At 71.8% G+C, this 57,671-nt stretch carries 50 protein-coding genes, 2 pseudogenes and 1 riboswitch (1 of these 53 running past the window's edge); of the genes and pseudogenes, 27 read left to right on the forward strand and 25 right to left on the reverse strand.

Translation table 11 applies throughout. From position 1 onward, the window contains the following. On the forward strand, positions 1-323 hold a 323-nt coding region (locus ALLO2_RS24365), incomplete at its 5' end, for a zinc ribbon domain-containing protein (RefSeq protein WP_157493350.1). Positions 324-634: 311 nt separating this feature from the next. Here ALLO2_RS24365 and ALLO2_RS23305 read toward each other — a convergent pair. After that, positions 635-1,147, reverse strand: coding sequence for a hypothetical protein (locus ALLO2_RS23305; RefSeq protein ID WP_023840835.1), 513 nt, complete (start codon positions 1,145-1,147; stop codon positions 635-637). A 172-nt stretch (positions 1,148-1,319) separates the two neighbouring features. Here ALLO2_RS23305 and ALLO2_RS11635 point away from each other — a divergent pair, with 172 nt between their 5' ends. Further along, positions 1,320-1,514, forward strand: coding sequence for an AlpA family phage regulatory protein (locus ALLO2_RS11635; RefSeq protein ID WP_023840834.1), 195 nt, complete (start codon positions 1,320-1,322; stop codon positions 1,512-1,514). Positions 1,515-1,711: 197 nt separating this feature from the next. Then, positions 1,712-2,758 carry a hypothetical protein gene (locus ALLO2_RS23310; protein WP_139139986.1) on the forward strand — a complete coding sequence of 349 codons (1,047 nt, stop codon included), beginning with the start codon at positions 1,712-1,714 and terminating at the stop codon, positions 2,756-2,758. A 17-nt stretch (positions 2,759-2,775) separates the two neighbouring features. Here the strand turns inward: ALLO2_RS23310 and ALLO2_RS11645 are convergent, their stop codons facing one another. Both ALLO2_RS11645 and ALLO2_RS11650 read right to left on the reverse strand, forming a co-directional pair. Continuing rightward, positions 2,776-3,312, reverse strand: a complete 537-nt coding sequence (locus ALLO2_RS11645; protein WP_023840832.1) for a GNAT family N-acetyltransferase — start codon at positions 3,310-3,312, stop codon at positions 2,776-2,778. Next, on the reverse strand, positions 3,309-4,637 hold the full coding sequence (locus ALLO2_RS11650) for a hypothetical protein (protein ID WP_023840831.1): 1,329 nt from the start codon (positions 4,635-4,637) through the stop codon (positions 3,309-3,311). Before ALLO2_RS11650 ends, ALLO2_RS11645 begins: the two co-directional genes overlap by 4 nt. 242 nt (positions 4,638-4,879) lie before the next feature. Here ALLO2_RS11650 and ALLO2_RS11655 point away from each other — a divergent pair, with 242 nt between their 5' ends. Continuing rightward, positions 4,880-5,449 (forward strand): hypothetical protein, encoded by a 570-nt coding sequence (locus ALLO2_RS11655; protein ID WP_035732119.1) that lies wholly within the window; start codon positions 4,880-4,882, stop codon positions 5,447-5,449. Here the strand turns inward: ALLO2_RS11655 and ALLO2_RS11660 are convergent. Beyond that, positions 5,446-5,892, reverse strand: a complete 447-nt coding sequence (locus ALLO2_RS11660; protein WP_232235046.1) for a hypothetical protein — start codon at positions 5,890-5,892, stop codon at positions 5,446-5,448. The genes ALLO2_RS11655 and ALLO2_RS11660 overlap by 4 nt on opposite strands. Between ALLO2_RS11660 and ALLO2_RS11665 the strand changes: the two genes are divergently transcribed. The 4 genes from ALLO2_RS11665 (at position 5,870) to ALLO2_RS11685 (ending at position 9,720) form a co-directional block, all read left to right on the forward strand. Next, the gene (locus tag ALLO2_RS11665; RefSeq protein ID WP_051868806.1) at positions 5,870-6,505 is read left to right on the forward strand and encodes a hypothetical protein; all 636 of its coding nucleotides are present in this window, start codon (positions 5,870-5,872) and stop codon (positions 6,503-6,505) included. The two genes, ALLO2_RS11660 and ALLO2_RS11665, sit on opposite strands and share 23 nt — an antisense overlap. 69 nt (positions 6,506-6,574) lie before the next feature. Continuing rightward, the gene (locus tag ALLO2_RS11670; protein WP_023840827.1) at positions 6,575-7,000 is read left to right on the forward strand and encodes a hypothetical protein; all 426 of its coding nucleotides are present in this window, start codon (positions 6,575-6,577) and stop codon (positions 6,998-7,000) included. A gap of 780 nt (positions 7,001-7,780) precedes the next feature. Continuing rightward, the gene (locus tag ALLO2_RS11680; RefSeq protein ID WP_023840825.1) at positions 7,781-8,596 is read left to right on the forward strand and encodes a radical SAM protein; all 816 of its coding nucleotides are present in this window, start codon (positions 7,781-7,783) and stop codon (positions 8,594-8,596) included. Continuing rightward, complete coding sequence (locus ALLO2_RS11685; protein WP_035732128.1) at positions 8,596-9,720, forward strand: methyltransferase domain-containing protein; 1,125 nt, start codon at positions 8,596-8,598, stop codon at positions 9,718-9,720. Before ALLO2_RS11680 ends, ALLO2_RS11685 begins: the two co-directional genes overlap by 1 nt. Positions 9,721-9,817: 97 nt before the next feature. Here ALLO2_RS11685 and tnpA read toward each other — a convergent pair whose 3' ends face one another. Then, positions 9,818-10,234, reverse strand: coding sequence for an IS200/IS605 family transposase (gene tnpA, locus ALLO2_RS11690; protein ID WP_023840823.1), 417 nt, complete (start codon positions 10,232-10,234; stop codon positions 9,818-9,820). A 22-nt stretch (positions 10,235-10,256) separates the two neighbouring features. On the opposite strand from tnpA, the gene ALLO2_RS11695 reads away from it, so the two are divergent. Continuing rightward, entirely contained in the window at positions 10,257-11,462 is a 1,206-nt protein-coding gene (locus tag ALLO2_RS11695) for an RNA-guided endonuclease TnpB family protein (RefSeq protein ID WP_035731995.1), read from the forward strand. Between the two features lie 392 nt (positions 11,463-11,854). Here ALLO2_RS11695 and ALLO2_RS28225 read toward each other — a convergent pair. The 3 genes and pseudogenes from ALLO2_RS28225 to ALLO2_RS11710 form a co-directional block, all read right to left on the reverse strand. After that, a pseudogene (locus tag ALLO2_RS28225) lies at positions 11,855-12,043 on the reverse strand (hypothetical protein); the annotation flags it as partial. A 49-nt stretch (positions 12,044-12,092) separates the two neighbouring features. After that, positions 12,093-12,515 carry a hypothetical protein gene (locus ALLO2_RS11705; protein ID WP_023840820.1) on the reverse strand — a complete coding sequence of 141 codons (423 nt, stop codon included), beginning with the start codon at positions 12,513-12,515 and terminating at the stop codon, positions 12,093-12,095. Positions 12,516-12,691: 176 nt separating this feature from the next. After that, positions 12,692-12,922, reverse strand: a pseudogene (locus ALLO2_RS11710) (zinc ribbon domain-containing protein); the annotation flags it as partial. 338 nt (positions 12,923-13,260) lie between these two features. Between ALLO2_RS11710 and ALLO2_RS11715 the strand changes: the two are divergent. Together ALLO2_RS11715 and ALLO2_RS11720 are read left to right on the forward strand one after the other, a co-directional pair. After that, entirely contained in the window at positions 13,261-13,920 is a 660-nt protein-coding gene (locus tag ALLO2_RS11715; protein WP_051569472.1) for a pyridoxamine 5'-phosphate oxidase family protein, read from the forward strand. Positions 13,921-14,483: 563 nt separating this feature from the next. Then, positions 14,484-14,795, forward strand: a complete 312-nt coding sequence (locus ALLO2_RS11720; protein WP_051868805.1) for a hypothetical protein — start codon at positions 14,484-14,486, stop codon at positions 14,793-14,795. Between the two features lie 43 nt (positions 14,796-14,838). Here ALLO2_RS11720 and ALLO2_RS23315 read toward each other — a convergent pair whose 3' ends face one another. Both ALLO2_RS23315 and ALLO2_RS11730 read right to left on the reverse strand, forming a co-directional pair. Beyond that, positions 14,839-15,354, reverse strand: a complete 516-nt coding sequence (locus ALLO2_RS23315) for a cupin domain-containing protein (RefSeq protein ID WP_051875109.1) — start codon at positions 15,352-15,354, stop codon at positions 14,839-14,841. Between the two features lie 17 nt (positions 15,355-15,371). After that, positions 15,372-16,319 carry an alpha/beta fold hydrolase gene (locus tag ALLO2_RS11730; protein WP_023840815.1) on the reverse strand — a complete coding sequence of 316 codons (948 nt, stop codon included), beginning with the start codon at positions 16,317-16,319 and terminating at the stop codon, positions 15,372-15,374. A gap of 123 nt (positions 16,320-16,442) precedes the next feature. On the opposite strand from ALLO2_RS11730, the gene ALLO2_RS23320 reads away from it, so the two are divergent. The 5 genes from ALLO2_RS23320 (at position 16,443) to ALLO2_RS11760 (ending at position 20,990) form a co-directional block, all read left to right on the forward strand. Next, positions 16,443-17,003, forward strand: coding sequence for a MarR family winged helix-turn-helix transcriptional regulator (locus ALLO2_RS23320; protein WP_084588404.1), 561 nt, complete (start codon positions 16,443-16,445; stop codon positions 17,001-17,003). A gap of 370 nt (positions 17,004-17,373) precedes the next feature. Further along, entirely contained in the window at positions 17,374-18,279 is a 906-nt protein-coding gene (locus ALLO2_RS11745; RefSeq protein WP_011437358.1) for a LamB/YcsF family protein, read from the forward strand. Between the two features lie 10 nt (positions 18,280-18,289). After that, positions 18,290-19,036, forward strand: coding sequence for an allophanate hydrolase subunit 1 (locus tag ALLO2_RS11750; RefSeq protein WP_011437359.1), 747 nt, complete (start codon positions 18,290-18,292; stop codon positions 19,034-19,036). 24 nt (positions 19,037-19,060) lie between these two features. Further along, entirely contained in the window at positions 19,061-19,927 is an 867-nt protein-coding gene (locus tag ALLO2_RS11755; protein WP_035732005.1) for a biotin-dependent carboxyltransferase family protein, read from the forward strand. Between the two features lie 76 nt (positions 19,928-20,003). After that, entirely contained in the window at positions 20,004-20,990 is a 987-nt protein-coding gene (locus ALLO2_RS11760; protein WP_051875113.1) for a CAP domain-containing protein, read from the forward strand. Positions 20,991-21,106: 116 nt separating this feature from the next. Here the strand turns inward: ALLO2_RS11760 and ALLO2_RS11765 are convergent, their stop codons facing one another. Further along, complete coding sequence (locus ALLO2_RS11765; RefSeq protein ID WP_011437362.1) at positions 21,107-21,793, reverse strand: hypothetical protein; 687 nt, start codon at positions 21,791-21,793, stop codon at positions 21,107-21,109. After that, positions 21,790-22,476 carry a polysaccharide deacetylase family protein gene (locus ALLO2_RS24375; protein ID WP_084588405.1) on the reverse strand — a complete coding sequence of 229 codons (687 nt, stop codon included), beginning with the start codon at positions 22,474-22,476 and terminating at the stop codon, positions 21,790-21,792. The genes ALLO2_RS11765 and ALLO2_RS24375 overlap by 4 nt, the downstream gene beginning before the upstream one ends. Before the next feature lie 128 nt (positions 22,477-22,604). Here ALLO2_RS24375 and ALLO2_RS11775 point away from each other — a divergent pair, with 128 nt between their 5' ends. Continuing rightward, entirely contained in the window at positions 22,605-23,513 is a 909-nt protein-coding gene (locus ALLO2_RS11775; protein ID WP_011437364.1) for a FadR/GntR family transcriptional regulator, read from the forward strand. Between the two features lie 45 nt (positions 23,514-23,558). Here the strand turns inward: ALLO2_RS11775 and ALLO2_RS11780 are convergent, their stop codons facing one another. Continuing rightward, positions 23,559-24,995 carry a bifunctional cobalt-precorrin-7 (C(5))-methyltransferase/cobalt-precorrin-6B (C(15))-methyltransferase gene (locus ALLO2_RS11780; RefSeq protein WP_051875126.1) on the reverse strand — a complete coding sequence of 479 codons (1,437 nt, stop codon included), beginning with the start codon at positions 24,993-24,995 and terminating at the stop codon, positions 23,559-23,561. 900 nt (positions 24,996-25,895) lie between these two features. Here ALLO2_RS11780 and ALLO2_RS11790 point away from each other — a divergent pair. Both ALLO2_RS11790 and ALLO2_RS11795 read left to right on the forward strand, forming a co-directional pair. Then, on the forward strand, positions 25,896-32,141 hold the full coding sequence (locus ALLO2_RS11790; protein ID WP_035732011.1) for a type I polyketide synthase: 6,246 nt from the start codon (positions 25,896-25,898) through the stop codon (positions 32,139-32,141). 80 nt (positions 32,142-32,221) lie between these two features. Beyond that, positions 32,222-33,718, forward strand: coding sequence for an acyl-CoA synthetase (locus ALLO2_RS11795; protein ID WP_051875115.1), 1,497 nt, complete (start codon positions 32,222-32,224; stop codon positions 33,716-33,718). A 39-nt stretch (positions 33,719-33,757) separates the two neighbouring features. Here ALLO2_RS11795 and ALLO2_RS11800 read toward each other — a convergent pair whose 3' ends face one another. The 10 genes from ALLO2_RS11800 to ALLO2_RS11845 form a co-directional block, all read right to left on the reverse strand. Continuing rightward, entirely contained in the window at positions 33,758-35,719 is a 1,962-nt protein-coding gene (locus ALLO2_RS11800; RefSeq protein WP_011437368.1) for an ABC transporter ATP-binding protein, read from the reverse strand. Next, positions 35,697-36,245 (reverse strand): lasso peptide biosynthesis B2 protein, encoded by a 549-nt coding sequence (locus tag ALLO2_RS11805; RefSeq protein ID WP_313950025.1) that lies wholly within the window; start codon positions 36,243-36,245, stop codon positions 35,697-35,699. Before ALLO2_RS11805 ends, ALLO2_RS11800 begins: the two co-directional genes overlap by 23 nt. After that, positions 36,242-36,559 (reverse strand): lasso peptide biosynthesis PqqD family chaperone, encoded by a 318-nt coding sequence (locus ALLO2_RS11810; protein ID WP_011437370.1) that lies wholly within the window; start codon positions 36,557-36,559, stop codon positions 36,242-36,244. Before ALLO2_RS11810 ends, ALLO2_RS11805 begins: the two co-directional genes overlap by 4 nt. 22 nt (positions 36,560-36,581) lie before the next feature. Beyond that, positions 36,582-38,423 carry an asparagine synthase-related protein gene (locus ALLO2_RS11815; RefSeq protein ID WP_232235048.1) on the reverse strand — a complete coding sequence of 614 codons (1,842 nt, stop codon included), beginning with the start codon at positions 38,421-38,423 and terminating at the stop codon, positions 36,582-36,584. A gap of 11 nt (positions 38,424-38,434) precedes the next feature. Continuing rightward, the gene (locus ALLO2_RS27205; RefSeq protein ID WP_023840805.1) at positions 38,435-38,545 is read right to left on the reverse strand and encodes a lasso RiPP family leader peptide-containing protein; all 111 of its coding nucleotides are present in this window, start codon (positions 38,543-38,545) and stop codon (positions 38,435-38,437) included. A gap of 193 nt (positions 38,546-38,738) precedes the next feature. Continuing rightward, on the reverse strand, positions 38,739-39,575 hold the full coding sequence (locus ALLO2_RS11820) for an AfsR/SARP family transcriptional regulator (RefSeq protein WP_232235049.1): 837 nt from the start codon (positions 39,573-39,575) through the stop codon (positions 38,739-38,741). 257 nt (positions 39,576-39,832) lie between these two features. Continuing rightward, entirely contained in the window at positions 39,833-40,582 is a 750-nt protein-coding gene (locus tag ALLO2_RS11825; protein ID WP_011437373.1) for a peptidoglycan-binding protein, read from the reverse strand. Positions 40,583-41,073: 491 nt separating this feature from the next. Further along, positions 41,074-41,272: riboswitch (cyclic di-AMP (ydaO/yuaA leader) on the reverse strand. 550 nt (positions 41,273-41,822) lie between these two features. After that, complete coding sequence (locus ALLO2_RS11835; protein WP_023840802.1) at positions 41,823-42,368, reverse strand: alpha/beta hydrolase; 546 nt, start codon at positions 42,366-42,368, stop codon at positions 41,823-41,825. 666 nt (positions 42,369-43,034) lie between these two features. Further along, positions 43,035-43,391: a four-helix bundle copper-binding protein gene (locus ALLO2_RS11840; RefSeq protein WP_011437376.1), complete on the reverse strand. Its 357-nt coding sequence runs from the start codon at positions 43,389-43,391 to the stop codon at positions 43,035-43,037. 217 nt (positions 43,392-43,608) lie between these two features. After that, on the reverse strand, positions 43,609-44,958 hold the full coding sequence (locus ALLO2_RS11845) for an amidohydrolase family protein (protein ID WP_232235050.1): 1,350 nt from the start codon (positions 44,956-44,958) through the stop codon (positions 43,609-43,611). A gap of 1,302 nt (positions 44,959-46,260) precedes the next feature. Between ALLO2_RS11845 and metK the strand changes: the two genes are divergently transcribed. From metK to ALLO2_RS11875, 5 genes are all read left to right on the forward strand, one after another. Then, positions 46,261-47,466, forward strand: a complete 1,206-nt coding sequence (metK, locus tag ALLO2_RS11855; RefSeq protein WP_011437378.1) for a methionine adenosyltransferase — start codon at positions 46,261-46,263, stop codon at positions 47,464-47,466. A gap of 244 nt (positions 47,467-47,710) precedes the next feature. Further along, the gene (locus ALLO2_RS11860; protein WP_035732031.1) at positions 47,711-48,187 is read left to right on the forward strand and encodes a DUF309 domain-containing protein; all 477 of its coding nucleotides are present in this window, start codon (positions 47,711-47,713) and stop codon (positions 48,185-48,187) included. Positions 48,188-48,330: 143 nt separating this feature from the next. Further along, on the forward strand, positions 48,331-49,668 hold the full coding sequence (locus tag ALLO2_RS25585; RefSeq protein WP_051875121.1) for a toll/interleukin-1 receptor domain-containing protein: 1,338 nt from the start codon (positions 48,331-48,333) through the stop codon (positions 49,666-49,668). Next, complete coding sequence (locus tag ALLO2_RS26390; protein ID WP_035732034.1) at positions 49,611-50,858, forward strand: TAXI family TRAP transporter solute-binding subunit; 1,248 nt, start codon at positions 49,611-49,613, stop codon at positions 50,856-50,858. The genes ALLO2_RS25585 and ALLO2_RS26390 overlap by 58 nt, the downstream gene beginning before the upstream one ends. A gap of 140 nt (positions 50,859-50,998) precedes the next feature. Then, entirely contained in the window at positions 50,999-52,192 is a 1,194-nt protein-coding gene (locus ALLO2_RS11875) for an acetyl-CoA C-acyltransferase (protein ID WP_035732037.1), read from the forward strand. Positions 52,193-52,288: 96 nt separating this feature from the next. Here ALLO2_RS11875 and ALLO2_RS11880 read toward each other — a convergent pair whose 3' ends face one another. Further along, positions 52,289-52,846 carry a DUF4232 domain-containing protein gene (locus ALLO2_RS11880; RefSeq protein WP_011437383.1) on the reverse strand — a complete coding sequence of 186 codons (558 nt, stop codon included), beginning with the start codon at positions 52,844-52,846 and terminating at the stop codon, positions 52,289-52,291. A gap of 476 nt (positions 52,847-53,322) precedes the next feature. Between ALLO2_RS11880 and ALLO2_RS11885 the strand changes: the two genes are divergently transcribed. Together ALLO2_RS11885 and ALLO2_RS11890 are read left to right on the forward strand one after the other, a co-directional pair. Next, positions 53,323-54,825, forward strand: a complete 1,503-nt coding sequence (locus ALLO2_RS11885; protein WP_035732040.1) for a hemolysin family protein — start codon at positions 53,323-53,325, stop codon at positions 54,823-54,825. Continuing rightward, positions 54,822-55,889 (forward strand): hemolysin family protein, encoded by a 1,068-nt coding sequence (locus tag ALLO2_RS11890; protein WP_011437385.1) that lies wholly within the window; start codon positions 54,822-54,824, stop codon positions 55,887-55,889. Before ALLO2_RS11885 ends, ALLO2_RS11890 begins: the two co-directional genes overlap by 4 nt. 106 nt (positions 55,890-55,995) lie before the next feature. Here the strand turns inward: ALLO2_RS11890 and ALLO2_RS11895 are convergent, their stop codons facing one another. Beyond that, positions 55,996-56,814 carry a class I SAM-dependent methyltransferase gene (locus ALLO2_RS11895; protein ID WP_023840798.1) on the reverse strand — a complete coding sequence of 273 codons (819 nt, stop codon included), beginning with the start codon at positions 56,812-56,814 and terminating at the stop codon, positions 55,996-55,998. 181 nt (positions 56,815-56,995) lie between these two features. On the opposite strand from ALLO2_RS11895, the gene ALLO2_RS11900 reads away from it, so the two are divergent. Beyond that, positions 56,996-57,671: the start of a WD40 repeat domain-containing serine/threonine protein kinase gene (locus ALLO2_RS11900; RefSeq protein ID WP_035732042.1), read on the forward strand. It continues 1,859 nt past the right edge of the window; only the first 676 of its 2,535 coding nucleotides appear in the window; the start codon lies at positions 56,996-56,998; the stop codon falls past the right edge of the window.

The following is a 57,671-nucleotide window of genomic DNA, read 5'->3' on the forward strand; positions in this document are numbered from 1 at the left end:
ACCCGGACCAGCCGGGGGCGTTCCTGCCGAACGGGCAGGCCGCCAAGTCCGGGCTGAACAGGTCGATTCTCGACGCCGGGTGGGGGGTGTTCCTCAACGCACTGCGTGCCAAGGCTGAAAGCGCCGGGCGGGTCGTCGTCGAGGTCAACCCCCGCCACACCTCCCAGCGATGCGCCGAATGTGGCCATGTCGCCCCGGAGAACCGGCCCAGTCAGGCCACGTTCCGCTGTGTGGAGTGCGGCCACGCCGCGCACGCAGACGTGAACGCGGCGATCAACATACTCGGGGCGGGGCTCGCCCTTCAGGTGGCGCAAGCTTCCTGAGAAGCTGACGCCTTTAGGCGTCAGAGGAGTCACGAAGTACGCGACGTGGGCGAGGGCGGTGCGGACACCGAGGTCGGCGCCCGGCATCCCGGATGCGACCGCGACCAGCGCCGCGTACGCGATACCGGCGGCGGTACCGGCCTGCACGGCGCTGCTCTTGCCGGTCAGGGCCTGCCGGGCGTCGGCCCGGTCGGTGTCGGTGGGCCGCAGATTCTCGGGCACCCCGGCGAGGGTGAACAGCTCGGCGGGCGGCACGGGCGTGGCACCCAGCTTGANCAGGTCGGGGTGGCTGGTGAACAGCGACTCGGGGTTCATGCCGCCACCGCCGGGGCCAGCGCGACGGCCGGGGCGAGGGTGACGCGCAGGGTCGGAGCGCACGGCCGCATCGGCACCTCACCGAGCCCGGCACGGGCGTAGTCCGCGCGAATCTGCTCCAGGTCGGGGGTGGTCTTCGCCGAGGCGACCCGCTCGACCTGCCAGCGGCCGTAGACGCCGTCGGGGAGCCGGTCGAGCAGCCGGCGGGCCTTCCGCTTGCCACGGTCCCCGGAGCGGGCCGCCTCACCCGCGAGGTCGAACGCGACCGCCGCCGCGTCGATCACCTCCAGCGGGGGCAGCTCGTCGACGGCGAACAGCACCGGCGACGCGGCCGGCGTCGGCTGGGCCGCGACCGGGGCGGTGGGGACGACCGGAGCCAGCTCGACAGCCGCCGGGAGCTCGGCCGGGCCGAGGCGGTCCAGCAGGCGGACAGCGGCGGCGCAGAGGGCACGCCGGGCGGCGCCAGCGAAACGCTGCCCGAAGGGGCGGCGAGTGGGAACGTAGAACACGCGGGTCCTTCCTGGTGCTGACAGGTGTGATCCGTAGGCCCCGGCCGGAGGGTGAGAGCTCCGGGCGGGGCCGCTCAAGTGGCACGCTACTAGAGAAGTCGTCTAGCATGCAACCCACTTACTGACGACTCGGCTACTAGACTTGCCACCTATGACAAAGGATCTTCGGCTCATGGCCGCAGCGGAGATCGCGCAGGCTCTCGGCCTGGGCTCCGCGCGGATCTACCAGATCATGAAGTCCGATCCGACGTTCCCGGAACCAATCGCGACTTTGCGCGTCGGCAAGATCTGGCTCGCCACGGACATCGAGGAGTGGATGCGGCGAACAGGGCGCGCACCAGCGAGACCCGCAGCCGAATCCGGCTGATCCACGGCACTGCACGTGCCGGCTGACGACCACGGTCTCAGCGCACATGAAGCGGGCCGACCAGGAGTTCGCAGCTCCCGACCGGCCCTTGATCGACAACCCTTGCCTGAGAAGGGCCATCAACCCGTGTCCTATCATGCCCGCGGCAGCCTGCCCGAAGGCGGCCAGACCCCCGACGACTCGACTGCACTCGCCTGTTGGGGCGCCTTGTGAGCTGGGGATGGGTCGCTGCCGCCTTCGACCTGCTTCCCGGGGAACTGCCCCCCGCTGAGCGGACGGTCGTGCTCATCCTCGCTGAGGATGCCCGCCGCGGTTCGCGGCGCTCTTCACCCGGCCTGCCCAAGCTCCTCGCCCGCTCGGGACTCAAGAGCCGCTCTCAGCTTGCCGCGGTCCTCGGCAAGCTCGCCGATCGTGGGCTGATCCGCCAGATCGAGCGCGCCAGACGGGGCCACGTCGCTGTCTATGAGCTGCTGTTCGACGAGGCGCGGTTCGAGGAGACGGCCGAAATGGGTCCGGCTGGCCGGACGCAGGCAAGCCCAGACAGTCCCACAGGCGAGGTAATTGCGTCCGGTGGGGCGGACGCAGACCGCGAGGATCACGACGGACTTGGGTCCGGTGGACCGGACGCAGACACGGAAGTTACCGGCGAGTTGCGTCCGGTCGGCCGCCGAATTGCGTCCGGTGGACCGGACCCCTCCCTTGCAAGCTCCCTGGAACTACAAGCAGCAGCAGAGCCCACCGACGACGAACCCGATCCGCCCACGCTCGACGCTGAGGAGCCGACCGACGCCGTCGAGGCGGACCCGTACGCCGACCTCGCCGGCCGCTTGGTCGTTGGCGAGCGGCTCCCCGCCTCCTGGCGCCCGGACATCGCCGCCGCCCTCGCCCGCGGCTGCGCCCCCGCGCAGATCGTCGATGCCTACCGGGCGCCCCTGTCCGGACCGGTCCGCAGCCCGGCCGCAGTGCGCCGACGCCGCATCCGTGACCTCGAACCCGCCCCGGCCGCCGCCAGCTCGGCCGTGACGCCGACGCCACCGAACCTGCGGAACATGTGCCGGCTTCACACACAGCCCGCGCCCTGCCCGGTGTGCGCCGACCACGCGGCCGACGCCAGCGGGCGGTCCGGGCCCGTTCTGGGCGCGCCACGGGCCGCAACGGGCGCTGCGCTGGCCTGCACCCGGTCACCGGCCACCGCGGACGCCATTGCCGCGCTCCGTGTGCGGCTTCCTCGGGGCCGCCGATGACGATCCCGGTCTGTGAATCAGACTGCGGCGGCCCGGCGCGTCCAATCCTCGCGGCTGATCGCGTACACGCCCTTCTCCGCGCCGTGGAGATGCTCGGTTCGCGCGAGGTGCATGCCGAGCCGTTCGGCGAGGCGGACCGACGCGGCGTTCTCGGCGCGGACGACGGACACGACCTCGGGCAGGTCGGGATGGGTGTCGAACGCCCAGGTGATCGCAGCGCTCGCCGCCTCGGTTCCATAGCCTCGCCCCCACCAGGGCCGGCCGATGAACCAGACCGTTTCGATGCCGGGCCAGCCCGGTTCGGACCACAGGCCCGCGCGGCCGACGAGCGTCCCGGTCGCGCGTTCGACGACGGACCACGGGCCGACACCCTCCAGCTCCCAGCAGCCGATGTTGGCGGCGAGGTTGTGCCACATGCCGTGCCGGTCGGTCGGGCCGCCGATGTACCGGGCGAACTCCGGATCGGCCCAGATCCCGGCGTAGGCGTCGAGATCGGCGCGGGCGATGGGCCGCAGGGTCAGCCGCTCGGTGGTGAGGGTGGGGATGGTGGTCACGACGCGCCGGTTCCCGCCGGCAGGGCCCGGTATGCCTCGACGTACGCGGCGACTTCGGGGAGCTGCCGGTGGTCAGCGCTGAACGCGCGTCCGAGGCTGCGGAGTTTCCCGCTGACGGTGTGGGTGGGAGACGGACTGTCGGCCAGCACGGTGCTCGCGATGCGCGCGGCCTCCTCGGGCTCAGGCCGGGTGCCGCGCAGGTGCGCGAGCGCGAGGGTCAGCGTTGCGTGGTGGGACTCCTCGGCCGAGTAGTCGCCACCGCGGCGCTGGTAGCCGTCCACGGCCATGGTCGCCCACCGTCGGGCCTCGTCCATGTCGCCAAGCGCGAGCGCGGCGCCGGCGCGGAACATCGCCACGCCGGCCGGGCCTACCGGGGTCGACCCGGGCCGGGGTGCGAACGTGTCCGCGGTCATCTCCATACGGTCGAGCGCCTCCCGGGCCGCAGGGATATCCCCTAGGGCGGTGTGGGTGCGCGCCTCGTATGCGGCGATCCGCGCGGTCATGTACGGATCGGAGATGTGCGCGACGGCCTGGAGGTCCGCGAGCGCCGGGGCGTACCGCCGCCGCCAGTAGGCAATGCTCGACCGCAGCGCGGCCACGGACAGGATGAGGACCGGGTCGCCGACCTCCGCGGCGTAGCGGCCGGCGAGGCCGGCGAAACGGCGAGCGGAGCGCATGTCGTTGGTGTTGAACGCCAGGCGGCCCAGGAAATACGTGAACTGGCCGCCGAGCAGGGTGATCCGTGGCCGCGCCTCGGGGGCGACGGGGCCGCCGAGGATCGTGGTGATCTGCCGCCAGCGGGCGCCGACCTCAGGCAGGAGAGAAGCGTGGGGGGCAGAGCCATAGACACAGGCGATCTCGTCCGCGTCCTCCTCCAGCTCGTCGAGCGTCGCCGCGGTCACCGCCTCGTCCATGCGTGTCTGCGCGGCAGCGGCCAGGGCCGACAGGGCGGTCAGTTCCACGAACTCGCGCCGGTCCGTACTCGTCTCCTCTCCTGGCCCCCGGCTATCCACTGTGGGGCCGAGAGAGAGACGGTGTCCACGATCCAATCTGATCTCGTCGGCGGTGCGTTCCATCACCGCGTCCTGCCAGAGGGCGATCAGCCGGCCGGCGGCATGGAGCTCCCGGTCCAAGCCCTCGATCACGTGCGGTGATGGGAGGAGCTTCGGGCTCCCATGCTGTTCACCTCGGACGGCGGCAGAGATGACCATCCGGCTGACGCCGATCTGGCGGGCCAGCTCGGACCGGTTCGTCCCAGTCTGTTTGATCAGCCGCTCGACTTCAGCAACGAACGTCGCCCGTGCCGGCGCCGCGACAGCCGTCATCGTCTCCCCGTCCTGCGCTGACGCGAGAGAGATGCCTCTCGCGCATGCGAGTTTCTCGCAGTCTGTACCAGATCTGCGCCGGAGGGTGTCATATCCNCACCGGCGGATGTGCCAACTGCTGAGTGCGGGCTGGCGCGCCGAGCAGTCCCGTTCGCGGCGGTAACGCTGCGCCCCCGTGGGCAGAAGCCCACCTCACATCCCCATGGAGGAGCCTCGTGACCAACCCCGAGACCGGAACGATCATGATTGTTGACCTGCCGAGCCCGTACACCGCCGGCGAGCGCGCGGCGGTGATCATGGACATGATCCAGGNGCACCCGGAGTTCGACCGGCTGCGGTCGAGCACGCTGAAGTACCCGACGTGCTGGGCGACGTTCACCGGCTACCCGCTGATCGCCGAGTGGGACCTGGACGAAGACGGGCCGCACCTGTTCGTCGAGGGTCTGCGCACCATGGCGATGAAGGCGGCGGTCTACGAGCTCACCGGCGACGAGCGGGCGGCGGAACTGCTGGTCGCCGCGCCGGTGGACGAGATGGTGCACGCGCTGACCGCCCAGTTCACGATCCTCTCCCGGATCCAGGCCGATCTGCGGGTGACGTTCGTCCACTCGACCGACGCGGAGCGGTTCGACTACGACGTCGACGGCTACACCGACCAGATCTACCNGGCTGCCCGCTGGGGGGAGCTGCCCCGGCGCTACTGGCTCGGCAAGGCCGAGACCGCGCGCCGTCTCAACATCCTGTCCGAGCACTACGAGTCGATCGGGGTGCAGGCCGGCGGCCGGTCGCACTACTTCACCTTCGGCCGCTAGACCATCGCGGCGAGGGCGGCCCGCAGCGCGCCGACGACGACGTCCGCGGGGAAGCTGCGGGCCGCCTGCCGCTCCGCATCAGCGAGCACCGCATCCACCCGGCCCGGGCCGGCGTGGCGGACCAGCTCCGTCATCCACCCGGCCAACGCGCCGGCCTCGGCCGGCATCGGCCCCGCTGGGGCGGCCGGGGGCGTCCGCGCGGGCCACCCCTCNCCCCCGGAGGCGTACCGGCCCGGCCGCACCCCGATCTTGTCCGGGTGGATGCACACCGGCACNCCGCTGGCCGTGTCCCGCCGGTAGCCGGCCGTCGAGTCGTACCGGCAGCCGGGCTGCGGCCCGTCCACCACATCGAACCGCCCCGGGTCGTGGAGCTGTCCGGGGCAGACCGCGCACAGCGCGTCCTCATCCCAGGGATGATCCATGACCTCGCTACCGGACCCCACCCGCCTATCATCGCCACCGCTGCGCAGGTCCGTGCTCACCCGGCCCCGGCCGCCGGTCATCGAGCACGCTCTCGGGATCGCCCGCGAATGGTGCGCCGGGCACATCATCGACAGCGCCCCGGCGCTCGGCCATGCCGTCCGCGTCGCGGTCACCCTCGGCCGGCACCTGCCCGACGCGCCGGCCGACCTGGTGGCCGCGGTGCTGCTGCACGACGTGCCCGACTACCGCGGATCGGCCTTGGTCGACAACGCCATCGAGGACCGGTGCGGCACCCGCACCCTGACGATGGTGTGGCTGATGTACGGCGAGCACATGGCGATGGACCTGTACGCCACCGCGCCGACACGGGCGCTGCGGCGCCTCGACCGGCTGCCTGATCTGGTCATGGCCGCCCTCACCGCCGACAAGATCGTCAGTATGGGTTATGTCCTGCGCGGCGCCGAACGCAGCACCGACCCGACCCGCTACTGGGCGGCCCGACACCCGTTCCTACGCCTCGTGCCGTACCTACGTGCCTTCCACAGCGCGACCGCGCAGCGCATACCCGAAACCCTCGGCGCCGAGCTGGACCAGCTCGTCACAGGCGCAGAGAAGGTCGCCGCGGCCCACTGACCGCCTGCCCGCCCGGGAGGCCGTCCACCCCGACGGCGGCGGGCAGGCCCCACAACACAGGGAGAGATCATGTCCCGGCAGGCCACCGCGCCGGCCACCCCGGACGCCCCGACGATCCTGGTCGGCCGCTCGGGTGCCGAGGTCGTCATCCGCTACGACTACGCCGGCACCGGTGGCGACCTGCGGCTGCCGCTGGTGATCTGGGTTGGTCTGGCCAAGGTCACCACCGCCGGCCGTCTCGCCACGCTCGGCGAGGAATGGACGGCGTGGTCGTCATCCGGCGGCCGCTCGCGGCGGGACGGCGGCGAGGTGGTGCACGGCTACGGCTACCTCCACCAGCGGGAGGCCCGGCTCCCCGCGCCGGTGTGGCGGGCACTCTCCGCCGCGATCCACGCCGGCACGCTCGACCAGCTACCCGCGCTCGACGCTCAGGAACTCGCCGTCCGAGCCGTCGAGCAGATCCCGCTCATCACCGCCAGTGCCACCGGCGCCTGAGCCGGCCCATCGTCACCGGGGGGTTCCATGCGCACCATCGACATGATCCCAACCGTCCGGCTCGCGGCCGGGCTGGCCTGGGCGGACAACCGGGCCCGGCCCGGCGGCGGCTGGATCCGCCCGCAGACCCTCGCCGACCGGCTCCAGGCCCCTCGCGAGCAGGTAGCCGCCTGGATGGCCACCCTCACCACTGTGGGCATCATGGCCGAGCAGCGCACCGGCGCAGGGAGGGCCTACCGGTTCGCCCCCCGGCGGGACGTGCCACCGCTGGTGCGCCGTCCGGTGGACGCGGTCCGCCGCCGGGAGCTGTGGGCCGCGCTCACCGCCGCGCAGACCTCCGGGCCGGCGAGCACCGAACGGATCGCCCGCGTCCTGGACGCGGAGACAGGTCGGGTGGACCGGGAGGAGCTGGCACTGCGCCTCGCCACGCTCGCCGCCCGGCGCATTCTCGCCGTGGACGCGGGCTGCTGGCGGTACACCACCGCCGGTGCGGCGGCCTCGACCGCCGCACTCGCCCGGCCCCTCGACTCGGCCGACGGCTGGTCGGCGATCGCCGCCACCCGCCCGCCCGTTTTCGGGGCGGTGGACATGGACGACGTTGCCCACCGGCTCGGCCTGAGCATGCCGCGGCTCCGGATCTGGTGCCAGGAGCAGGAGGACGCCGGACTCCTGCGGCAGTTAGTCGGCGGCGGATGGGCGGTCACCGANATGGGCCGTACGCGCATCCCAGCCACACCCGTGGCAGCGGCGGCCTAACAAATACTTACCTTGGAGGTGCACATGCCCCACACCGAGATGCTGTGGCTGGAGATCACCGGACGCTGCCAGCTTGCCTGCTCCCACTGCTACGCCGAGTCCGGGCCGACTGCCGGCCACGGGACGATGACCGTCGACGACTGGCACAAGGTCATCGACGACGCGGCCGGGCTCGGCGTCCGCCAGGTAGCGATGATCGGCGGCGAACCGACGCTGCACCCGGCGCTGCCCGACCTGGTCGGCTACGCCCTCGCCGCCGGCCTGACCGTGGAGATCTTCAGCAACCTGGTGCGGGTGCCCGCCGAGCTGTGGCCGACGCTGATGCGCCTCGGGGTGCGGCTGGCCACCAGCTACTATGCGGCCAGCGCGGCTGACCACGACCGGGTCACCGGCCGCGCCGGTTCCCACGCCCTGACCCGGGCGAACCTCATCGAGGTGCTGCGCCGCTCCATCCCCCTGCGGGTCGGCATCGTCGGTGGCGGCGACGCCGCCGACCGGGCGCACTCGGATCTGCTCGGCCTCGGCGTGACGAACATCCGCCGGGACGTGGTCCGCGCGTTCGGCCGGGCGGCCGGCCACGACGGGGCCACGGCGGGCGGCTGCGGACACTGCGGGCTCGGCCGGGCCGCGGTCCTGCCGGACGGCAGGATCACGCCGTGCGTGATGAGCCGCGGCCTCGACGGCGGTAACGTCCGGGACACCCCGCTGGCCGGTCTGCTGGCCGGGAAGCAGTGGCAGGCCGCGGTGGAATCGGTCCCGCGGTCCCGGATGGGCCCGTGCGATCCGGACAGCGACCATGAGAGATGTGGGCCGGTGCATCCCGAGCCGGACCCGAACTGATGGCCGAGCCGTGGCGGGCGCACGCCCGCACCCTGGCCGACGAGATCAGCCATCCCGGATCCCGCTGGTATCCGGTCGTCGCCGACATCCCACGGCACGAGTTCGTGCCCGCGTGGTGGGTGCGAACCGAGAACGGGTGGGACCTGCGCCGCGGCCCGATCGCCGATGTCTACGCCGCCCACCGGTCGCTCGTCACGAGAGTCGGCAAGAACCACGCCGATCACGCCGCCGAGGGCGACAGGCCGATGGGCATGCCGACGTCGTCGGCCACGATGCCTGCGCTGGCCCTGCGCATGTACCAGCACGCCCAACTGGCCGAGGGCCTGAACATCCTGGACGTCGGCACCGGCTCCGGGTANGGGGCGGCGCTNCTCGCCCGCCGTTACGACGACCAGCGCATCACCACGATCGACGTCGACCCGTACCTGGTCGCCGCCGCCGCGGACCGCCTCGCCGCCCTCGACCTGCACCCCACCGCCCTGACCGTGGATGCCACCGGTCCGCTGCCCGGCCAGTACGACCGGATCGTCTCCATGGTCTCGGTCCCGTCCATCCCGACGAGCTGGCTGGACGCACTACGCCCGGGGGGGCGGCTGGTCGCCACGATCACCGGCACCTACATGGTCATCACCGTGACGAGCACCCCACGCGGCCGCGTGGGCATGGTCGAGTTCACGCCGGCCGCGTTCATGCGCACCCGCACCGGTGATGACTACCCGCCGAACGCGGTCGACAGCGACCGGCTTGACGAGGCCGACGGCGAGGAGGTGACCACCGGCCGATACCCGGTCGTGGACGTCGCCGAGGCGTGGGAGCTGTCGGCCATGATCGCCCTGGCCGTGCCGGGGGTACGGCACGGCTACCGCAGGGAGGCCGACGGCCGGCACACGGCGATCATGGCCCATTCGGACGGGTCGTGGGCGCGGGCTACCGCGGTCGGCGCCGATCTGCCGACGGTTCACCAGGGCGGGCCGCGCCGACTCTGGGACATTCTCGACGACGTCCGCGACGACTGGCTCCGCCTCGGATACGCCCCGCACCTCGGCGCCAACGCCCGGATCGCCGACGACGGCAGCATCCGGCTCTCCCACGGAGCCTGGACGGCAACCGTGCGCGCCGAATAGGGCGAGAACCTGCTACCAAGTTGCGGCCCAGTGCTCCGGCCTTCAGGCCGGGGGTGAAGGGCCGCGCGGGAAGGCCGCCTCGCGGCCTGAGCGTGCCCTAAACCGGGCGGGTCTGCTCTTCGATGTACCGGCGGAGCACCTCCAGCGGCGCGCCACCGACCGACCCGGCGAAGTACGACCCGGACCAGAGCCGGTTCGCCCGCCAGTAGTGCCGGGCCAGCTCGGGGAACTCCTGGCGCATCCGGCGCGACGACACGCCCTTGAGGCTGTTCACCAGCTTCGACAGGGCGACCTTGGGTGGGAAGTTGACCAGCAGGTGGACATGGTCATGTTCGCCGTTGAACTCGACGAGTTCGGTCTCGAAGTCGACGCACACCGCCCGCATGATCTCTTCCAGTCGGGTGAGGTGCTGATCGTCAAACACCCGATGCCGATACTTCGTGACGAAAACCAAGTGGGCGTGCAGGGCGAAAACGCAGTGCCTGCCAGTGCGAACGTTGAGATCGGTGGCCATAAACCAAGGGTAAACTGGGGGTGTGCAGCTTCGGTACAGCTTCCGGCTCCACCCGACGGCGGGTCAGCGTGCGTCGCTGGCACAGGCGTTCGGGTGCGCCCGGGTCGTGTACAACGACGGCCTGCGCGCCCGGGAGGATGCGCGGGCGGCGGGGCTGCCGTTCCCGAAGACGGGGGACCTGTCGAAGCTGCTGATCACCGAGGCGAAGAAGAGCCCGGAACGGGCTTGGCTCGCAGAGGTGTCCGCGGTGGTGTTGCAGCAGTCGCTGCGCGACCTCGATACGGCCTATCGGAACTTCTTCGACGGGCTGGCCGGGAAACGGCCCCGGATGGGCGCGCCGCGGTTCAAGTCCAAGCGGGACNCCCGCCAGTCGGTCAGGTTCACCGCCAACGCCCGCTGGTCGGTCACCACGGGCGGGAAGCTGCGCCTACCGAAGATCGGCGATGTTCCGGTCCGCTGGTCGCGCAGGTTGCCGTCGGCACCGTCGTCGGTGACGGTGATCCGGGACAGCGCAGGCCGGTACTTCGCGAGCTTCGTCGTCGAGGCGGGACAGGTGGACAGCCCGGCGGAGACGACCACCGAGGNCGGTATCGACCTGGGACTCGGCCACTTCGCGGTCCTCTCCGACGGGAGGAAAATCGACTCCCCGCGGTTCCTGCGCCGCACGGAGAAACGTCTCCGCCGGGTGCAACGCGACCTGTCCCGGAAGAAGAAGGGCTCGAAGAACAGGGCCAAGGCTCGGTTGAAGGTCGCCCGGGAGCATGCGCGGGTCGCCGACGCGCGCCGCGAGTTCCATCACCAGCTCTCCACCCGGCTGATCCGCGAGAATCAAGCGGTCGCCGTCGAGGACTTGGCGGTCAACGGGCTCGCGCGCACGCGGTTGGCGAAGTCGGTGCACGACGCCGGCTGGTCGGCGTTCGTCGCCATGCTGGAGTACAAGGCCGCCCGGTACGGCCGGACGTTCGTCCGGATCGGACGGTTCGAGCCGACGTCGCAGGTCTGTTCGGCCTGCGGGGTGAAGGACGGCCCGAAACCGCTGGCGGTCCGGGAGTGGACGTGCCAGGCGTGCGGGTCGGTGTTGGACAGGGATGTGAACGCGGCGGTCAACGTCGCGAAGGCGGCCGGACTGGCCGTGTCTGCCCGTGGAGCGCAGGTAAGACCGGCATCCGTGCCGGCACCGCGCGACGAAGCGGGAACCCACCCGAAGCTCACCCCCACCGGGGCGTAGCAGACGGGAATCTCCGCCCTTCAGGGCGGAGAGGAAGTCAACGTCCCAGACCCGGCCGTCCGGGCCCACGAGGATCGGGACGTGCATGCAGTGCCGGGCGATCCAGCCGAGCCGCTCGCGGTCGCGTGTGACGAGGTCTGCGATCTCGTCGGCCCAGGTCCATGGCCGGTCGTGTGACCCGGGTCGCCAGCGGGCCATGATCTCGTAGGCGGTGAGGGTCTCGGGCGCGGGTGTGGGTTGGGGTCGGCGGCGCGGCCGGAACAGGGCGATCACGCCGTCGCTCCGCTGCGGCATCCGTAGGGCGAGCATCCGTCCGGGTCGCCTTCCTCGTCGAGGGTGTCGAAGATGGTGGGCTGGTAGAGCGCGATCCACTCGGCGCGGGTCAGCTTGTCGATCGGCGCCTGATCGAGCGGCATCCGGGAGCGGTCGAGGTGCTCGTACACGGCCCGCGGCTCCCAGCCGGTGTCGGCGAAGATCGCCGCATCCGGTCGCGGTAGCGCGGCCTCGACGGCGAGGAGCGCGAGCGTGGTGCTCTGGATGCCAGCGCCGAGGGACAGGACGCGGATGGTGGGCTCGCTCATCCGGCCACCTCCGGGGGGTTGCAGCGGCGGGTGGTGCCCTCGGTGGCGCTCACCGGGCACCACCCTCAGCGGCGTGCGGGCACAACCACCCGTGCCGCCGCTCGTAAGAAGCCCCCGCAGGCTGATAAGCGTGACACCGCAGCTCCGGGCACTTCCACGCCGGACCCTCCACCGGCGCGCTGTCCGGGCCGAACGGCTGCCGGTAGATGTGCCACCAGTCCATGTCGTCTGGGTCGGTCACCGTCATGTCGCCGTCGACGACCTCAGCGCCCTCGATCAGCTCATGGTCCTCCTGGAGATCCGCGGTCGCGTACTCGTCTTCGACCCACACCAGGTAGCGAATGGTGGTCTCCGCGATGACCGGCCGGCGGCGGGTCCCGTCGTCATCGTCACCGAGGCCGTCGAGGAGCTGCTCAAGCTCCCAGTCGCCGTCGCGGAGGATTACCCGCTCGGCGGCGGTGGAGGCGCTCACCGGGCGCCCCTTCTGCGTGTGCCTGAGGGGTGCCCGAGGCGGCGCGGGCGAGACGACCGGGGCACGTTACTGCACTGGTCAGACCATAGATGCTGGCGCGCATAACAGATCCTGGTCTGGGAGATGCACAGCTCGCTGGGGAAGTGACTCCTCCGCCGGCTAAAGCCGGCGGCTTCTCAAGCCGCCTGAGCGTCAGCTTGAAGGGCAAGCCCTGCCCTGAGAATGTTGATCGCCGCGTTCTCGTCGGCGTGCGCCGAGTGCCCGCACCTCACGCAGCGGAACTCGGCCTGCGAGGGACGGTTCTCCTTCGCGACGTGCCCGCACTCGGCGCACCGCTGGGAGGTGTGGCGGGCGTTCACCTCAACAACCGTCCNCCCGGCGCTTTCAGCCTTGGCACGCAGCACACCAATCCAGCCATCAGGACATCACCCACCGTCGCCCATCAGGCCACACGCAGACCCCAGCCAGCACCACCGGCACCGATCAACAACGGGACTTCCGAATACTTACGTCCCGGGAGCGGAGGTGGTGCGACAGCTCACCGTGCAGCGGGTGGAAAATCTTCTCAAGGAGACCACAGTCGAGCCCGAGGACAACTTCCTGGACCTGGAGGGCCTCTCCCANCGCNAACACNCCGCACCGCCGCTCGGGACGCTCCCGCCGCGCTCCGTTTCCGCTCACGGCTGGTAAGTGCCCGACCTATTTTCGGTGAACATCGCTCCCCGCGACGGGCAGCATGCCCAGTATGTTGCGACCCACCCGCAGCTCCGATCGAGTCAGCCACGAGCGCGAGGCTGTGCACAGCGTTCTGGACGAGGCACTCGTCTGCCACGTCGGCCTGGTCGTACACGGGCAGCCGCATGTCCTGCCCACGATGCACGTCCGCGCCGACGATCTTGTGTACGTGCACGCCTCCAGCGCGGCAAGGCTGGCCATTCTGGCGAGATCCGCGCCGATCCGGATGTGTATGACCGTATCGCTTCTCGACGGCGTTGTCCTGGCTCGTTCCGCTTTCCATCATTCACTGAACTATCGTTCGGTGGTGATCCACGCCGATGCCCGTCTGGTCCGGGACGACGAGGAGAAGACGCGGGCGCTGGCCATGCTGGTGGATCGCGTCGGGGCCGGGCGTTCGGACCAGTGCCGCCACGATCACGACCCCGCCAGCCGGAGATTGGCGAACGTCTTCACCAAGGAGGAACTCATCCACCTCGCTGCCATGAGCCCCCGCCGGACGGGATCGTCGCCCACGATTCCCTCCCACCACAGTCGAGCGACTCACCGTGGGGAGGGTCCCACCAACCCTGCGGAACATGCGTTCGAGGCCGGCCGTGGTTCGATCATTTCGATCCTTATCTGGCATCGTTCCTGGTCAGTTGCCGCGTCCCGACCGGGCGGACGGTGATTTCAGGGCCTTCGACCAAGACCGATCGGTTCTTCTGCTGCCGTGTCAGGTCCACCCTTTTTCTGATCATGATCTTGGCCTGGGTGAATACGGTTCGCGATCTGTCGCTTGAGATCCAGCACTGTGGAACGGTGCTGGTCACGGCCTCGCGAGTTGGTTCGAGTCCCGGCTGGACGACCATGTTGCGATCACGCGAACGGCGTCCGATCAGCCGAGGTGTTGAGCGGTGGCTACTTNGGAGGACAGCCACGGTAGCCGCGGGCAGCTGCTGGGGCCACGGCAAGAGTGTGCAGGGCACCCTGTTCGCCGACGGCCCGGGCAGCGACGAAGGGAACGGTCACGTCCAGTTGCCGTCCAGCATGCCGATGGCACCGGCCGGGAGTCGCCGTTCACGTCAGGCGGCAGGACCATGCTCTTCGCCCTGAACCACTTCATGTCGGTGGTCTCCTTGGCGGACCTCCCCGATTCGGCGGTGATCATGGTTGACGCGTCCCGCGCACGGCTGTTCGGCAACCTCGACGAGTTGGCGGCAACCTCGACGAGTTGGCGGCTACCTCAACGAGTTGGCGGCTACCTCGCGGCTGGTGGTGCACCGCCCGGCCGGCAGCAGGCACCCCCGGGTGCCGGAGGCCGTGTACCCCATCGACTATGGCTACCTGGAGGGCGCCGTGGCCGCGGACGGTGACGGTGACGGCGTGGGCGTCTTCCGCGGCAGTGCTGTCGGTGCTGGCGTGGTGGGATTCTTCGTGACGGCGGATCCGGGCACGTGTGACGTGGAGGTCAAGGTTTTGATCGACTGCACCGGCGGCGAGATCGACCGGGTGCGGGGCTGCTCGACGACGTCCTGGGTATCGGGGGCCTGCTCGTGCGGCTGACGTCGACCATGAGGTTTCCTGCCTGTCTGGCTCGCTCCGTCCGTCACGCGGGGTTGATGCCGTACCACTGCGACTGGGCGAAGATCTCCTCCGTTGACGGCACCGGCGCGTCCGGGCCGGGCATGTCAAGGCCGGGCGCGGGGTCGCCGATGGCGACGACCAGGTCCGCGAACGAGGCGGGCGCGTTGATCAGCAGGGTGCGGGCAGGCTGGTCGGCGTTGACGAAGCGGTGCGGGACCCCCCGCGGCAGGAAGAGCAGCGAGCCGGGCCCGGCCTCCCACGCGTCGTCGCCGCAGTGCACCTCCAGGTGCCCGTCGATCAGGAAGAACACCTCGTCGGAGTCGCGGTGCACGTGTGGCGGGGGCGCGTAGCCGGGCGGAACGCGGNGGNCGACGATGTCGAGGTTGCCGGTGGTGACCGAGCCCATCACCTTGGTCAGGCTGAGGGTGCCGAGCCAGTGATAGGGGTTGCCCTCATCCGGGCCAAGGACGTAGCCGCGCGTCGCGGGCTGCGTCGCCGGCTGCGTCGCCGGGCTGGCGGTGTGCGGGGTGAAGCTCATCGTTCCTCCTCGGTCGTTCAGATCCGGTCGTTGAACAGGGTGATGGCCGCGGCGAGCCGCTCGGGCTCTTCCTCGGGCAGGAAATGCCCGGCGCCGTCGAGGATGGACGTGCTAAGGCGCGAGGCCACCGGCGGCAGCATCCGGCCGACCTGCTGGCCCAGGCCCCGTTCGCCGCCCACGGCGAGGACGGGGACGGGGGTCGGGTGTACGAGCAGCGGCTCGGTTTGCGCGATGCTGGCGAACGCGGCGCGGTAGACGCCCATGGAGCCGAGTACCCCGGCCGGCCCGGAGAAGGTGCGCAGGTATTCGGCCACCGTGGCCTCGTCGAACGCACGGGGCGCTCCCGCCGGGCCGTCGTAGAACCAGCGCAGGAAGGCTTCCTCACGCCCCACGATCAGTGCCTGCGGCACTCCCGGGGCCAGCGGCAAGATCCACCACCACATGGACCCTGTGGTCATGGTGCCCGGGGCGTAGGCCAGGACGTCCCGCAACGGGCCGCCGAGCATGGTGGGCGCCTCGGCGTAGACCAGGCCTCGGGTCTCTTCTGGGTGGCTGGCGGCCCACAGCAGGGCCGGGGGCGCCCCCATGTCGTGCCCGACGTGCAGGATGGGCCGGCCGGCGCCGAACCCGCTGCGGGCGGTCAGGGCGCGGACCTGCTCGGCCAGCGCGCGTGCGCTGTAGGGATCGGTGCCGCCCGGCTTGTCGCTGTCGCCGTAGCCGAGCATGTCGATGACGAGGACGCGCATTCCGGCGTCGGCCAGGGCGGGGGCGACCCCGCGCCAGGCGTAGCCGGTGGCGAGGAAGCCATGCCACAGCAGCACCGGGGTCCCGTCGTCTGGGCCGCCGGTCCAGTAGTGCAGGCGGTGGCCGCCGACCCGGGCGTATTCCGATCGCAAGCCGCGGATCGGCGGCGCCGGGTCGGCCGGGGCCCCCAGGCTCGGCGTGCTTGTCGGTTCCTGAACCACTGCTCCTCCTCTCGCGTTACTGAGTTCCTGTACGCCTCCGAGCGTACTACAAGGTCTTGTGAAATCAAGATGCTGTAATATCAACGTGTGATTACTACAAGGTGCTTGGGCTATAGTGACGCCATGGCAGGTCAGGCAGGTCAGGCAGGTCAGGCAGGTCAGGCAGGTCAGGCAGGTCAGGCAGGTCAGGCAGGTCAGGCAGGTCAGGCAGGTCAGGCAGGTCAGGAGGACCGTTGGGAGCACTGGCTCGTGCACTTGCTGTGGGCCGTCTCGATCCGCACGTCGCTGCTGGGAGAAGCCGCGCTCGGGGACAGTCCGCTCTCGCTGGCCAGCCTGGGAATGCTGGAGAATCTCAACGCGCGCCCGGGCCTCACCATCGCCGAGCTCAGCCGGCGCGCACCACAGACCCAGCAGGCGCTGAGCCAGATCGCCGCGCGGCTGGAAAAGCTCGGCTGCATCGAGCGCAAGCTGGTTCCCGGCAGCCGCGGCATCGGCCTGTACCTCACTGACGCGGGCGCCCGCGCCCGCGTCAGTGCCCACGAGACGGTTGAGGCATTCGAGGCGCATATTGCCGACGCCCTGGGCACCGACCGGTATCAGCGTCTGATCGAGTCGCTCGCGGCGGCGCAGCCGATCATCCGGGCGCTGAAGCCTGAGCCCGCCGCAGCCGTCGAGGCAACCTAGCCATCCCACGGCTCCAACTGTTAAGCGGCGATCTTGTCCGGACCGTTCCCGGCGGCGGTACGGCGGATCATCTACCCGACGAACCCGCACACAGAGAACCTGACAGCACCCGCGCCGCTATGACGACCTGGCGCGCGTGGCGGTGGTCGCCGCGGCCNCCGCCNCCCCGCCCGGGCCCGCCGTCACCTGGACTCATGCGGCGATCGCCGCCCAGGTCGCGGGCACCGTCTTCGCCCCGATATCCGCCTCTCAGGTCGGCAGGATCCTGGCCGGCCTGGATCTCAAGCCGCACAAGGTGACCGGATGGCTCACCCGCCACCGTGCCGACGGGGGCGGATCGCCAGTGCCGAGGTGGTGAACAATTGGCAGCATGGGCGACCAGCGAGATCCCGGCAGGCGGGAGCGACCTCGGCCAGACCGGGCGACCACCGGGGAGGCCGATCCACCGAACCCGGTCGAGCCACCGCCTCCGGCCGGACGGGCACATCCCGTCGCACCACCGCCTCCGGCGGATCCGCCGCGTCCCCTCGATCTCAACGCCGACCTCGGCGAGGGTTTCGGGGTCTGGCGCCTCACCGAGGACGAGGCCCTACTCGACCTGGTCACCAGCGCCAACATCGCCTGCGGGTTCCATGCCGGCGACCCCGCGACGATGCGGCGGACGTGCGAGCAGGCGGTCCGCTGCGGAGTCCGCATCGGCGCCCAGGTCAGCTACCGCGACCTCGCCGGCTTCGGTCGTCGCCGCATCGACATGGACCCCGACGATCTACGTGACGACGTCCTCTATCAGCTCGGCGCGCTGGACGCCTTCGCCCGGACGGCCGGCGACCGGGTTCGCTACGTCAAGCCGCACGGCGCCCTCTACAACGCCATCGTCACCGACGAGGAGCAGGCGCAGGCCGTCGTCGAGGCCATCCGCTGCTACGACGCGACGCTGCCGGTCCTGGGCCTGCCCGGATCGGCGTGGTTGCGGCGCGCGAGCGAGGCCGGCCTGACCGCGGTCGGCGAGGCGTTCGCCGACCGCGACTACACGGCCGCGGGCACTCTGGTCTCCCGGCGCACGGCCGGCGCCGTCCTGCACGATCCCGACGTCATCGTCGCGCGCGGCGTGCGGATGGCGATCAAGGGCGTGGTCGTCAGCCAGCAGGGCACACCGGTGGACGTCGGCGCCCGCTCTCTCTGCGTGCACGGGGACACGCCGGGCGCGGTCGAGATGGTCAGACGGCTGCGCCAAGCCCTGTTCGACGCGGGTGTCCCCCTGATCCCGTTCAGCTGAGAGGATCGCGATGCGCATCCTGCCCTGCGGTGACGAGGCACTGCTCGTCGAGGTGGCCGGCCTGACCGAGGCCGAGGCCCTCTACGCGCGGCTGCGGCGGATCGCCCCGGTCGGGATCATCCAACTGGTTCCCGCGGCGCGGACGGTGCTGGTCGCGTTCGATCCCGCGGCGACCGACGCCAGACGCCTGAGCGCCGCCCTGCTGCGCGCCGCCGGGGCTCAGCCCGGCACGTCCGGCCCCACGCCCTCCTCCGGCCCCACGCCCTCCTCCGGTCCCGCGCCGCAGGCCGGTCCCGATCCCTCGTCCGGCCCCGCGCCGCAGGCCGGTCCCCCGCTCGACCGGGACGTCGTGACGATACCGGTGCGCTACGACGGTCCCGATCTGGCCGAGGTCGCCCGGCTCAGCGGACTGACTCCGGCGCAGGTCGTGGACCGGCACGTACGTGGCCGGCACCGGGTCGCGTTCTGTGGCTTCGCTCCCGGCTTCGCCTACATCGCGGGCCTCGACCCGGCGCTGCGCGTGCCACGCCGGGACAGCCCGCGCACCCGGGTCCCCGCGGGCGCGGTCGCCATCGCCGACGAGTTCAGCGGTGTCTACCCGCGGACCTCGCCCGGCGGATGGCGGCTGATTGGCCATACCGACCTGCGGGTCTTCGATCCCGACCGGGAGCCGCCCGCCGTGCTGGCCCCGGGCACGCGGGTGCGGTTCATCGCCGACGCCGACGCCATTGCTGACGCCGCCCGGTCGATGTCGTGATCGAAATGTCATGATCGGGATTTCATGATCGAAATCGTCGCGCCAGGTCCGTTCGCCACGGTCCAGGATCTCGGCCGGCCCGGGCTCGCGCACCTGGGCATCACCCGGTCCGGCGCGGCCGACCGTCGCAGTCTGCTGCTGGCGAACCGGCTCGTCGGCAACGTCGCGACCGCGGCGGCGGTCGAGCTCACCTACGGCGGCCTCACCGCACGGTTCACGGATCCGGCGCTGATCGCGCTGACCGGCGCGCCGTGCCCGCTGGAACTCGCCGGTCGCCAGATCAGCATGTACTCCCCGGTGGACGTGCCCGCCGGCGCGCTGTTGCGGATCGGGGCACCCGACCGGGGCCTGCGCACCTACCTCGGAATTCGCGGGGGGATCGGTGTCCCCCCGGTGCTCGGCTCACGATCGAGTGACACCCTCTCCGGGATCGGTCCGCAACCGCTGAGCACCGGTCGGCGGCTGCCGCGGGCGGCCGACAGCGCGGACCCGCCAACCGTCGACCTCGCCCCGCTCGCCCAGTACCCGGACGAACCGACCCTGCGGGTCCTCGCCGGCCCCCGCGACGACTGGTTCACCGCGGACGCGCTGCCCACGCTGTTCTCCGCGTCCTATGAGGTGACGGCCCAGAGCGACCGGGTCGGCGTACGGCTCGTCGGGCCGGCGCCGCGCCGCCGGATCACCGCGGAGCTGCCCTCGGAGGCCGTCGTCACCGGGGGGNTCCAGATCCCCCCGGACGGGCGGCCGGTCCTCTTCCTCGTCGACCATCCGGTCACCGGGGGTTATCCCATGCTGGGCGTCGTCGCGTCCGAGGATCTGCACCTGGCCGCGCAATGCCGGCCCGGCCAGCGCATCCGGTTCCGGCCCTACCACAGCTGGACCACACGATGACAGGCGAGGAGCGCCACACGCGGAATTAGTTATCTTTGCTCGTATTGCTCCCGGGGGGGAGACCCGAGGAGGCCTTATGGGTTCGGTTCGGCTGGGTTCGCTTCGGTTCACGACCGTCATCGCCGCCGCGTCCGTGGCCGCCCTCGCAGCGGCGCTCACCACGGCCTGCCNGGCNTTTCCCGCCGGCAGGGCAGCGTCGGCGACGCCGTCTACGGGAGCCCGGGCCGACCAGGAGATCACGATCGCCGCGNCNCCCGTCCCGCCGCACCCGTCCGGGGCGGCGCGCACGGAGCTCACCGCAGGGTCGTTCGCCCAGCCGACCACGCACCCGACCGCGGAGCCGGTCGCGGAGCCGGCGAGGACATCGTCGACGGCGTCGTCCGGCCTGTCCACGGCCACGGCCACGACCACGACCCCGCTACCGTCGCGGACCGACGAACCGTCCGCGGGCCTGCCGGACGCTACCCGCCTGCCGGTTCCGGTGCAGGCACCCCTCGTCGCACCGGACACGAGCGTCGCACCGGACACGAGCGTCGCACCGGGCACGAGCGTCGCGCTGGGCACGAGCACGTCCGCGCCGGCTCCGAGGCGGACGCCGCCCGTCGCCCCGCCCCGGACCGGCACCGAGGCCGCCGAGGTGGTCCGGTTGACCAACATCGAGCGGGCCCGAGCGGGCTGCGGCGCGCTGACGGTCGACGCCCGGCTGGCAGCCGCGGCGCAGGCGCACAGCACCGACATGGCGGCGAACGGCTACTTCGGCTACACCGGTAGGGACGGTCGCGGCCTCGACAAGCGGCTGGCCGCCCGCGGATACACCGCCGATCTCGTCGGGGAGAACATCGCCGCCGGATCGCTCACCGCGGCTCGGACCGTGCAGATGTGGATGGACAGCGCCGATCGGCGGGCGACCATCCTCACCTGTGCCTTCACCGCCATCGGCGTGGGCTACGCCACCNGCGGCGCGTACGGCACCTACTGGACGCAGGACTTCGCCGGCGCCGACCCACGAAACCACTCCGGGCCGAGGCACCCGGCCGGCCCTGAGACGCACGGCCGGCCCTGAGACGCACGGCCGGCCCTGAGACGCACGGCCGGCCCTGAGACGCACGGCCGGCCCTGAGACGCACGGCCCACCCTGAGACGCACGCTTCCCCTGTTCCTCCCCGATGGATCCTTCCGTCAGCGGTGGCTGCGGCGCCGATGACGGCCGAACGCGCCCGTGCGTTCCTCGGCCCCCTCGGCCGGGGCCCCCTCGGCCGGGGCCCCCTCGGCCGGGGCCGGGGCACTGAGGCGGTCGCTGGGATAGACCTCCGACTCCGCCAGGGGGCCCGGACGCATGGCCGCCTGCTCCCGCAGTTCCCGCTGACGGCGCGCCGCGGCCACGTCGCGCACCCCCCGCACGCTCAGCCGACCCCACGCGGTCGAACCGAGAAAGAGGATCACGGCGCCGAGGCCGTAGAAGAAACTGATCCAGACGAGCGCCTGCCGGGCGGACCCACCGACCGGCCGGCCGAGCGCGCCGAGGTCCCAGGGTCCCGCCAGCGTCGGGCCGACGACGAACCAGGCGCCGGCGACGATCGCGAGCCACGCACCCAGCGCGGCGGTGCCGCGGGTGGAGCTCATCAGCAGCAGGAACCCACCGACGAATGTGGCGGCACCCGGCAGCACCTCCAACCAGAAGCGGGCCGACGTCCAGGTCCAGGCGCTGTTCGGGGTGAAGGCGAAGTCGAAGTACGGCCCGACGAACGGAATCAGCGCCCCCCACACGCCCAGGAGCATCAGCAGCAGACCACTGACCACACCCCGGCTGCGGGGAATATGCCAGGCGCCCAACCAGGGGGAGTCGATGTCGGCGACGTGGGTCATCGGGAGCTCCTTCCGTGGCCAACGCCAGGAACGTGCCCCGCCCGGTGCCGATGAACCCTCNCCGACGGCGANCCCCGANCCACGAAACACCAGGTCACCATCACCGCCGGTCGCGGCCCGGGACGCGGCCGCGCCGCGGTCAGCGAGCGCACGATCCGCGGCGTGCCCGGTCGGGCCCAGTCCCGGGGGTCCACGTCCCAGCCGATCGCGGTCATGCCGAGGTTCGCGGCCGCGGCGAGCACGGCCGGCGACCAGTCACCACCCGGCGCGCGGAAGAGCCGGGGCGGTTTCCCACCCGCGTCGACGATGACCGACTGGGCGCGGACCATCTCGGCCCGGATCTGCGCCGGTGTGCGATGACTGAACGGCTGGGGATGGGTCATCGCGTGGTTACAGACGGAGTGCCCTTCGGCGATGATGCGGCCCACCAGGTCCCGGTGCGCGTGTGCCTGGGCCCCGACCAGGCAGAACGTTGCCTGGACCCGGTTGCGGCGCAAGACGTCGAGCATCCGCGGCGTCCACACCGGATGCGGACCGTCGTCGATCGTCAGGGCGACCGCGGCCGACAAGCACCCGCGCGAAGGAACGAGACGGTCGGGCTTCGGATCAAGCACGTCAGGCCCTACCACGTCAGGCCACGTCGGAGTCGTGCTGTGGATCGGGCGCACTCTTTCGACACGCATGATGTCGAGGCCACGATGCCGACAATCCGGACGAATCGTCGTCTGTTAACATAAATATGCCACACAGTCCACCGATATCCGACGATCATTAGGCAACAATCGACGCCCGCCGTGCAGGAGGACCGCTCATGGCATGGCCAGCCGCTCCGGCGGGAACCATCCCGGGCACGTCCGTCGCCGGGGCATCCACCACGGAGGCCACCCCGAACCCGGCGCCCCCGGTCTCGCCCGCCCACGTCCCGGCCGCCGCGTCCCCGGTCGGCCAGCGGGTGCGGGTACCCAAGACCGCGGAACTCGTCGCCAGCCAGCTGCGGCGGCGGATCATCCGCGGCGAGCTCAGCGAGGGTGACGCCCTACCGCCCGAACCCACGCTGATGGCGCAGTTCGGAGTCTCGCGCCCCACCCTGCGCGAGGCGTTCCGGGTGCTGGAGGCGGAAGCGCTGATCTTCGTGCGGCGCGGGGCCCACGGCGGCGCGCGGGTCCACACCCCGAGCCCCGAGGTTGCCGCGCGCTACGCCGGTCTCGTCCTCGAACACCGCGGCGCCACCCTGGGCGACGTCCACCAGGCCTGTGCCGTCATCGAGCCGCCGTGCGCGGCGCTGCTCGCCGAACGGCGTGATCCCGCCGACGTCGCCCGGCTGCGCCAGCTCCTCCACGAGGGTGACGAGGCCGCCGACCATCCCGTCGCGCTCGCCTCGGCCCAGGCCGCCTTTCACCTGGCCGTGGTGGAGCTGACCGGAAACAAGTCACTGACCGTGATCACCGGGATGCTCCTGCATCTCGTGGAGCTCACAAACAGCCACGGCGGTCACCCCGGTGCCGACAACCGTCCGGAGGAGACCAGCCTTGCCGCGGTCGCCGCCGATGACCGATCGTCCGCCCGTGCGACCCGCCGGATCCACGCCACGCTCATCGACCTCATCGAGGCCGGCGACACGCAGGGCGCCGCCGATCTCTGGCACCGGCACCTCGCCGCCCCCGACCACGCGATCCCCGGCGGTCCGGCCGACCGGTGCGTGCTGGACCTGCTCGGCTGAATCGAACTGTAGAGGGTTGGGCACGCTCTGGAGACCGTCAACCTTCTACATTTTCGACGGATCGACGGATCGGTGGGCGGCGGGCCACACCGTCCACTGGGTCACCGGCCTCGCCGGGCGCCATCCGGTGAAGCCACCGATCGGGGCCGCCCGACTCACTGACAACCGGACCAGATCACCGCCCAGGCGGGCATGCCAGGAGACGAGGAGCGCCTCGGATTCGAGGGTGACGGCGTTGGCGACGAGCCGGCCACGTCCGCCCAGCGCCGCCCAGCAGGCGTCGAGCAGCCCGGGGGTCGTGAGGCCGCCCCCGATGAAGACCGCATCCGGCGCCGGCAGCCCGGCCNGGGCCTCGGGCGCCCGGCCGGGCACGATCCGCAGCGCCGGCACGCCGAGAGCCGTGGCATTGCGCCGGATCCGGTCGGCGCGCTCCGCCCGCGGCTCGATCGCGATCGCGCGACAGGTGCCATGGGTGCGCATCCACTCGATCGCGATGCTGCCCGAGCCCGATCCGACGTCCCACAGCAGTTCGCCCGGGACCGGTCCGAGCCGGGCCAGGGTCACCGCCCGGATCTCCCGCCTGGTGATCTGACCGTCGTGCTCGAACGCGTCATCAGGCAAGCCCGGCGTCCGCGAGCGGTGCGGGGCGGACGGCGTGGGCACCGGCTCGACGGCGACGACGTTGAGGTCCGCCGGCTCGCGCAACGGCACCTGCGGCACGACCGACCCTTGCGACACAGCTGACCCCGGCGGCACGGCCGAGGCGGCCCCGCCCGGGTGCTCCACGGCGGCCGGTGCCCGAACCCAGGCCCGGGCACCGGCCTCGACCCAGGCGGAGGCGGGGGCGCTCTGGTACGCCTCGTCCNGCCCCCCGAGCCGGTCGAGAACCGTCAGCAGGCTCTCGCCGTACCCGCGCCCGACGAGCAAGGTGGCGAACTCGACGGGCGTGGCCCGGTCGGAGCTGAGGACGAGCAGCCGTCGACGCGGCGCCAGTGCGGCCTGCACCTGCGCGAGGGGACGTCCGACCGCGCTCACCACGTCGACGTCGTCCACGGCCCACCCGAGCCGCGCGCAGGCCAGGGAGAGCGACGAAGGATGGGGCAGGACCCGCACCCGGTGCGCTCCCAGCAGCCGGACCAGAGTGGTGCCGATCCCGAAGAACATCGGATCACCACTCGCGAGAACACAGAGCTCACCCTGCCCCGCCTGAGCGCCGGTGCCGGCGTGCCCGGCCAGCAGGCGGGGCAGGGCCGGCAGCAGCGGGGACGGCCACGACACCCGCCGGCCTCCAACGGGCTGGCCGTCGATCCTTTCGGGCACGAGGGCAAGCTGGCGATCGGCGCCGAACAGCACGGCGGCCCCGCGCACCACCTCACGTGCCGTCGGCGCCAGCCCCGCCCAGCCGTCGGCCCCGATACCTACCACGGTGACGCGCACAGCGGAGGGGATGGAGTCGGCGAAGCTGGAGTCGGCGGAACTCACCGGCCCGGGGGACCCGGATCCGGTGACGTCACCGGATCCGGGCGCGGTCGCCGACGTGGCGGCAGTGTCGGTCGCCGACGTGGCGGCAGTGTCGGACACAACAGGCGAGCGTAGCGCGTCGGCCAGGAGGATCAAGAATAGCTGTGCGCCTCGTCCGGACAGGCCTGGTCGGCGACCTCCGCCACCTGCCCCGCGACCGCGTCCCACCACCGAGCCGCGGCAGCGGTCCGCGGGTATATCAGCCGCCGCCGGGCACGGCGGCCGCCGGCGGCCANGGGATGGAAAATCACCGCCGTATCGGGTAGCAATTCCTGGTGAAATGCGATCCCCGACACGTTGCACGCCGGCTCCGCGATCGGTGTGGCCTTCGAAGTCCTGATCACCTACGAACCCAGGAACAGGAAGAGCAGACATCTGTACGCCAAGGTACCAGGAGCGCTCCGGGACCTGCGCATAGGATGGCCGGGTAAATTCTCACATGGCCCGATCGCGCCAGGACGTTTGAAGCCCAAACGCAGCGTCGGGCACCATGGCGTTCATGCTTGTTCACACGTGACCGACGACACGCACCCCGGCCGGCATGGTCGTACCCTGAGGAGATGGGGGCGTCACACTCTCTACGGAGAGCGGACGGCTCCGCGCTCCGACTCCTCGCCGGTTGCCTGAGCCATGCCCTTCCGCGTCCAGAGGAGATATTCCAAGTCGTTCTCGGCCCCGGCTTTCCGGGACTTTGTCCCACTCCGTACCGAGCGCTGACGGCTGGCCCTGGCTTTGGTCCGTGGCGGCCTTCTTCGTTGTCCGTCGACCCGTGGCCGAAACGAACGAAGGCGAACGCCCGGCGACGGACGCGGCTGTCGCCGACGCGTCGTTTCCTCATTGCATAGGACGCTGGGAGTTTGCATGCGCGATACGCGCGAAATCCAGGCACGATCGCCGCGCGGCACCGGTGGTGGGGCGAGCGAGGCGTGGCGTCTGCGGCTGACCGGCCGATCGGAGACGGCCCAGCGCGAGCTCCTGCTGGACCTGATAGCCGGCCGGGTCGCCGTGCTGACCGAGCGCAGCGGCGACGCGGCCATCCTCGGCCGGGAGTCCTCCTGGCGTGGTCTCGGGGTGTACCGCGGCATCGCCGATCGGCTGCGAGACGAACTGTCCGCTGCGACGGGTCTGCGCCTGCCCGCGACGCTGTTGTTCGACCGGCCCTCCCCCGAGGCCCTCGCCGACCATCTGCGCCGTGAGTTGCTGGGTATCGACGANCCCGCCGCCGNCCCCGCCGCCGNCCCCGCGGCCGTCCCGCCGGCCACCGCCGTTCCTGCCACCGGCGAGGTCGGCTCGGAGCCGTTCCGGGGCCATGATCCCGTAGTCATCATCGGCATGGCCTGCCGGCTGCCCGGCGGCGTCGACTCACCGCAAGCCCTGTGGGACCTGGTGCGAGAGGGCCGGGATGCCGTCGGCGGCCTGCCCGACGACCGGGGCTGGGACCTCGACGCGCTCTACGNCCCTGANCCCGATCAGCCTGGCACCGCCTACACCCGCCATGGCGGGTTCCTGCCCGGCATCGCGCTGTTCGACCCGGGATTCTTCGGTATCGGTCCGCGCGAGGCACATGCCGTGGACCCGCAGCAGCGGCTGATGCTGGAGATCTCCTGGGAGGTGCTGGAGCACGCGGGCATCGACCCACGGTCGCTGCGGGGCAGCCGGACCGGCGTCTTCACCGGGGTGTCGCTGCAGGACTACGGCCCCGCCTGGCATGCGGCGCCCGCCGAAGCCCAGGGACAACTACTCACCGGCAACGCCTCCGGCGTGATCGCCGGCCGCGTCTCCTACACGCTTGGCCTGGAAGGGCCCGCGTTGACCATCGACACCCAGTGTTCCTCGTCCCTGGTGGCGGTGCATCTGGCCGGCCATGCGCTGCGGGCCGGCGAATGCGACCTCGCCTTGGCCGGTGGGGTGACCGTGATGTCGACCCCAGGGATCCTGGTGGAGTTCAGCCGCAAGCGGGGCCTGGCGTCGGACGGGCGGTGCAAGGCGTTCTCCGCCGACGCCGACGGCACCGGCTGGGCCGACGGCGCGGGCGTGCTGCTGCTGGAACGGCTCTCCGACGCCCACCGTAACGGCCATCACGTCCTCGCGGTCCTGCGTGGCACCGCGATCAACCAGGACGGCGCCAGCAACGGGATGACCGCGCCGAACGGCCTGTCCCAGCAGCGCCTGATCCGCCAGGCGCTGGCCAACGCCGGGCTGCGCGCCGCCGACGTCGACGCGGTGGAGGCGCACGGCACCGGCACGACGCTCGGTGACCCGATCGAGGCCCAGGCCGTCATTGCCACCTACGGCCAGGACCGTGCGGCACGGCGGCCCGTCTACCTCGGGTCCCTGAAGTCGAACATCGGCCACACCCAGGCCGCCGCCGGCGTCGCCGGGATCATCAAGATGGTGCAGGCGATGCGGCACGGCGTCCTGCCGCGGACCCTGCACGTGCGCGAGGCGTCCCCGCACGTGGACTGGTCGGCGGGCGACGTCGCCCTGCTCACTGGAAACGTCCCCTGGCAGCGCCGGGACGGCCGGCCGCGACGGGCGGCGGTGTCGGCGTTCGGGGTAAGCGGCACCAACGCTCACGCCGTGATCGAGGAAGCACCACCCGGGCCGGAAACGGACGCCATGGGTGCGGACCGCGCCGGAGAGAACCCGGCGAGCGCCCCGGTGCCTGTCGTCCTGTCCGGCCGCTGCGACGCGGCGCTACGTTCGGCGGCCGCCCGGCTCGGCGCGCACCTGGAGCGCCATCCCGAGATCTCTCCCCTGGACGCGGGATACACCATGGCGGGTCGCACCCACTTCGAGCACCGTGCCGTCGCCGTCGTCCGCGGATCGGCGGCGTGCGGCAGCGGCACACACCTGACCGGGACCGGGACCCTGACCGGGACCCTGGCTGCTCTGGCCGAGGCCCGTCCCAGCGCCGGGCTGGTCCTGGGCACGGTCCGACCGGCGCTCCGCCGAAGCGGAACCGCCCGGGGGGCAACCGCCTTCCTGTTCACCGGCCAGGGCAGCCAACGCCCCGGGATGGGCCGCGAACTCCATGCGACCTACCCGGTCTTCGCCAACGCCCTCGACGACGTCTGTGCCCACTTTGCGCCGCATCTCGAACACCCACTGCGCGACGTCATGTTCGCCCCCGCCGGTTCCCCGGGCGCGGCGGCGCTCGACCGCACCGAGTACACCCAGCCCGCGCTGTTCGCCTTCGAGACCGCGCTGTTCCGGCTCCTCGAATCCTGGGGTCTCGCCCCGGGGATCCTCGCCGGGCACTCCATCGGCGAGCTCACCGCCGCCCACGTCGCCGGAGTGTGGACCCTCGACGACGCCTGCGCTCTCGTCGCGGCCCGCGGCCGGCTCATGCAGGCCTGCCGCGCCGGCGGAGCCATGACCGCCATCCGCGCCGGCGAGGCGGAGGTCGCCGAGTCCCTCGCCGGACTCGCCGGGCGGGTCGAGATCGCCACCGTCAACGGCCCGAGCGCCACCGTCATCGCCGGCGACGCCGACCTCGTCGAACGCGTCGCCGTCGGCTGGGCCGAGCGCGGCCGCGCCATCAGGCGGCTGACGGTCAGCCACGCCTTTCACTCCCCGCACATGGACGACATGCTCGACCGGTTCCGAGCCGTCGCCGAGAAGATCACCTACTCCCCGCCGGCCATCCCCGTCGTCTCCACCCGGACCGGCGACCTCGACCTCCAGGCCGGGCTCACCACCCCCGACCACTGGGTACGCCACGTCCGCGAACCCGTCCGTTTCCTCGACGCCGCCCGTCGCCTGCACCGCGAAGGCGCCGTCGCCTACCTCGAACTCGGTCCCGACGCCGTCCTGACCGCGCTCCTGCCGGCCTGCCTAGCCGCCGACGCCCAGCGCACCGAGAAGACCCAGCGCACCCAAAGCACCCAAAGCACCCGGGACGCCCAGAACACCCGCGACGCCCGGGACACGGTGGCCGCGGCGGCGTCCCGCGCCGGCCGCCCCGAACCCGACACCCTCCTCACCGCCCTGGCTGAGCTGCACGTCCACGGCGTCGACGTCGACTGGCGCGCCCTGTACCGGGGACGCGGCGCCCGGCACCGGGAGCTGCCCACCTACCCGTTCCAGCGCAGGCGCTACTGGCTCGACGGGACCACCGCTGTCCCCGCGCCCCGTAGCCCGACCGTCGGGACGGCCCGCGCGGCGGACCCGGACGGCTGGTCTTACCGCACCGAGTGGCGGCCCCTGGACTCCGAGGACGTCACCACCGCCGTGACGGCCCAGGCCATCGCCGTGACGGCCCAGGCCACCGCGACGCCACCGCTGTCCGGCGTGTGGCCGGTGCTGACCCCGGCCGCCGCCGTCGACGAGGACATGCTCTCCCGCATCTGCTGGATCATCGAACGCCTCGGCGGCACGGCCGTCACCCTCACCCTCACCGGCGACGACGCCGACCGCGCCCGGGTCGCGGCGCTGCTGTCGAACGCCATACCGCTGCCCGACGCCATACCGCCGTCGGGCGCCATACCGCCGTCGGGCGGCGGCCCCGCCGGGAAGAAGACGGTGCAGGCGGTACGCGGCGTCCTGTCCCTGCTCGCCCTCGACGACACGCCGCACCGCATCCATCCGGCGCTGACCACCGGGCTCGCCCTCACCGTCCCGCTCGTCCAGGCGCTACACGACCTCGACGTGTCCGCACCGCTGTGGTGCGTCACCCGCGGCGCGGTCACCACCGGTCCCGACGACCCCGTCACCACCCCGGACCAGGCCATGATGTGGGGACTCGGCCGCGCCCTCGCCCTGGAGGACCCCGACGCCTGGGGCGGTCTGATCGACATCCCGACCAACCTCGACGATCAGACGCTGGCGTGGTTCGGCTCCGCCCTCACCGCCCCCGGTAGCGAGGACCAGCTCGCCGCCCGTGCCACCGGGCTGTTGGTNCCCCGCCTCGTCAGAGCCGACACCGTCGGTGCAGCAGACAACACCGTCGGTGCACCGACCGACACCGTCCCGCCAGCGTGGCGGCCTCACGGCACGGTCCTGATCACCGGTGGCACCGGCGCCCTCGGCGCGCATGCCGCCCGCCGGCTCGCCCGCGACGGTGCGCGCCGGATCGTCCTCGTCAGCCGCCGTGGCCCCGCGGCTGCGGGGGCGGAGGACCTACGCGCCGAACTCGCCGCCCTCGGCGCCGAGGCGACCATCGAGGCCTGCGACGTGGGAGAGCACGAACAGCTCGCCGCCCTGCTGCGGAGACTGGCCAAGGCGGGCCGGCCGGTGTCCGCCGTCGTGCACGCGGCCGGTGTCATGGGGCAGGTGACCGCCCTACACAAACTCGATCTCGGGGAGTTCGCGGAGGTCGTGGCCGGAAAGGTCGCCGGCGCCGCCGGCCTCGACCGGCTACTCGACGGCACCGGCGGGATCACCGGCACCAGCGACACCAGCGACACCGACGGGATCACCGGCACCAGCGACACCAGCGACACCAGGCTGGAGGCCTTCGTCCTGTTCTCGTCGGTGTCGGCGACCTGGGGCAGTGGCGGCCAGGCCGCCTACAGCGCGGGCAACGCCTACCTCGACGCCCTCGCCGCGCGGCGGCACGCGCTTGGTCTCGCCGCCACCTCTGTCGCGTTCGGCCCGTGGGCCGATGCCGGAATGGGCGCCGAGGCCACGTTCCGTGACTACCTGGGCCGCCGTGGCCTGACCCCGCTGCCCCCCGACGCGGCGGTCACCGCGCTCACCCGGGCGGTCGCGGGCGGGCAGGCCGCGCTCACCGTCGCCGACGTCGACTGGGAGCGCTTCCTCCCACCCTTCACCGCCGCCCGCCCCGGGCGTTTCTTCGACGATCTATGGAGCCGGTCCACGACGGCCGGACCCGAGGGGGACGCCGACCCGACCGGCACCGACGCGCCCCCCGCCCGGGTGGACTACGGGACGCTGCCCGGGCCTGCCCGCGCCCGCGCGCTGTTCGACCTCGTGCGGGCGGAGGCCGCGGCCATCCTCGGGTACCCGTCGCCCGACGACGTGGACCCGCAGCGCCGCTTCCTCGAACTCGGCTTCGACTCACTGGCCTCGGTTCAGCTCAGCCGCCGACTGGCCGCCGCCACCGGCCTCACCCTGGCCACGCCCGTCGTCTTCGAGCATCCGACGGTCTGCGAGCTCACCCGCCATCTCGATACCCTTGCCACCCTTGCCACCCTCGCCACCCAGCGGCACCCGGACATCGTGCCCGGCGGACCCCCCGCGCGGGCCGGGACGCAGGTCGCGCCGATCGGCGTGCGCGAGCTGTACCGGCAGGCGTGCACGGACGGCAAGTTCGCCGAGGGCGTCGGTGTCCTGCGGGCCGCCGCCCGGCTCAGGCCCGTCTTCCGCACCGTCGAGGCCTTCGGCGCGCCCGCCGCGCCGGTGAGACTCGCCTCGGGTCCGGCCAGGCCCACCATCGTCTGCCTGCCCTCGATGGTTGCCCCGTCGGGACCGCACANCTNCGCCCGCCTCGCCCTGCACCTGCATGGCCGGCGGGACGTGTACGCGCTGCCGCATCCCGGATTCGGCGACGGGGAGCTGCTTCCGGCCACCGCGGATCTCGTCGTCGACCTGCATGCCGAGACCATCGCCCGGGCGTTCGACGAGATCCCCCTCGTGCTAGCGGGTTACTCCTCGGGTGGCTGGCTGGCACATGCGATCGCGGCCCGGCTGGAGACCCGCGGGATCCACCCCAGGGCGGTGGTGCTGCTCGACACGTGGCTGCCCGGGGACCGCATCCCCGAGGGTGACATCCAGGAGGAGCTTCGCGGCGTCGCCCTCAACGACCAGGCCTTCGCGCTGATGACGGAGGCACAGGTCACCGCGCAGGGCGCCTACCTGGACCTGTTCGAGGGCTGGCGGCCGACCGCCGTCAACGCGCCGGTCGTCCTCGTCCGGGCGATGGAGCGCATGCCCCAGCAGGCGGTCGCCGAGAACCCCGACGGGGAGGGCCAGGCCTGGGTGACCGACTGGGTGATGGAGCACGAAAGGCTCGACGCCGCCGGCAATCACCAGACGATGATGAACGAACACGCCGCCTCCACCGCCGCGGTCCTCCACCAGTGGCTCACAGAACTGGAGCGGCCCACGGAACTGGAGCGGCCCACAGAACTGGAGCGGCGCTGATGCATCGACGCGCACCGCACCTCGGCGGCGGTCTGGGCGGAGCTGAGCGTTGACGGGTTCGGCCATGGGAGCATGACGGAGTGACCCTGCTCCCACTGCCTGCCGGCGAGCACGACGGCCCCGCCGTCCGGGTCGGGGAGGTCGAGTTCACCCGCGCAGAGCTCTTCGCGGCCGCGTCCGTCGTCGCCGGTCGGGTGGCCGGCGCGCCGGCGGTGGCCGTGCACGCCGAGGCGACGATGGCCACCGTCGTCTCGGTCGTCGGCTGCCTGCTCGCCGGGGTGCCGGCGGTACCCGTGCCGCCTGACTCCGGGCCGCGGGAACGCGGTCACATCCTGCGCGACTCGGGCGCCGCCCTGCTGCTCGGCAGGCCCGCCTGGGACAACCTCGCGATCCCCACCGTGCCGGTCGATCTCACCGCACGGTCGGGGTCTGCCGGCTCCGGCTCCGGGTCCGGGTCCGGGGAAACCGGACCGGCGCTCATCCTCTACACCTCCGGGACGACCGGAGCCCCCAAGGGCGTGGTGCTGTCCGCCCCGGCCATCGCCGCCGATCTGGACGCCCTCGCCGACGCCTGGGCCTGGACGCCCGAGGACACGCTCGTGCACGGGCTGCCGCTGTTCCACGTCCACGGCCTGGTCCTGGGTGTGCTCGGGGCGCTGCGGGTCGGCAGCCGGTTGATCCACACCGTCCGCCCGACCCCGACGGCGTACGCGGCGGCCGGGGGGACCCTGTACTTCGGCGTGCCGACCGTGTGGTCCCGGGTCTGCGACGATCCGACCACCGCCCGCGCCCTGGTCTCGGCCCGGCTGCTCGTCTCGGGCAGTGCCCCCCTGCCGAGGCCGGTGATCGACCGGCTCACCGGGCTCACCGGCCTCGCCCCGATCGAACGGTACGGGATGACCGAGACGTTGATCACCATCAGCGCCCGGGCGGACGGGGAGCGCCGGGCGGGCTGGGTCGGTACCACCCTGCCGGGGGTGCGGGCCCGGCTCGTGGACGACGAGACGGGGACCGAGCTGCCCGCGGACGGGGAGAGCATCGGCGAGTTGCAGGTCCGCGGTGCCACCCTGTTCGACGGGTACCTGGGGCGCCCGGAGGTCACCGCCGCGTCGTTCACCGCGGACGGCTGGTTCCGCACCGGTGACGCCGCGGTCGTCGCCCCGGACGGCCACCACCGAATCGTCGGGCGCCGATCCACCGACCTCATCAAGAGCGGCGGTTACCGGGNGGGCGCGGGCGAGGTCGAGGCCGTACTGCTGGCCCACCCGGCCGTGCGCGAGGCCGCCGTCGTCGGGCTGCCGGACGACGACCTCGGGCAGCGCATCGCCGCCTTCGTCGTCGCCCCCGACCTGGCCGGTGCGGCGGGCGGGGCACCAGGCGGGATACCGGGCAGGGCGTCGGACGGGACACCGAGCGAGACGGCAAACGAGACGGCGAGCGAGGCGCTCATCGACTTCGTGGCGCGGGAGCTGTCCATCCACAAGCGGCCCCGGGAGATCCACCTGGTGGCCGAGCTCCCCCGCAACTCGATGGGCAAGATCCGCAAGTCCGCCCTGGCTCCCCCGGAAACGCCCTGAGTGCAGGTCACGGCGTCGAGGAGAGCGGGCTCGAAGCGCTCACCTCACCGGGGCGGGAGGCCCTGCGGTCCCGGCTCGCCCGCGCTCTGGCGGGCTGACCGGCCCGGCGGGGCTGGCGGGGCTGGCGGGACCGGCCGGCAGGCCCGTGGCGAGGCCGCGGTAGAACGCGCTGGTCGCCATCAGCTCCTCGTGCGAGCCCTGCGCGACCACGCGGCCCTCGTTCAGCACGAGGATGAAATCCGCGGCCCGCACCGTGGAGATCCGGTGGGCGATGACCAGCAGTGCCCGCTCGGCGGCGATCCGGCTCATCGCGCGAGTGAGCGCCTGCTCGTTGACGCTGTCCAGCTGGGCCGTGGGCTCGTCCAGGAGCAGCACCGCGGGCTGAGCGAGCAGCGCGCGGGCGATCGCGACCCGCTGCCGTTCCCCGCCGGAGAGCAGCACACCATGATCACCGACCGGAGTCCGGAGCCGCTCGGGCAGCCGGTCGGTGAAGTCCCGCAGCCCCGCCGTGGCCAGGACCGCGGCGATCTGCTCCTCGGTCGCATCCGGCGCCGCATAGGTGATGTTGTCCCGCAGGCTGCCGTGCAGCACCGGGGTGTTCTGCTCGACCAGCCCGACCCACCCCCGGGCGGTCGCGCGGGGCATCGCGCGGACGTCGTGGCCGGCGAACAGAATCATTCCGGCGTCCGGCTCGTAGAAGCGCTCGACAAGCTCCAGGATGGTGGACTTGCCGGCACCGGACGGCCCGACCAGCGCGACGTGCCCGCGAGACGGCACCGTGAACGACACCCCGCGCAGCACTGGCGTCTGCGCGTAGCCGAACCAGACGTCACGGAACTCGATCGACGGCGCCCGCGGGTTCGGCGTCTCCCCTCGTGACGAGAACGAGGACGACACTCGCGACGAGGACAAGGGCGACAATGGTGCCGGCGGGCGCGTCCCNCCGGGGGCCACGACCGCGACGGTGCGCAGCGGACCGCGCACGGACTCGTCGTCGCCTTCCCGGGGCAGCGCGAACACCGCGTTGACCCGCGACAGCGCCCCCATCCCCCGCTGGATGGTCGCCGCCGCCTCGATGAGCTGCGACAACGGCATCACCAGGTAGGTGGCATACAGCAGGAAGGCGACCAGGCTGCCGAGCGAGGCCGAACCGCGCGCCACCAGGACCCCGCCGACCAGGAGCACGACCAGCACACTTCCCTGCACCGCGAGCTGCATCGCGGGGGCGATGATCGAGTCCAGCTTCGCCATCCGGAGGCCGGCCTGGTAGGCGGCCGCGGCGTGGTCGCCGATGCGCGCGGCCTCCCGCCCCTCGGCGCGGTTCGCCCGCACGGTACGGATCGCGGCGAGGGCGCGCTCCAGGTCGGCGGTCATGCCGCCGACGCTGGCCTGCCCACGTTCGGACACCGTCCTGATCCGGGACAGCGCGCCGAGTACCACGACCCCGGCCACCGCCACCACCCCGAGCACGAGCAGGAACAGCCAGGGGTTCAACCAGATCATCAGGGCGACGGCGCCGACGACGCCGATCACGCTGGTGACCAGGGCGGTGAAGCTGTACGCCACCGCCTCCCGCACCACGGTCGTGTCGGTGTTCGCACGGGAGATCAGATCCCCGATCCGCCGCGTGTCGAACACCCGCATGCGCAGCCGCAGCAGGTGGCCGATCAGGCTGGTGCGCAGGCCGAGCAGGACGCCCTGGCCGACGCGCTCGAGCAGGTAGTGCCCGGCGGTGTCGATCACCGCCTGGCCGACGAACAGACCCAGCAGCGCCCCGATGAGCCAGCCGGGAACNCCCCCCGCCTGCGCGGCGTCGATCACCCGCATCACGAGCAGCGGTTGGAGCACCCCGACGGCGGTGCCAACCACGGTCAGCGCCGTGGCGATCGCCACCGCCCCGCGACGGCCGCGCAGCAGCGCCCAGAGTTCCGTGACGCCCCGCGACGCAGGCCCCCGGGCAGCTCCCCGGCCCTCCCCCTCAACGACGTACGCCCTCGTCACGAGGCACGCCCCTTCCCCGAAGCCCGCCACTCCCACGGAGCCCGCCACTCCCACGGAGCCCGCCCACGCGACGGAGCCAGCCCACGCGACGCGGCCCGGTTACCGTTCCCGGACCGACGCTGAGCAGCGGCCGCAGGTAGCCTGCCGGCATCGACTCCCCGACGATCACTCCGTCCGCCTCGACCCACGCGTGCGCGGCGAACGGCGCGATGGTGCGCACCCCCACACGCCACGTCGGGAACGTTCCGGTCAACCGGCACAGCAGGGCGGTCGCTATCGAGCGGGGAACACAGCCCCGCGCGCCGCGGCAGGTGAGGCTCACGGCTGTCACCGCCTGCCGGGCGGCGAGCGCGGTGCCATAGTCGGCCGGGCGGGCGCCCGCGCCCACCCCCGTGAGCACCCGGCAGATGCGGGCCGGCGACTGGGTCGCGAGCACCCGCGCGATCCCCACGGCGACCAGCGCGCCGAGCCGACGAGCGAGGGACGGTTTCGCCTCCGGCCGCTCGACCACCATCGGCGCGGTCACCGGGCCTGCGTCCGGGGATCGCAGACCGCCTCGGTCTCGGGTGACCATCGGGACTCGGGCTCGGCCTCGATGAGGCCCACGTCCGCGAGTTGGGCGAGCAGACCCTCCACGTCGCGGCGCGCCGTCTCCGGGTCAACCTCGCTGGTCTCACACAGCCCGCGGACGGCGGCTGCCGTGTCACCGCCGTCGAGCAGGATCCGCAGCACCAGGTCACCCGAGGGGTTGAGGGTCCAGTATCGGCCGTTGTCGATATGGAGGAGCACCGCTCCGTACTGGGTCGGCGCCCGCACCACGTCAGGCCGCAGCGTCACCATGATCACTCACTCCTCCGGTAGCTCAGTCAGGGCCCCGCCGGCTCGCGAGCACCCGCAGCCACGCGTCCGCCGCGAACGTCGGTCGCAGCGCCTGGTGGCGATGACCAGGTACGGACGAAGATCGGCACGCCTGGCGCAGCGCGTCCGACTCGATCAGGCCGAGATCGGCCAACGGGCTGTCATCGCACAGCTTCACCAGGACGTCCTGGCTGGTGCGCAGGCCCTGATCCTCCTCGGCGGCGGTATCCGCCTTGGTCTCGCGGCGCAGGCATTCCTGCGGCACCAGCCGGCGCATGGCCTCCTGCAGTAGCGGTTTGTACTCCCACGGACCGGTGCGCTCTTCGGGCCGCACCGCCAGCACCGCCCGGACCACCCGCTCGTCGAGGAAGGGTGCGGCGAGCGGCGGGCCGACCGGATCGGCGAGCTGGTCGAACAACCGGAACACCGCCGCGCCAGCGCGGATGGCGAAGAGATCGGCGTGGCCGTCCCGGGTCTCGGCCAGCGGCCGGGCGCGCCGGACGGCCTCCGCGAACGCTCCGGCCAGCAAGTCGAGGGCCGTCGGCGTGAGCCAACCCGGGACCACAGGCGGAAAGGCCCAGTCGAGCGAGGCCAGGACGCCCGGGTGGGATCGGCCGGAACCGGCCGGACGGCGCGCGTGGCCGACCGTGGCACGGCGGGCCTGGTCGAGCGCATCGGCCATGTCGGCGAGGCAGTCCCGGTAGCCGCGCGGGCGCATCATTCGCAGGCACGCCATCCACGGCCAGCCCTCCTGCGCTCGGTGTCCGCGCAGGTCGTGCAGCGCCCGCCGGGGCCGGCGGCGCAACAACCGGGGGAGGTAGACGGGACAGCCGTAGGCGACCTCGTCACCACCGAACCCGGTGAGGTGCACCCGCGGCCCGTACAGCGCGACCCGGTCAAGACCCGCGCGCAGCTTCGCCCGGTCGCCGATGCCGACGAACGGCCGGTCGAGCGGTTCGTCGGCGTCGGCGATGCCGTCGTAAACGAGGGGAAGCCCGGCGGCGGGCAGGATCTCGCGCGTGACGCCAGGGAGCGTGGCCGCGGCCCGCGCGGCGTCGTCGTCACCGGGATCGGGGGCGATCCCGGTGAGCGCGACCACGTCGGCGGGGCCGCGCGCGGCCAGGCAGCACACCGAGGNGGNGCTCAGTCCGCCCGACAGATCACAGCTCACTGTCCCGCCGCCGGCGACCCGCGCCGCCACGGCCTCGGCGAGAGCCGCCCGCAGGGTCGGCGCCCCCTCCGTGCGGGACCGCACCGGTGCCGGTCGACGCCACCACCGCAGGACGGTGGCCTTCTCGTCAGGGCCGACGAGAAGGTAGTGATCCGGGGGCAGCGCGTCGATCGACTCCCAGAGCACCAGGTCATCGAGCGGATGGGGCGGTGACGGGTCGAGCAGCGACAAAGCCAGCGCCGTCCGGTTCAGCGGGGCGCCCGTGAGCCGGGCAAGCACGTCGGCGCGGTCGGCGGCGACCAGGTGGCTGCCCAACCGGGCGGTGAAGACCCGCCGGGTTCCCGTCGGGCTGCCCTGGACGCGACGGTGGCTGTCGATTTCGGCGATCACGTGGTAGTCGCCGGCCACGGCGCGCGCGAGGTCGAGAGCGTGCACGTCACGGGCCGAGAGAAGCAGCCGCAGGAGCTGTCGCGCGTTGGTCGCGGCACACCCGATCAGGGCCAGCCGCGAGCGCCCGGCGACGGCACTGACCATGGCATCGTCCGGCCAGTTGCCGACGATCCACGGCCGCCCGGAGGCATACCGCAGCATGCGACGAGCCCCCGGCGGACGCACGACGGGATCACGGTCGGCCAGCACCAGAAACCAGCAGGACGGAATCGGGACCACCGCCACCCCGGCCGCCGTCACGCAAAACGCCGCCAGGAGTAGTCACGCCCCCAGCCCCAGCGGCCGTTCGTCACTGCGGCGAAGCTGCCGGCATCTTCCAGTCGCGGGGGGAGGTAGATAGCCTTCATCGTCTTCTCCTCAGCGGTTTCCGCGCGCCCTCGCCCCGGTGGCGTGCGCCCCGGTGGTGATACACGGCGGCGCCGCGCGCGTGGCCCGGGCGCCGGCCGGCTGGTCCAGCCCGTATGGTTGAAATTCCCCCGCCGGGTTCACTGGCGGTTCAGCTGACTTCCGGCGCACGACTCGGCCGGCACGGCCGTGGCATCAGGTGACCCACGAGTCCGGATTCAGTACATGCTGATGGGCACGCCGCAGTTCGACACCGGGCTCGATCCCGAGTTCGGTCACCAGCCGCCGGTAGACCGTCTGGTACTCGGCCAGTGCCTCGGCCCGCCGGCCGGTGTGTTCCAACGCAAGGATCAGCTGGGCCCAGAGACGTTCCCGGGTCGGATGTTCGACCGTGAGCGCCCGCAGGGTCGGCAGCACCCGGTCGTACTCGCCGAGGGCCAGGCGGGCGTCGATCAGGTCCTCGCACACCGCCCAGCGAGCCTCCTCCAGCCGGAGGACCTCCGCGCCCGCGATCTCCGCCGGGAGCTCGTCGAAGGCGNCCCCCCGCCACAGCGCGAGGGCGCCTTCGAAAAACCCGGCGGCGCGTTCCGGCGAGCCGGCGCGCACGGCGGCGCGGCCCTGCTCGGCGGCCGATTCGAACCGCTTAGCGTCGATCTCACCGGACGCGACGACCAGGCGGTACTCCCCCGGCCGGCTCTCGATGCGCCCGGGGCCGTTCCCCCCGGCTCCGGACGTGTCCAGGGGCGGCCGGAGGGTGTGCCGCAGCTCCGAGAGATAAGTCTTGATGTTGCCCCCGGCGGAGCGCGGCGGGGCATCCTGCCAGAGCGCGAGCCGCATCCCGTCCACACTCACCCACTGGCCGGCGTGCAGCAGCAGGGTCAGCAGCAGTATGCGCTTCTTGCGCTGGTCGATGCGGACCTGCTCGCCCGAGGATCGCCGCACCTCCAGCGGCCCCAGGACCGCGAACAGGAGACCGGCCCCGGTCACGGAGGATGCGTTCGGACTCGCCTCAGGTAGGTAGTCGTCGAGCATCGTGGCTCTCATCGATCGGGCCCCCGTTTCGGTTTTCCCGTGCGGGCCGGCTGGTCCCGTGCGGGCCGGCTGGTCCCGCCCGGGCCGATGCCGTCTCCCGACCCGGTGCTCCCGGCCGGGTGCTGGCCCGGTGGCTGAATACCCCCACCTCACCCCGGGTAGTCATCCGGTGCGTGCGGATATCGAGCAGCGCCCTCGGGCGGGTCGGGAACACCGGCCGGCGGCAGCGGAGCCCGGTCGGCGGGCCTCGATCAGAGTCAGATCCCGAGCTTCGCCCGCGTCTGCGGTCCGACGATCCCGTCAACCACCAGACCGTGCTTCAGCTGGAAGTCCTTGACCATGTGGTTGGTCTGGTACCCGAACTTCCCATCCACGCTGATCGGGTAGCCAAGGCTGGCGAGCCTCTTCTGGATCTGGTGGACGTCGAGGCGGAACCCGAGGCCGACGGCCAGCGACGGGTAGCGGGCCGCGGGTGCCACCACGGCCGCACGCACCGGGGCAGCCAGCGAGGAGTAGGAGATGTTCGTGAACCGCACGCCGCGCGAGACGGCCGCCGCCGCCGCCTGTCCCCGGGCCAGGTAGCGGTAGTGCAGGCCGTTGGTGTAGGCGCTCCAGGCGGTGATGCCCTGGCCTTCACAGACCTTCTTCGCCGCCCAGGCGTTGACGGCCGGGTCGTAGAGGTTGCGGTTACCCACCCAGCCGGCGTGGGCCCGCATGTTGATCTGCCACAGGCCGCGCGAGTCCTCGCCGTAGGTGGCGTGGGCGTAGGGGTTGCCGCCGGACTCCGCAAGAGCCACCGCGACCCAGGTGGCCAGCGGAACGCCGCGGCAGCCGGGCAGTCCCGCGTTCGCGGCCGCGCTGGCGATCGTCACATCGGGGACCGTGGTGGCGGCCCTGGCCGGGCTCGCGGTGGCGAACATGCCGGCGCCGGCGCCGATCACACCGACGGCGGCGACAACGGCGCCCCGGGTCCGGGTGGAACGTTTCCGATGCTTTCCCTTGGCCATTTCTTTGACATCTCATTTCGGTGTCGTCGAACACAGACGGGTGATCGAGGGGAGGGATGCCGCTCGAAGGAGGGCGAGCGGAGACGACCGCGCTGGAGAAGGGCAGCACCCAGTGCCGGTCTGCCGGTGCGCCGAGAGGCCGTCCGGGGACGACCGGGGACGACCGATCGACGCGCCCTGGGGATCCCGGGGTCGATGGGCTGAACAGCACGGCAGGCGGCCGTGGTCATTCCGTTCCAGGCCTGGCGGGCCCGGTGGACGGCAGGGGTCAGCCGACCACAGACGACGAGGCCGGGTGGCTTTCAGCCGAGCTGGTGGTATGGCGCGTCAGCGCGATCGGCCGGTACGGGCACCGACCGGATGGCACGTTCTCGCGAAGACGTCAGGGCGAGAACGGCGCCCCGTATGGCGGGGACGCACCGCGGGTCGCGCCGAACGGCGTCACGGTCCAGAAGACCGGAGCCGAGCGTTCCTGAAACACAGGCAACGTCGAGTCCTTCCCGTACGCCTGCGAGGTTAGCTGTCGGGTTCGGGCCGGGAAGCCCGGCCGTTTCCGCGGCGTGCGCGTAACGGCTTAACCCCAAGGGTGGCCCGCAACGAGCCACCCGGAGGAACGTGGTTCCCCCGCTTCTGCCCAAGATCTCTCGGAGGGAGCTGCGGACCGTGGACAGAACTCGGCGTCGGCCCGGAGCTGTTGATACCCCGCAACCGTAGCGAACTACAGACCGTAGTGACAAGTACGAGTTGTGCCGAATCTGGGCGCATGTTGGTCACGATGCGTGCATAACGCTGCGATGCCGCAACTCTCGGACATCAATAGCAGCTACCGGTAGCGACGCAGATCACCCGTCACGACCGGATCTTGGCGATATGGCCGGTCTGTCGAGACGGGGACCGGTGGCCACGAGGTCCGGTAGTCACCGGGACCGCCCGGCCGTCCGGCAACCCAACCCCGGCAACCACGGCAACCACGGCAACCACGGCAAGCGGGAAGCCTGGCCCGGGGGTCGGGTGGCGTGCGGACGGGTACGCAAACGCGAACGGCGCAGGCTTCGAGCCTGCGGCTCGAAGCCTGCGCCGTTGGAAAACGGACGATGCGGTACGGGACGGACGACTGACCCGCGGATTCGCGTGATTCGCGCCGGCACCCGCCGAGGAAACACCTGCTGAGCGGTTGGGCCTCCCGCGAAGGCACACCCCGATCGGACCGGCACGCGGGCGCGCCCGGCACCGGGCGAGATCAGTCGACCGACCGGTCCCGCTGCCGTTGCCGTGGGGCCAGCCGCGGGACACGGAGGTTCTCGAGGAACAGCAGGATGTGCGCGCCGACCGCACGCCGGCCGGGGCCGGCGAGCACGCCATGCCCCCCGGGCAGCGACGCCAGCCGGGCCCGGCGCGCGGTCCGCGTCATCATGCGCGCCAGCGCAAGCGGGCTGACCTCGTCGCGCTCGGCATGGAGCAACAGGATCGGCAGGTCGGGAAGCGACCGTGGGATCGGTTGTCCCGGATCCTCGCCCGCGATCTTCCGGTACACCAGCGGCAGGTCGAGCAACACGAGGGCATCCGGCCGGACCGCTGGCGAACCGGCGCCGACCAACGCCCGCAGGGCCCCGCTGTCCGAACCCAGCAGGACGAACGGACCATCGGGGGCACGCGCCTCACCAAGGGCGAGGACGGTGTCTCTCCCATGGTCGAGAAACGTCACCTGATAGCCGTCGAGCGCGAGCCGGAAAGCTAGGCCCTCGAAATGTTCGGCGGATTCTCCACGACCGGGAAGAAGGACCACACTGGCTCTTCTCGAGTGGGTGGGATCACCACTGGGCCAGTAACGGGTTCCCGGCCCCCCCACATATCCACGGGGGCGCGGATGAAAGTATGACGACGAAACCATGGNCGACACAGCATGCTCCGATCGGAAACCGTCCAGAGATGTACCCGGTACTGACCGGACATCGATACCGAGGCGGCTGGCGTCCACGCAGGCGATGACGATCTACGGACAGACCTATCGAGTGACCGTGAATCAGGAGAACGCCAGGGAGAACACCGAGAGCGAGGGAAATCCGAGGAGGCTAGTAAAGCACGTGAAGCGGCCGGGTCGGACAACCGGACGAGGCCGCTCGCAGGAAGTCAATGTGGCCACGGACGACCAGGGGGGTCATCCGACCCACCGAGGAGAACATGACCATATTTTGCCTATCCGACGGCTACCTGTCAACATGGTCAATATTGTTACTCAGGTGTTTCACCCCATGTCCGCCCGAGGATACGTAACCGTAGCCACCGGTCGTGACCGAGGCCGCGCATCATGTGCCGCGCATCATGTGCCGCGCATCATGTGCCGCGCATCATGTGCCGCGCATCATGTGCCACGCGCCGCCGCACAGCCGGACGCCGGGGCGGAGTCGGGTGACCGCCGGCTGCGCCCCGGCGCCGTCGGGCCGGACGCGGCTCAGGCGGCGGCGCCCACCATCGTGTTGCAGCTCTCCGCGCAGGACCGGCATGCGCCGGCGAGCTTGGCGAGCTGCTGATCCTGCGGCATCCTCTCGCACATCTCAGCGCACATCACGCAGATCCGCGCGCACATCGCGCACATTTCCCCGTGCATCGGCGACATCCGGCACATCATGTCGGCGCAGGTCCTGGTGACGGCCGCGCAGTCCATCATCAGCCGCATGTTCGCCGACTCCATCATGGCGCCCGGCATGTCCATGCAGTAGGAGATCGTCTCCTCGCACAGAGCCGAGCAGGACATACACTCCTCGATGGCCTTCCGCATGTTCTTATTGATCATTTCAGCGTGCTGCATGAGAACCCTCCAGGCATTGGAGACGCGGCACCCCGTACCAGCGAACGGCCCGGACCACCTGACGGCAGCCGGCAGCGGGGCCCCTACGACGATAGCTTTCGGGGGCCGATCCGCATCTCGGTCAATCGCCGTCCCAGAATGGATCCGACGAAATCCCGCGAGCCATACTAAGGGTATTTCTTTTGATATTTCGTGAACATTCCGGAAAACGGGAGAGTCAGCCGGGCGGCGACACCGCGGGCCGCTCGGGAACGATTCTCGGCACCTCTTCCATCACCATGGTGGGGCGGACCAGCTTCCCGGGCAGCCGCGGGTGGGGCAGCACCGCGCGACCGCCAAGGAACACTCCGCTCACAGCGCCCGGCCGCTCGAAGATCGACAGGTCCCCGGGGTCCGCGTCGAGCAGGATCGCGTCGAAGGCGGAGCCGACGGCGATGCGGCCGGCTCCCTCACCCAGTCCGAAGAGCCGGGCTCCGGTCGCGGTCGCGGCGAGCAGCGCCTCGGGTGGGGTGAGCCCGGCATGGCGCAGCCGGCTGATCTCGGCCAGGTTCGCGCCGTGCCGGGTGCGGTGCCGGGCGTCGCTGCCGAGCGCGATCGGCNCCCCCGCCGCACGGGCGACCGCGATCGTGCCGGCCAGCGCGGCCTCGGTGGCCTCGGCTCGGTCCGCCGCCCAGCCCGGCAGCACTCCGGTGGCCGCCAGCGCCGCCAGGTCCTGGTAGGGCGACAGGGTGGGGACGAGCGTCACCCCGGCGGCCGCCATGGCGGCCGCCACGGGCTCGGTGAGCCCGATGCCGTGTTCGATGGAACGCGCTCCGGCTGCGACCGCGGCCTCGATCGACCGCTCGCCCAAGGCGTGCATCATCACCGGACGTCCGTACCGCCGGGCCTCCGCGACGGCGGCCGCAAGCTCCNCCGGGCTGAACTGCGGCTCGGGCTGCCCCGGCCGGGCGGACATCNCCCCGCCGCTCGCGTAGATCATGATCCAGTCCGCACCCGCCCGCAGAATGCCCCGCACCGAGGCCGGCAGGCTGCCCGCCTCGGTAACGGTATGCGGGGGCCGGCCGGGATAGTCCGGCATGAGAAGATCTTCGGCCGACTCCAGCCCGGGACCGATGATCGCCCCGTCACCGTGCCGCCCGGACCGGCTCAGCCCGACGACGGACACGGCAAGCCGAGGTCCGGGCACGGTGCCCGCGCTGACCGCGTCCCGGATGCCGGCGTCGGCGCCGCCGGCGTCCCGCAGGTGTGTGACACCGGCCGCCAACGACGCCCGCAACGCGGCGGCGGTCTGCAGGACCCGGGTGGACAGCGACGCCGTCGCCAGCTCGAACGGATCATAGGTGGACTGCGTGACGTGGGCGTGGCAGTCGACGACCCCTGGCATCAGCCACAGGTCGTGGGCGTCAACGTCGACGGCGTCCCGGTCAAGACCGAGTCGCGTGCCGACCGCATGGATGATCCCGCCGCCGACGGCGACGTCGGTCGGCTCACCGAAGCGCCCGGTCCTGTCGAGGACGTGCACCCCCCGCAGGACGAAGGCCTCGGCCGCCTCTGATCGTCCGGGCACCGTCGACCGCCCGGACTCGGGACGCCCGGACTCGGACTGTTCCGTCGCGGTGGATCGCCCGTGCGCCGGAGGCTGCTCCGGAGTCAGGGATTGTTCCGATGATGCCGGGGGATCGGTCATGACCAGCGCCGTTCCTGCCGTTGACGACGACCTCCAACGCCTCGTTCCGGCCGGATCGAGCACCGACCGACAAACGCGCGGAGGCGGATGTCAGATCGAAGGTCGAGGCCGGGGTGCGGGAGGTCCGGATGTTCCGGAGGTCATCCGGATGTCAACGGGGACAGGCCGCCGTGTTGACGCGGCAGGTGTCGATGTGACGGCGATGAGTGAGTTCGACCGCGCGGCCACCCGGCCGAGGCCACAGCGTTACCGTGATCCCGCACCGGTCGTCCGACACGACGTCTCCTTCACTCGGCCCCGGATTCACTCGGCCCCGGATGACCGCGCTCAATATCATCTATCATACTCCCCCGTAATCACCGGTCCCGGATGACGCAAAGGGTCGAGGGACGAGCCGGCCAGGTCCGCTCACTGGCAAGCAACTCGTAGGAACGGACGCGATCCGCGTGCTAGCAGGCGATCGCGATGATCATCTTCTCGTCCACGCTCGATCGGCGGGCCCACACCTCGATGTCGGCCCGCTCGGCCGCCGGCACCGGCGGGNGNGGNCNCCNNCGACGGCGCGGTCGGGACGNGAGATCGAGCCCGGGCAACGGCACACGATCGGCCTGCGGCGTTGACGGCAGGTTGACCGCCGTGGTGAGATCATTCGGTGTTCAGTCCGGCCGTTCTCGTTACGCGTGGCCACGTCGACTTCTCCCTGGTGAGTTCCGCCATCTGTACCGCGCGCTGAGCCGCGCGGCGGACGCGCTCGTCCGGCGCGCCCTCAGCGCGTTCCCGAGATCCACCGCTTCGGTCCGCTCCCTCGGCCTGGCCGGCCGTCGAGCCGGCGCGGCCGGAGGCCGGCGCGGCCAGCACCCCGCTCTCCTCACCTCGGCGCCCGCCGACTCGGAGGGCATGTCCGCATGCGGTTCGACATCCGACGGCGTCGACGAGCCCGACGCGGCACCCGGACCCCGAGCACCGGCCCTGGTGAAATGACCGTGCCGGCCAGCCAGTGCCGGCACGGATGTAGGGATGTACCGGCGCGGATCCACCGGCGCAACTCCACCCGCGCAGCTCCACCCGCGCGGATCCACCCGCGCAGCTCCACCCGCGCACGTATGTCCCCGTGCGGCCGGCACCTTCTCCCGCAACATCGTCTTGTTCCATATCTTGTTCTGTGAAACGAGGAATCCTTCCATGTCCCGTCGCCTTTTCACCTCCGAGTCGGTCACCGAAGGCCATCCGGACAAACTCGCCGACCAGATCAGCGACGCCCTGCTCGACGCGTTCCTGGCTGGCGACCCCACCTCCCGGGTCGCGGTGGAAACACTGCTGACCACCGGGCACGTGCACGTGGCCGGCGAGGTCACCAGCTCCGCGCACGTCGACGTGACCGCCGTCGTGCGGCGCACCCTCACCGACATCGGTTACGACGCCGCCACCGGCTTCGACGGCGCGACCGTCGGCGTGCTGGTCTCGATCGGTGCCCAGTCCCCGGACATCGCCCAGGGCGTCGACAAGGCCTATGAGGCACGGGTCGAGGGCGGCGAGGACACGCTGGCCCAGCAGGGCGCCGGCGACCAGGGGATCATGTTCGGCTACGCCACCGACGAGACCCCCGACCTGCTCCCGCTGCCGATCACACTGGCCCACCGCCTCGCCCAGCGGTTGTCGAAGGTGCGTCACGACGGCCTGCTGCCCTACCTGCGGCCGGACGGCAAGACCCAGGTGACCATCGAATACGACGGGGACCGCCCGGTCCGGTTGGACACGGTGGTCGTGTCCGCGCATCACGCCGCCGACGTCGACCTGGCCACCCGCCTGGTTCCGGACATCCGCGACCAGGTCATCGCCCCCGAGCTCAAGCGGTTGGCCGAGGAAAACCTGGGCCTGGAGGTAGACGGCTACCGGCTGCTCGTGAACCCGACCGGCCGGTTCGAGATCGGCGGCCCGATCGGCGACGCGGGCCTGACCGGCCGCAAGATCATCATTGACACCTACGGCGGCTACGCCCGCCATGGCGGCGGTGCTTTCTCCGGCAAGGACCCGTCCAAAGTCGACCGTTCGGCCGCCTACGCGCTGCGCTGGGTCGCCAAGAACGTCGTCGCGGCCGGCCTCGCCCGGCGGGCGGAGCTGCAGGTCGCCTACGCCATCGGCAAGGCCGAGCCGGTGGGCCTGTTCGTCGAGACCTTCGGCACCGAGACCGTGCCGGTGCCGGAAATCGCGCGGGCCGTCTCGGAGGTCTTCGACCTGCGCCCGGCCGCCATCATCCGGGACCTTGACCTGCTACGGCCGATCTATGGGCAGACTGCCTCCTACGGCCACTTCGGTCGGACGCTGCCCGACTTCACCTGGGAGCGCACGGACCGCGCCGACGCGCTGCGCGCCGCCGTCGGCCGCTGACACCGGCAGCCGCTGACACCGGCAGCCGCTGACACCGGCAGCCGCTGACACCGCGCCCCCGGTCTTGCCTGACGACGACCCCGGTCCGCGCGGCTACGGGAGGCGCCACCCCCGAGAGGCGGTCAGAGTGGACCGCATGACCACTTCGGACCGGTCCGGGCGACGCGCACCGTCCGGAACACGGCCGCCTCCCGGAACACGCCCCGTCCCCCGGGCGCACCCCGCGACTGAATCAGGGTCCGGGGTGTCCCGGCCCGGGGAACGGCCCCGGGACGCGCTTGGCCGCCCCCTTCCCCACGGCGAGACCGGCGTGCCGCCGCTCGCCTCCTCGGCCCCGCTACCGCCGGCCGCGGCGCTCGCCGAGGCCCAGCGACTCCTCGACGCGGGACTTCCCTTCCAGGCACACGAGGTACTCGAAGCCGTCTGGAAGAGTCCGGAGACCGACCCCGGCGAGCGCGGGCTGTGGCGTGGGCTGGCACAGCTCGCCGTCGGCGTCACCCATCTGGCCCGCGGCAACGTCAAGGGCGGCGTGGCCGTGCTGCGGCGCGGCGCGGCGAACCTCATCCCCTACGCGGACCGGCCTCCGCACGGCGTAGCCGTTCCCGGTCTGCTCGCCTGGGTGGACCTGCGGATCGCCGACATCGGCCGGGCCCATCCCGGGCTGCCGTGCATCNCCGCCCGGACCGCCCCGGCCGACGGCGGGCCCCGCCTCGTCGGTTAACCCCACCGCGCCACCCGCGGCGCGCCCCTGCCCGTTCTGCCCCGCCGCGGCGGGGCAGAACGGTGGCATTCATCCTAGAACGACGGTACGATCATCCTTCAGCTGGAGCGAGCAGTCCGGAGGATTTCACAGGTGGGAATCGGGTGGACCAGGGCGACTTCTTCATCAGCTACTGCCAGCGCGACCGGGACTGGGCCGAATGGATCGCCTGGCAGCTGCAGGAGGTCGGTTATCGCGTGTTTCTCCAGGCCTGGCATATCGGCCCCGGCCGCAACTGGGTCAGGGACATGGGTCAGGGGATGGAGAACTGCCGGCACACGATCGCGGTGCTCTCGCCCGAGTATCTGAATTCCCCGTACTGCCGGGCAGAATGGCAGGCGGCGTTCGAATACGATCCCGAGGGCAACCTCCGTAAGCTCATCCCGGTGCGGATAGCGGAATGCACCCCTACCGGGATGCTCCGGCAGGTGGTCCACTTCGACCTCATCGGCATCGACGACGAGGACGCCGCCCGGGAGGAGCTGCTGCGCAACGTCCGCTCGGCCTGGGAAAAAGAAGGTGGTCTCGCGCCCAAGAAGCGGCCGGGCTTCCCCCCGGCCCAGGGCNCCCGGNCCGANCCNCNGGANCCCGNCCCCGCCGGTACACCTGGCACCCCCGCCGCCGTCACCCCGGACACCGGCCTCACCCTGCCGTTGCCGCCCACGCAACGCCCGATCACCTCACGGCCCACGTTCCCGCCGGAGGTGGCGGGATGGCGCCGGGCGGCCCGCGCCCTCCGTACCGCACTCACGCGGGGGTGGGTCGTGCTTCCGACGCTCGCCGCGGCCATCGTCATCGGAATCGCTTTCCAGGTGGCGGACGGCGGCCCCGGCGGAGTGCTGGTCGGCTCACTCGTCGCCGCGCTCGCCGCGGCCGCCCCGGCCTTCATGCTGTTCCCTCCGACGGACCGTACCGCGACGCTGGTGGTCGGTGGGGCCTGCGTGGTGGGCGCGCTCGGGGGGGGCGGAAATCGCCCACGGCCGAGCGTGGGCGGCCATGGCCGAGGTGCTGGGCGCAGCGGCGTTTTCGGCCGTCTTCACCATCGCCATGCGCCCACCCCGCCCAGCGCCACCGGCCGATCCGGCGGACCCGGACCCGGCTGCAGTCACGGAGCCGGGCGTTCGGAACAAATCGGTCGTTACCCCGTAGCCCTCGGGGATCAGGCACAAGAATCGGCCGCCCTCGACCAACGGCGTCCTGCGCGGCATGGTTGGTATGCGACGATCAGCGCGGTGGGAGCGGGATGCGCGACCGGCCAGGTTCTCACCACCGGGATCCGGGGCACCGGGATCCCGGTGCGGCGGCCCAGTGGCGGACACGTGCCCCGGAGCTTGCCCCGCGCAAGGCCCGACGTCAGCGTCCCACGGATCGAGGAGTCGCCGCGATGTCCAATACCCGGTCGCGGCTGGGACGGCGTCCCATCGCCATCACCGCCCTGGTGATCCTGGCCGCCATCGTCGGCGTCTTCATCGGCCGGGCCTTCGGCGGAGACGGCCGTAGCCCGATGCTCGTGAGCACGCCCCCGAGCACGCCCTCAGCGCAGACGGCGGCACCGGAACAGGCTCGGCGCGATGCGGCGACGGAGGCGAAGGCGAACCTGCACGCGACCACGTGCACGACCGTACGGATCATCGCCGGCCAGCCCCGCACCCCCTACTCGCAGTACGCGAGCACACTCGCGAAGCTCATCAGTGATCCGGCGCTGAACGGCGGCAACGGGTGGCGCGCCTTTCCTGATTCGGACACGAGCGGGACGTCCCAGAACCTCAAGAATCTCGGGGTTCCGGAGAACCGGCGCTGCACTCTCGCGCTGGCCCAACTCAACGTGGTGGTGGACGCCCAGAACGGCCGGGGCGACTTCACCGGCGGGGCCGTCGAGGGNCTGAGCCTCGTCGGCCAGATCTATTACGACGTTCTCCAGCTCATCGTCCCGGCCGACTCCAGCATTCACAGCGCGGACGATCTGTGCGGCAAGACGGTCGAAAGCGGACTGCTCGACTCGGGCACCCACCAGATCGCCACCGTGCTGTTCCGTCAGATCACCCGGGTGAAGGGAGCGGGCTGCGTCGTCCGTCCGGTGACCGGGAACCGGATAACCGAGGCGCTCCAGAAACTTCACTCCACCGGCGCGGATCACGCCGACGCGGTCCTGTGGGCGGCGGGCGCTCCCACGATGGCGGTCCAGGAATATAACGACAGCTACCAGAAGATCAAATTCGTGCCACTCGACGACTGGCAGTCGGCGATCCAGCGGGACTGGTACTCCCAGTACCTCGATGTCGGAGCCAACGTCTTCACAAGGGCCGCTATCGAGCCGGGTGACTACAACCTCATCCCGTCCCAGCCGACAGCGACCCTCGCGGTGCCGAACGGCATCGTCGCCAGTAGGTACGCCGATCCCGCGCTGGTCGAGTTCGCCGCCTGGATGATGGACGAGCACTCCGCCGAGTTCAAGGCCACCCTGTGGGCCACTCATCAGGCGCAGGCGCAGGCGCGCCGCCTCGGTTTCGCGACTCCCGGCTCCTTCATCGCGACCAACATCTGCCGGTACGTCCCGCTACATCCGGCGGCGGAGAGATACTATACACATGCGCTCGGTTATCCGACGGGATGCCCGGCCCCGACCCCCTGACCTCCGGTTCACTTGTTGACCCATCAAGAGGGTGGCCCGTAGCGTCGATCCGGGCAGGCGCCAGGCAACGGGCAGGGCGGTACCGGGCAGGGCGACGGTCGATCCGCCGTCATTGTGATGGTTGTGACGAGGGAGAACCCATGGAGAACGCAGTCATCGTCGATGGGGTACGCACGGCGTCGGGACGGGGCAAGCCGGGTGGGGCGCTGTCCGAGACCCATCCGGTGGAGCTGCTGGCCACCGTGCTGAAGGCACTGATCGCCCGTAACGACCTTGATCCGGCGCTGGTCGACGACGTCATCGCCGGGTGTGTTGACCAGGCCGGCGAGCAGGCCGTCAACATCGGGCGCACCGCGGTGCTGTCGGCCGGGTTCCCCGAGTCGGTGCCGGCCACCACGATCGACCGCCAGTGCGGCTCGAGCCAGCAGGCCGCCCATTTCGCCGCGCAGGGGGTGCTCGCCGGCGCCTACGACATCGTCATCGCCGCCGGGGTGGAGTCGATGAGCCGGGTGCCGATGGGCTCCACCACTTTCGGCAAGGACCCCAACGGCCCGAGCCTGCACGCCCGCTACCCGGAGGGCCTGGCCCACCAGGGCATCGGCGCGGAGCTCGTCAGCGCCCGATGGAAGATCAACCGGGAGGACCTGGACATCTTCTCCGCGCGGTCGCACCAGCTCGCGGCGGCCTCCGTCGCGGCGGGGGNCTTCGCCGGGGAGATCGTCCCNGTCGAGATCACCCTTCCGGACGGCACGACAGCCCAGCACACCGTGGACGAGACGGTCCGAGCGACCACGACCGTCGAGACGCTGGCGAAGCTCAAGCCGTCCTTCTACACCGAGGCGTACGCCGCCCGCTTCCCGGAGATCACCTGGAACATCACCCCGGGTAACTCCTCCCCGCTGACCGACGGCGCCTCGGCCGTCCTGATCATGAGCGAGACCAGGGCGAACAAGCTCGGCCTGCGGCCACGGGCCCGGTTCCACACGTTCGCGCTCGCCGGGGACGACCCGTTGCTCATGCTGACCGCGCCGATCCCGGCAACCCGCAAGGCGCTCAAGCGCGCCGGTCTGAGCATCGACGACATCGACGCCTTCGAGGTCAACGAGGCGTTCGCGCCCGTGCCGCTCATGTGGGCCCGCGACACCGGTGCCGACCCGGCGAAGCTCAACCCGCGCGGGGGCGCCATCGCGCTGGGCCNCCCGCTGGGCGGATCGGGCACCCGCCTGCTCACCACGATGCTCAACTACCTGGAGGCCACCGGCGGCCGTTACGGCCTGCAGACGATGTGCGAGGGCGGCGGCATGGCCAACGCCACCATCATCGAACGGCTCTGACCNCCNCCGGCCGNCCTCCNCCGGCCGATCCGCCGGTATCGGCCTAGCCGGTATCGGTCCACTGGTCCGCGCCCGGTGCACCGTGGGAGCCGGCCCTCACGCCGTGAACGCGGCCACGGTGAGCTGCCGCACGGCGGGATCCCGGCATGCCTGCGTGTCCGGGCCGCTCAGCCGCAGCGCCTCGGTGTTCCCCGGCGGGTACACGCGCAGCGCGGCGACCGGCGCGGTCCCCGAGGGAGGCGTGCAGCTTTCCGCCACGCCGAGATGCAGGATGCGCAGGACCGCCGTCGCGGCACCCCCGGGCACGAGCCGCACCGGCGCGCCCGCCGGCCCCGTGTGCTCCGCCGCCGCGCCCACCTGCCGGCCGGCCGCGTCCACGAACGACACGCCGGGGAATCCGCGTACCACGCAGGGGCTGTGACCGATGTTGGTCAGGACCAGCCGTTCGTAGTCGCTGCCCGCGGTTCCCTGGCGGTCGACGCTGCTCAGAGCGAGTTGAGCGGTCCGGCACCGGGCCGCCACGGACGTCGCCGGAGCCGCCACCGCGGTGGCGGTACCCCCGCCGCCCGGGCCCGCGCCGCATCCGGCGACGAAGATCGACGTCGCGGCCAGGGCGAGTACCGCCGGAAGAGCCCTCCCACGAGACCTGTGCATGACGACCTCCTCGTCGCGCGGCGAGCCGGCTTGCCGGCAAGCCACCCGGTGATGTCACCTACTCCCTTCCCACTGCTACCCTCCGTGACACCGTCGGAGATCCGTCATACCGGGCTCCAGCGCTCTTGTTCTCATCGGCGCGTCCGGTTCCTCACCATCGCGTCCGGCCCACGCCCGCCGATCGACCTTTCTCCAGTACCGGGCCTGCCGGGCCACGGCACCGGACTGGCTGACTGGCTGGCCGGCCGGCCCACACAGTGATCTTCTACCGAGGCCCACTCGGGGTCTGGACCGTGCGCCAACCAGAGGTCATCGTGAAACGGACGGGCTATGAAGCGCGTTGTTGCCGCGTGACGGGGTAGGCCCGCGGGCCGGGTCGTCCCGCACCGACCGGAAGGGATCATGAAAGTCTCCGAAGACGCCGGATGTAGTTCCGGCCGACCCACGCGCGAAGAAGCGCCCGCGGGGGTCGACCGATGATCGAGGCGCTTCTGTTGGTACTCAGCCTGGTGCTCGTGGCCGCCTGCGGCGTTTTCGTCGCGGCCGAGTTCGCTTTCGTCACGGTGGACCGGCCCTCGGTGGAGCGGGCCGCCGAACGCGGTGATCGGGGCGCCCGCGGGGTGCTCACCGCGCTGCGCGGTCTGTCCACCCAGCTGTCCGGCGCCCAGCTCGGGATCACCGTCACCAACCTGATGATCGGTTTTCTGGCGGAGCCCGCCATCGCACGGCTGCTCGAGGGGCCGATCACCTCGCTCGGCGCCTCGGACGGGCTCGCCCGGGCGGCGTCGGTGGCGATCGCTCTGGTCCTCGCGACGGGCCTGACGATGGTGTACGGCGAGCTGCTCCCGAAGAACCTGGCGATCGCCCATCCCCTCGGCACCGCGTTGGCGGTGCAGGCTCCCCAGCGTGCCTTCACGAAGGCCACCGGCCTGCTGATCCGCTCGCTGAACATCACGGCGAACGCGGTGCTGCACCGCCTCGGCATCTCGCCACGCGAGGAGCTGGCCTCGGCCCGTTCGGCTCAGGAGCTGTTCTCCCTCGTCGGGCGGTCCGCCGAGCACGGCACCCTCTCCCACGAGACGGCGACGCTGGTGCAGCGCTCCCTGCTGTTCGGTGACCGGACCGCCGAGGACGTCATGACACCCCGGATGCGCATGCGCACCATCCACGCCGACGAACCGGTCAGCGAGGTCATCACCCTCACCCGGCGCACCGGGCACTCCCGCTTCCCGGTACTCGGCACGGACAGCGACGACGTCGTGGGCCTCATCCACGTGAAGAACGCGGTCGCCGTCCCCGAAGACGCCCGGGACCATNCCCCGGTACGCGACGTGATGGTCCCGCCGGTGACCGTGCCCTCGACGATCCTGCTCGACCCCCTGCTGGAGACACTGCGTGCCGGCGGCATGCAGATAGCGATCGTGGTTGACGAGTTCGGCGGCACCGACGGGCTGGTCACCGCCGAGGACCTCATCGAGGAGATCGTCGGCGACGTCGTCGACGAACACGACCGGGTCAGCCCGCGCGCCCTGCGCCGGCGGGACGGCAGCTGGCTGCTCTCCGGCCNGCTGCGCCCGGAGGAGGCCCGCAACGTCACGGGGATCGACATCCCCGCGGACGACACCTACCAGACCCTGGGCGGTCTGATGGCCCGGGCGCTGGGACGCATCCCCCGGGCGGGCGACACGGCGGCCGTGGAGGGCGTGCGGTACACCGTCGAGCGGATGGACGGCCGGCGGGTCGACCGGATCCGTCTGGGCCCGATCGCACCGACGGACGCCACGCCGGAGACGGATGCGGATCCACCGGTCGCGGACCCCGCGGATCGCCGCCCCGGCGCAGACCCGGCAGACCCCGCAGACCCGGCAGACCCGGCAGACCCGGCAGACCCCGCAGACCCCGCAGACCCGGCAGACCCGGCCGCCGAGGGGGCCGAGGAGGCCGAGACCGCCTCGGCCGGAAGGGCGGGGTGGGGATGACCGACCTGCTGGCGATCGTCGCCACCGTCGTCCTGCTGGCGCTGAACGCGCTGTTCGTCGGGGCCGAGTTCGCGCTGATCTCGGCCCGGCGGTCGAACTTGGAGCCGATGGCCGAGGCGGGCTCACGACTGGCAAAGATCACCCTTGGGGCGATGGAGAACGTCTCGTTGATGCTCGCCGGGGCGCAGCTTGGCGTCACCGTCTGCACCCTGGGCCTCGGCGCTCTCGGGGAACCGGCGGTCGCGCATCTGCTCCGCGGGCCGTTCGAGGCGGCCGGGATGCCCTCCGCCCTGCTGCACCCGGTGGCCTTCGCCATCGCGCTGGGCCTGGTGACCTTCCTGCACGTGGTCGTCGGCGAGATGGTCCCGAAGAACATCGCGCTGGCGATGCCGGAGCGTGCGGTCCTGCTGCTCGCCCCGCTCCTGGTCGGAGTCGTCCGAGGCGGCAAGCCGGTCATCGCGCTGCTCAACACGATCGCGGCCGTGTCGTTGCGGCTCGTCGGTGTCGAACCGAAGGACGAGATCGCGAGCGTCTTCACCCGCGACGAGGTCGCCGGACTCATCGAGGAGTCGCATCGGGAGGGTCTGCTCGCCGAGGACGAGCACGACCTGCTGACCGGGGCGCTGTCGTTCGAGGAACGCACCGCGCGTGCCGTCCTGCTCCCGCCGGACGGGCTGGTCACCGTGTCCCCGGCGGTCACTCCCCGGCAGGTCGAGCAGCTCGCCGCGCGCACCGGATTCACCCGCTTCCCGGTGCGGGACCCCGAGGGCGGGCTGATCGGCTACCTGCACCTCAAGGACGTGCTGGAGACCCGGCCGGAGCGGCGGTCCAGCTCGGTCGCGGCCAAGTGGATCCGGCCGCTGGCCCGGGTCGGCGCCGACGACAACCTGCGGACGGCACTGGCGACAATGCAGCACTCCGGCGCGCATCTGGCCAGGGTCACCGACGCCGACGGTACGGTCCTCGGGCTCGTCGCGCTGGAGGACATCCTGGAGGAGCTGGTCGGGGAGATCCGCGACGACGCCGTTCGCACGGCCGTGGTCCCCACCCACCAGCCCGCCTGAACCGTCCGGTCCCGTATCTCCCGTATCTCCCCGGCTACCTTGCCTATCCAGGCCTATCCAGAGGCTTTTGTGCCTGATTTATCCCTCTGGATAGGCAAGGTGGGGATCAGCGGCGGGGGTCCCGGGCGACGATGACCGCCATCGACGGCGCCCACCAGTAGCTGCAGTCCGCCGGCGGCTGCAGGCCGTCAACGACGCGCACGCTGAAGGTGCGGAAGTAGCGGAGCAGGGCCCGCTGATGCCGCCGGGACACCGAGTCGATCTCGTTCGAGTAGTAGGTGAACGAACCGCCGTCGGCCAGGTGGTCGGCGGCGTGCGCGAAGAAGTGCTCGGCGAAGGTGGAACTGCGCACGAAGTACTCGTCGACCTCGGTCTCGTCAAGGGGGTAGGTGTCAAAGAGGATGCCGTCGAACCGGCCGAGGCCGGGCATGGTCTCCTGCCAACGCCCGGTGACGATCTCCACCCCGCGGCGCCCCGCGGGGCGGGCCCACTGCTCGGCGACGCGCACCGTGGCCGGGTTCGCCTCGATGATCGTGTGCCGGGCCGGACCGATCTCCTGGACGAACCCGGCGGACAGGCCCAGGCCGAACCCGACCTCGAGGACGGTACCGCCCGGCCGGGTCACCTCGGCGGCCAGCGCCCGCATCAACGGCGCCTCCCAGGTCTGCATCACCTCCTGGCCGGAGACGAGCAGCGTGCCGTCGACCACCGCGGGGACCGCCGCGTCGATGGCTGTGTCGATCGTCGGACGAGGCGCCCCGGCCACCATCGTGCCGGCCGTCTCATCCAGCGCGCTGAGATCGGCGACGAACTCGTCAAGGGCCCGGTCGAGCAGCAACCGCCGTGGCTCCTCGGAGACCGGGGCGAGCAGGGAGCGCGAGGTCGGGGTCAGTGTCACGTCGAACTTCGCCGCACGGCGGAGCACAGGACCTCCCAGATCATGCATCTTTGCCGGTATTGCGCTATGTTCCATCCATACTGGTTCTGTCCATACTGCGATCTTCCATCCCTTACTGCGATACTCGGCCTGTGCNCCCGCNCCCGTCCAGGCATCCGCCATATCTGAGAGGGTCGCCGGTCTCGGCGCACCTTGGGAGCGGGGCACGGTGACGGGGACGACGCCACCTCCGCTGCCCGGCGACGCCGTGCGCCCGCTTCAGCTGACCGATCCGCGGCGGCTCGGGGTCTACCAGGTGATCGGCCGGCTCGGGCAGGGCGGCATGGGCACCGTCTTCCTCGGCCGGGCACCCGACGGAAGCGCCGTCGCGATCAAGATGATCAGGCCGGAGCTCGCGCAACGGCCCGAATTCCGCGCCCGGTTTGCCCGCGAGGCCGAGAGTGCTCGTCGGGTCCGCCGGTTCACCACGGCCGCCGTGCTGGACGCTGATCCGTACGGGCCCCAGCCCTATCTCGTGACCGAGTTCGTCGAGGGTCCGACGCTGTCGAGGCGCGTCTCCGTACGGGGGCCGCTGCGGCCCGCCGATCTCGAACAGCTCGCGGTCAGCGTGACGACCGCCCTGAGCGCCATCCACGCGGCCGGGATCGTGCACCGCGACCTCACCCCCGGCAACGTCCTGCTGTCCCCGGTCGGCCCCAAGGTGATCGACTTCGGCCTGGCCCGCGAGTTCAACGCGGACACCGACCTGAGCCACAACGTCCGGCACGCCATCGGTACGCCCGGTTACATGTCCCCGGAGCAGATCCTCGACGCACCGATCACCTCGGCGGTCGACATCTTCGCCTGGGGCGCCGTCATAATCTTCGCCGCCACCGGGCACGCGC

The sequence above is a fragment of the Frankia sp. Allo2 genome, from assembly GCF_000733325.1.
Lineage (GTDB): Bacteria > Actinomycetota > Actinomycetes > Frankiales > Frankiaceae > Frankia > Frankia casuarinae.

Bases quoted from the DNA above. Each gene is read 5' to 3' on its own strand.
- ALLO2_RS27205 (WP_023840805.1), bottom strand. From the start codon at position 38,545: ATGAAGGCTATCTACCTCCCCCCGCGACTGGAAGATGCCGGCAGCTTC.
- ALLO2_RS11810 (WP_011437370.1), bottom strand. From the start codon at position 36,559: ATGGTGACGCTGCGGCCTGACGTGGTGCGGGCGCCGACCCAGTACGGA.
- ALLO2_RS11650 (WP_023840831.1), bottom strand. From the start codon at position 4,637: ATGACGGCTGTCGCGGCGCCGGCACGGGCGACGTTCGTTGCTGAAGTC.
- ALLO2_RS11765 (WP_011437362.1), bottom strand. From the start codon at position 21,793: ATGACCCACGTCGCCGACATCGACTCCCCCTGGTTGGGCGCCTGGCAT.
- tnpA (WP_023840823.1), bottom strand. From the start codon at position 10,234: ATGGCCACCGATCTCAACGTTCGCACTGGCAGGCACTGCGTTTTCGCC.
- ALLO2_RS11840 (WP_011437376.1), bottom strand. From the start codon at position 43,391: ATGCAGCACGCTGAAATGATCAATAAGAACATGCGGAAGGCCATCGAG.
- ALLO2_RS11880 (WP_011437383.1), bottom strand. From the start codon at position 52,846: ATGCACAGGTCTCGTGGGAGGGCTCTTCCGGCGGTACTCGCCCTGGCC.
- ALLO2_RS11670 (WP_023840827.1), top strand. From the start codon at position 6,575: ATGTCCCGGCAGGCCACCGCGCCGGCCACCCCGGACGCCCCGACGATC.
- ALLO2_RS11750 (WP_011437359.1), top strand. From the start codon at position 18,290: ATGCGCATCCTGCCCTGCGGTGACGAGGCACTGCTCGTCGAGGTGGCC.
- ALLO2_RS11680 (WP_023840825.1), top strand. From the start codon at position 7,781: ATGCCCCACACCGAGATGCTGTGGCTGGAGATCACCGGACGCTGCCAG.
- ALLO2_RS11745 (WP_011437358.1), top strand. From the start codon at position 17,374: ATGGGCGACCAGCGAGATCCCGGCAGGCGGGAGCGACCTCGGCCAGAC.
- ALLO2_RS23320 (WP_084588404.1), top strand. From the start codon at position 16,443: ATGGCAGGTCAGGCAGGTCAGGCAGGTCAGGCAGGTCAGGCAGGTCAG.
- ALLO2_RS11890 (WP_011437385.1), top strand. From the start codon at position 54,822: ATGACCGACCTGCTGGCGATCGTCGCCACCGTCGTCCTGCTGGCGCTG.
- metK (WP_011437378.1), top strand. From the start codon at position 46,261: ATGTCCCGTCGCCTTTTCACCTCCGAGTCGGTCACCGAAGGCCATCCG.
- ALLO2_RS11635 (WP_023840834.1), top strand. From the start codon at position 1,320: ATGGCCGCAGCGGAGATCGCGCAGGCTCTCGGCCTGGGCTCCGCGCGG.
- ALLO2_RS11825 (WP_011437373.1), bottom strand. From the start codon at position 40,582: ATGGCCAAGGGAAAGCATCGGAAACGTTCCACCCGGACCCGGGGCGCC.
- ALLO2_RS11715 (WP_051569472.1), top strand. From the start codon at position 13,261: ATGTTGCGACCCACCCGCAGCTCCGATCGAGTCAGCCACGAGCGCGAG.
- ALLO2_RS11665 (WP_051868806.1), top strand. From the start codon at position 5,870: ATGACCTCGCTACCGGACCCCACCCGCCTATCATCGCCACCGCTGCGC.
- ALLO2_RS11775 (WP_011437364.1), top strand. From the start codon at position 22,605: ATGGCATGGCCAGCCGCTCCGGCGGGAACCATCCCGGGCACGTCCGTC.